32 protein-coding genes (2 of these 32 running past the window's edge) are annotated in these 57,671 nt (G+C 59.4%); 14 read left to right on the top strand and 18 right to left on the bottom strand.

Features of this window, described 5'->3' with window-relative positions:
• The 5 genes from ACNJX8_RS32640 to ACNJX8_RS32620 form a co-directional block, all read left to right on the top strand.
• Positions 1 to 98: the 3' end of a hypothetical protein gene (locus ACNJX8_RS32640; protein ID WP_439358123.1), read on the top strand. The gene continues 484 nt to the left of window position 1, outside the view; 98 of the gene's 582 nt are visible here — the last part of the coding sequence; its start codon lies beyond the left edge, outside the window; the stop codon is at positions 96 to 98.
• 31 nt (positions 99 to 129) lie between these two features.
• Positions 130 to 1,632 (top strand): O-antigen ligase family protein, encoded by a 1,503-nt coding sequence (locus tag ACNJX8_RS32635; RefSeq protein WP_439358122.1) that lies wholly within the window; start codon positions 130 to 132, stop codon positions 1,630 to 1,632.
• Positions 1,633 to 1,771: 139 nt separating this feature from the next.
• Positions 1,772 to 2,395, top strand: coding sequence for a hypothetical protein (locus tag ACNJX8_RS32630; RefSeq protein WP_439358121.1), 624 nt, complete (start codon positions 1,772 to 1,774; stop codon positions 2,393 to 2,395).
• Between the two features lie 263 nt (positions 2,396 to 2,658).
• Entirely contained in the window at positions 2,659 to 4,917 is a 2,259-nt protein-coding gene (locus ACNJX8_RS32625; RefSeq protein ID WP_439358120.1) for a polysaccharide biosynthesis tyrosine autokinase, read from the top strand.
• A 151-nt stretch (positions 4,918 to 5,068) separates the two neighbouring features.
• Positions 5,069 to 5,695: a hypothetical protein gene (locus ACNJX8_RS32620; protein WP_439358119.1), complete on the top strand. Its 627-nt coding sequence runs from the start codon at positions 5,069 to 5,071 to the stop codon at positions 5,693 to 5,695.
• A gap of 2 nt (positions 5,696 to 5,697) precedes the next feature.
• Here ACNJX8_RS32620 and ACNJX8_RS32615 read toward each other — a convergent pair whose 3' ends face one another.
• Genes ACNJX8_RS32615 through ACNJX8_RS32575 form a run of 9 tightly spaced genes read right to left on the bottom strand, consistent with a single transcriptional unit; the run spans position 5,698 to position 16,075 of the window.
• Entirely contained in the window at positions 5,698 to 6,240 is a 543-nt protein-coding gene (locus tag ACNJX8_RS32615; protein ID WP_439358118.1) for an acyltransferase, read from the bottom strand.
• A gap of 35 nt (positions 6,241 to 6,275) precedes the next feature.
• Complete coding sequence (locus ACNJX8_RS32610; protein WP_439358117.1) at positions 6,276 to 7,658, bottom strand: endo-1,3-alpha-glucanase family glycosylhydrolase; 1,383 nt, start codon at positions 7,656 to 7,658, stop codon at positions 6,276 to 6,278.
• A complete protein-coding gene (locus ACNJX8_RS32605; RefSeq protein ID WP_439362010.1) occupies positions 7,655 to 8,989 on the bottom strand; it encodes an oligosaccharide repeat unit polymerase in 1,335 nt (444 codons plus the stop codon). The genes ACNJX8_RS32610 and ACNJX8_RS32605 overlap by 4 nt, the downstream gene beginning before the upstream one ends.
• Positions 8,990 to 9,008: 19 nt before the next feature.
• A complete protein-coding gene (locus tag ACNJX8_RS32600; RefSeq protein ID WP_439358116.1) occupies positions 9,009 to 10,274 on the bottom strand; it encodes a glycosyltransferase family 4 protein in 1,266 nt (421 codons plus the stop codon).
• Complete coding sequence (locus ACNJX8_RS32595) at positions 10,267 to 11,667, bottom strand: lipopolysaccharide biosynthesis protein (protein ID WP_439358115.1); 1,401 nt, start codon at positions 11,665 to 11,667, stop codon at positions 10,267 to 10,269. The genes ACNJX8_RS32600 and ACNJX8_RS32595 overlap by 8 nt, the downstream gene beginning before the upstream one ends.
• On the bottom strand, positions 11,664 to 12,839 hold the full coding sequence (locus ACNJX8_RS32590) for a glycosyltransferase (RefSeq protein ID WP_439410295.1): 1,176 nt from the start codon (positions 12,837 to 12,839) through the stop codon (positions 11,664 to 11,666). The genes ACNJX8_RS32595 and ACNJX8_RS32590 overlap by 4 nt, the downstream gene beginning before the upstream one ends.
• A complete protein-coding gene (locus ACNJX8_RS32585; protein ID WP_439358113.1) occupies positions 12,836 to 13,945 on the bottom strand; it encodes a glycosyltransferase family 4 protein in 1,110 nt (369 codons plus the stop codon). The genes ACNJX8_RS32590 and ACNJX8_RS32585 overlap by 4 nt, the downstream gene beginning before the upstream one ends.
• On the bottom strand, positions 13,942 to 14,670 hold the full coding sequence (locus ACNJX8_RS32580) for an FkbM family methyltransferase (protein ID WP_439358112.1): 729 nt from the start codon (positions 14,668 to 14,670) through the stop codon (positions 13,942 to 13,944). The genes ACNJX8_RS32585 and ACNJX8_RS32580 overlap by 4 nt, the downstream gene beginning before the upstream one ends.
• 37 nt (positions 14,671 to 14,707) lie before the next feature.
• Positions 14,708 to 16,075: an undecaprenyl-phosphate glucose phosphotransferase gene (locus tag ACNJX8_RS32575; protein WP_439358111.1), complete on the bottom strand. Its 1,368-nt coding sequence runs from the start codon at positions 16,073 to 16,075 to the stop codon at positions 14,708 to 14,710.
• 426 nt (positions 16,076 to 16,501) lie between these two features.
• On the opposite strand from ACNJX8_RS32575, the gene ACNJX8_RS32570 reads away from it, so the two are divergent.
• The 4 genes from ACNJX8_RS32570 (at position 16,502) to ACNJX8_RS32555 (ending at position 20,573) form a co-directional block, all read left to right on the top strand.
• Positions 16,502 to 17,461, top strand: coding sequence for an ABC transporter substrate-binding protein (locus ACNJX8_RS32570; RefSeq protein ID WP_439358110.1), 960 nt, complete (start codon positions 16,502 to 16,504; stop codon positions 17,459 to 17,461).
• A gap of 208 nt (positions 17,462 to 17,669) precedes the next feature.
• A complete protein-coding gene (locus ACNJX8_RS32565; RefSeq protein WP_439358109.1) occupies positions 17,670 to 17,942 on the top strand; it encodes a hypothetical protein in 273 nt (90 codons plus the stop codon).
• Between the two features lie 287 nt (positions 17,943 to 18,229).
• Positions 18,230 to 19,204, top strand: coding sequence for a GDP-L-fucose synthase family protein (locus ACNJX8_RS32560; RefSeq protein WP_439362009.1), 975 nt, complete (start codon positions 18,230 to 18,232; stop codon positions 19,202 to 19,204).
• Positions 19,205 to 19,265: 61 nt separating this feature from the next.
• Positions 19,266 to 20,573 (top strand): WcaI family glycosyltransferase, encoded by a 1,308-nt coding sequence (locus tag ACNJX8_RS32555; RefSeq protein ID WP_439358108.1) that lies wholly within the window; start codon positions 19,266 to 19,268, stop codon positions 20,571 to 20,573.
• 126 nt (positions 20,574 to 20,699) lie between these two features.
• Here the strand turns inward: ACNJX8_RS32555 and ACNJX8_RS32550 are convergent, their stop codons facing one another.
• Positions 20,700 to 22,706: an acyltransferase family protein gene (locus ACNJX8_RS32550; RefSeq protein WP_439358107.1), complete on the bottom strand. Its 2,007-nt coding sequence runs from the start codon at positions 22,704 to 22,706 to the stop codon at positions 20,700 to 20,702.
• Positions 22,707 to 22,899: 193 nt separating this feature from the next.
• On the bottom strand, positions 22,900 to 23,676 hold the full coding sequence (locus tag ACNJX8_RS32545; protein ID WP_439358106.1) for an FkbM family methyltransferase: 777 nt from the start codon (positions 23,674 to 23,676) through the stop codon (positions 22,900 to 22,902).
• A 347-nt stretch (positions 23,677 to 24,023) separates the two neighbouring features.
• Between ACNJX8_RS32545 and ACNJX8_RS32540 the strand changes: the two genes are divergently transcribed.
• The gene (locus ACNJX8_RS32540; protein WP_439358105.1) at positions 24,024 to 24,782 is read left to right on the top strand and encodes a class I SAM-dependent methyltransferase; all 759 of its coding nucleotides are present in this window, start codon (positions 24,024 to 24,026) and stop codon (positions 24,780 to 24,782) included.
• Positions 24,783 to 24,932: 150 nt separating this feature from the next.
• On the opposite strand, the gene gmd is transcribed toward ACNJX8_RS32540, so the two are convergent.
• From gmd to ACNJX8_RS32520, 4 genes are all read right to left on the bottom strand, one after another.
• Positions 24,933 to 26,024 (bottom strand): GDP-mannose 4,6-dehydratase, encoded by a 1,092-nt coding sequence (gene gmd / locus ACNJX8_RS32535; RefSeq protein WP_439358104.1) that lies wholly within the window; start codon positions 26,022 to 26,024, stop codon positions 24,933 to 24,935.
• A 192-nt stretch (positions 26,025 to 26,216) separates the two neighbouring features.
• Complete coding sequence (locus ACNJX8_RS32530) at positions 26,217 to 26,765, bottom strand: transglutaminase-like cysteine peptidase (RefSeq protein WP_439358103.1); 549 nt, start codon at positions 26,763 to 26,765, stop codon at positions 26,217 to 26,219.
• A gap of 201 nt (positions 26,766 to 26,966) precedes the next feature.
• The gene (locus tag ACNJX8_RS32525) at positions 26,967 to 37,535 is read right to left on the bottom strand and encodes an Ig-like domain-containing protein (RefSeq protein WP_439358102.1); all 10,569 of its coding nucleotides are present in this window, start codon (positions 37,533 to 37,535) and stop codon (positions 26,967 to 26,969) included.
• Positions 37,536 to 38,194: 659 nt separating this feature from the next.
• Positions 38,195 to 38,428, bottom strand: coding sequence for a hypothetical protein (locus ACNJX8_RS32520; protein WP_091894168.1), 234 nt, complete (start codon positions 38,426 to 38,428; stop codon positions 38,195 to 38,197).
• An 827-nt stretch (positions 38,429 to 39,255) separates the two neighbouring features.
• Here ACNJX8_RS32520 and ACNJX8_RS32515 point away from each other — a divergent pair.
• Positions 39,256 to 39,540 (top strand): hypothetical protein, encoded by a 285-nt coding sequence (locus ACNJX8_RS32515; protein ID WP_245508476.1) that lies wholly within the window; start codon positions 39,256 to 39,258, stop codon positions 39,538 to 39,540.
• 51 nt (positions 39,541 to 39,591) lie between these two features.
• On the opposite strand, the gene ACNJX8_RS32510 is transcribed toward ACNJX8_RS32515, so the two are convergent.
• Entirely contained in the window at positions 39,592 to 40,653 is a 1,062-nt protein-coding gene (locus ACNJX8_RS32510; RefSeq protein WP_439358101.1) for a helix-turn-helix transcriptional regulator, read from the bottom strand.
• A gap of 1,053 nt (positions 40,654 to 41,706) precedes the next feature.
• Between ACNJX8_RS32510 and ACNJX8_RS32505 the strand changes: the two genes are divergently transcribed.
• Entirely contained in the window at positions 41,707 to 54,435 is a 12,729-nt protein-coding gene (locus ACNJX8_RS32505) for a VCBS domain-containing protein (RefSeq protein ID WP_439358100.1), read from the top strand.
• 156 nt (positions 54,436 to 54,591) lie between these two features.
• Here ACNJX8_RS32505 and ACNJX8_RS32500 read toward each other — a convergent pair whose 3' ends face one another.
• Complete coding sequence (locus ACNJX8_RS32500) at positions 54,592 to 54,804, bottom strand: hypothetical protein (protein WP_439358099.1); 213 nt, start codon at positions 54,802 to 54,804, stop codon at positions 54,592 to 54,594.
• A 631-nt stretch (positions 54,805 to 55,435) separates the two neighbouring features.
• Between ACNJX8_RS32500 and ACNJX8_RS32495 the strand changes: the two genes are divergently transcribed.
• Positions 55,436 to 55,714, top strand: a complete 279-nt coding sequence (locus ACNJX8_RS32495) for a hypothetical protein (RefSeq protein ID WP_439358098.1) — start codon at positions 55,436 to 55,438, stop codon at positions 55,712 to 55,714.
• Positions 55,715 to 55,801: 87 nt separating this feature from the next.
• Here ACNJX8_RS32495 and ACNJX8_RS32490 read toward each other — a convergent pair whose 3' ends face one another.
• On the bottom strand, positions 55,802 to 56,539 hold the full coding sequence (locus ACNJX8_RS32490; RefSeq protein WP_249761736.1) for a metallophosphoesterase family protein: 738 nt from the start codon (positions 56,537 to 56,539) through the stop codon (positions 55,802 to 55,804).
• 598 nt (positions 56,540 to 57,137) lie between these two features.
• On the opposite strand from ACNJX8_RS32490, the gene ACNJX8_RS32485 reads away from it, so the two are divergent.
• Positions 57,138 to 57,671, top strand: the 5' portion of a protein-coding gene (locus ACNJX8_RS32485; protein ID WP_128935726.1) for an undecaprenyl-phosphate glucose phosphotransferase. The gene runs 897 nt beyond the window's last position; only the first 534 of its 1,431 coding nucleotides appear in the window; the start codon lies at positions 57,138 to 57,140; the stop codon falls past the right edge of the window.

Here is a 57,671-nt window from a genome sequence, read left to right as displayed (position 1 = left end):
GTGACAGCTTTGGGTTATTCTACGCCTTCCGGGCGCAGACCCGGAACAGCCGCCTCAACGTTGATCTGAAGATCTATCCGATTGATTGCTTCCTCTAGAAGCTAAAGCAAAGCTCGCTCCAGAACGACGATGCGCCTTTGGCCTCCCAACATAAGCTGGTCCAGGATTCGCTGGTCGTGGAGCCTGCCCGCGACCTTCATCCTGTTCTTCGTGGCCGCCGGCGCGCCGTTTCCGTTCGGCTCGACCAATGATCTGTCGATCGCATTCTGGTGCCTGTGCTTGGGAATCGCGGTGATCTTCGCGCCGACGCGCGAGCTGCGCAGGCCGCATCTAGGGCTGCTCGCCGGCATCGCGGTCATCGTCGCCGCTTATGCGTTCGTGCTGCATGAGCAGCTCTCCGATCATCCTTGGGCCGCGCCATTTCAGCCGATCTGGAAGCAGGCGTCGGATCTGCTCGGCGTGCCGATCGCCCCGTCGGCTTCGATCGTCAAGAACGAGGCGTTCTTCGCGCTCGGCGCCCCGCTCGCCAACATCCTCGCCATCGTCCTCGGCATCACCGTCGGCGCCGATCGCGAGCGCGCGCGCCGGTTGCTGTGGGTGATCGCGATCTCGGGCGCGGCTTACGCGCTCTACGGCGTGCTCTCGTTCCTGATCGAGCCCACCATGATCCTGTGGCGGGACAAGACGGCCTATCTCGGCAGCGTCACCGGCACCTTCATCAACCGCAACACGGCGGCGGCCTATTTCGGCTCCTGCGCGGTGATCTGGATGCTGCTGATCCTGGAAGACGTCCGCCGCCGCCTGCCGGAGCGGCATATCGAATGGCGACGCCTGTCGCTCGATCTGCGCACGATCCCGCCAAAGGAAATCCTGCCGCAGCTTGGCTGCCTGCTGATCTACCTGATGGCGATGTTCATGACGGGATCGCGCGCCGGCGTCGGCCTGTCGCTGCTCGCGATGATCGTCTCGGTCACGCTCTTCCTCCGCAAAGACCTGCCGCGACGCACCGGCATCTGGATCTCGCTCGGCTCGGGCCTTGCCGTCGCGCTCGGCCTGCTGCAGCTCCTGGGCGGCCGCGTCTCGAGCCGGTTCGACAGCCAGGGCCTGGTCGACGAGGGCCGCGTCGAGGCCTGGAAATCCACGCTTCGAATCATCGCCGACAATCCTTGGGTAGGCACCGGCATGGGCACCTTCCAATGGGCCTTTCCGCCCTATCGCAGTCCCAACATCTCGATTCGCGGCATCTGGGATGCCGCGCATTCGACGCCGCTGGAGCTTGCCTCCGAGGTGGGCATTCCGATGGCGCTCTTGGTTGCGCTCGGCTGGGCGATCATGCTGCTGGTTCTGGCCAAGGGCGTGTTCGGACGGCGGCGCGATGCCATCATCCCGCTGGCGGCCGCGGCCACCGCGACGCTGTCGCTGCTGCATTCGTGCCTCGACTTCACGCTCCAGGTGCCCGGCTACAGCATTCCATTCTTTGCGCTTTTCGGCGCGGGCCTGGCCCAATCCTTCTCGACCCGGGAGGGCCGCTCCGCAAGCGATGCCGTCGCTACCGGCGGGCGAGGCGAGGGCCGCACCTCAACCGCTGACGCAACCTCGCGGCGAATGCCTCAGCTTCATAAAAGTGTCTAGATTTGAAGCAGTTGCGCTGTTTACGAAGTCTTTAGAATAAGTGGACAGCCCATTTCTCTTCGGATAGGTTCCGCAACTGCAAGCCATTGCCCGGGCCGAGGAAGCAAATCGGGGCAGCTGATTTTTTGGAGGTCTATTTATGAGCGTTATCAGGATTGCGCTTCGCATGGCTGCCGCCGCGGCCCTCGCCGCGACGATCACCTCAGCCGCAAGCGCCGCCGTTTATCCGCCGCAGCGCCAGCTGCCGGCCCAGATCATTTCCGAGTTCAAGGCCTCGCCCAACAGCCTCTTGCAGCAATATCCGACCGGCGGCCCGCAGCTGATCTCGCGGGTGCGCGACCTCGGCGCCTCCGATCCGACCACGCTTCCGGGCCTGATCGCGCTTCTGAAGGATCCCGCGACCACCAAGGACCAGATGCGCGCGATCGTCGGCGGCCTCGCCCAGGTCGCCCGCATGGCCGCGCAAAGCGATGCGGCTTTCGCCAATGAGATCCAGACTGCGATCGCCGGCATCGGCAACCCCGACGTGATCGCCGCCTACCAGGCCGCGACCGGCGACGTCGCGATCGCCGCGACCGGCGGTGGCGGTGGCGGCGGCTCATCCGGCGCGGGCGGCCCGGTCGGCAATCCCGGCAACTCCGGTGGTTCTAGCAACGGTGCGCCGAGCTTCGGCGGATTCCACTATGCGAACACCGTCTCACCGAACTCCGGCGCAGGTACCGCCGGGATCACCAACGCCTCCAACAACGTCAGCCCGCGCTGAGAATCGGGCTTCACGATAGCCCCTTGCGACATTTCGAAAGCGGCGCCAGCGGGCGCCGCTTTGCTTTTGCGCCGTTAAGCTTCCTGCAAAATGTCGTGCAAGCGGCGCTTTACGCAGCATCGAGCACGTTCAATTGCAGGCAGGATTATGCTAGGGGTTCGCGTAGCGCGGGCTTTGGCATCAGGTTTGCTCCGGACACAGCTGGGCTTTTGGCGAACATTAATCCCAAGAAGACACATCGATCCATTTTCAGGAATTGCTAGATGTTGCAGGTGAACAAGCCGACCTCGGAGATCAACCGTGATTTCCCCGAGGCCGACGGCTCCCCGTCGCAGGCGCTGACCTCCTATCTCGACATTATCAAGCGCCAGTTCCCGACCATGGTCGCCATCGTATCGGCCTGCGTGATCCTGGCGCTGCTCTATCTCTTCACTGCCGCGCCGCTGTTCACCTCCACCGCCTCGATGGTGATCGACACCCGCAAGGTGCAGCTGTTCCAGCAGCAATCCGTGCTCGGCGACATCGCGATCGATTCCGCGACGGTGGAAACCCAGGTCGAGATCCTGAAATCCGAGAACATCAGCCTCGCCGTAATCCGCGACCTGCACCTCACGGAGGACCCTGAGTTCACCGGAAGCGGCGGCGGCCTGCTCGGTGCCATCATGGGCTCGGTCACCGGCCTGTTCTCCTCCGGCCGCGCGCAGTCCGAATTCGAGCTGACGCGCAAGGCACTTGGCGTCTTCGCGAGCAACCGCACCATCAAGCGCCTTGGGCTCACCTATGTCATGGAGATTGGCTTCACCTCGCGCGATCCACAGAAGGCGGCGCGGATCGCCAATGCCATCGCCGACGCTTACATCGTCGACCAGCTCGAGGCGAAGTATCAGGCGACCCGCCGTGCCAGCGTCTGGTTGCAGGACCGCATCAAGGAACTGCGTACCCAGGCCTCTGCTGCGCAAAAGTCCGTGGTCGATTTCAAGTCTGCCAACAATATCATCGACACCGGCAAAGGGCTCATGAACCAGCAGCAGCTTGCCGAGGTAAACAGTCAGCTCATTATGGCGCATGCGTCGACCGCCGAGGCGAAGGCGCGGCTCGACCGCATGAACGACATCGTCAAGCAGGAGATCCCTGATGCGAACGTCGGTGATGCGCTGAAGAATGACACAATCGTCAAGTTGCGCGCGCAATATGTTGATCTAGCCTCGAAAGAATCGATCTGGTCGACCAAATACGGCCGCGACCATCTCGCCGCGGTGAACCTGCGCACCCAGATGGCTGAGATCAAGAAGAACATCACGGACGAGCTGAAGCGCATTCAGGAATCCTACAAGAGCGACTACGACATCGCGGTAACCCGCGAGGATGCGATCAAGGCGAGCCTCGCCAACATCGTCTCGGAATCACAGCTCACCAACCAGGCGCAGATCCAGCTCCGCGAGCTCGAGAGCAATGCGCAGAGCTACCAGGCGATGTACGACAATTTCCTGCAGCGCTACATGGAAAGCGTGCAGCAGCAGTCGTTCCCGATCACCGAGGCGCGCGTGATCAGCGCGGCGACCACGCCGCAAGTCAAGAGCGCGCCGAAGTCGCTGGTCATTCTAGGCGCGGCGCTGCTCGGCGGCGTGCTGCTCAGCTTCGGCGCCGCGATGGCGCGCGAGCTCTCCGACAAGGTGTTCCGCACCACCGGCCAGGTCGAGGAGCAGCTCGGGGCGAACTGCATCGCGATTCTGCCGGCGCTCGGCGCGCCGGCGTCCGCAACGGTGCTCGCCGGCAAGTTTGGCCGCAAGAACAACAACAACCCGGAGCCGGATCTACTTCGCTATGTCGTCGACAATCCGCTGTCGCGCTTCTCCGAAGCGGTGCGCTCGCTGAAGGTGGCGGTTGATCTCAACTCCATCGTGCGCGAGAACCGCGTGTTGGCGGTGACCTCGACGCTGCCCAACGAGGGCAAGAGCACGCTCTCGACCAACCTCGCGCAGCTCATAGCCCATGGCGGTGCGCGGGTGATCCTGGTTGATGCCGATCTGCGCAACCCGTCCCTGTCGCGTGCGCTGCGGCCGGATGCGCAAGGAGGTCTTGTCGACGTCGTTGCACACAAGGCGCAGCTCGAAGATGTGGTCAGCATCGATCCCCAAACCAAACTCGCGATCCTCCCCGCCGGGACCACCTCGAAGCTGCTCCACACCAATGAGGTGCTGGCGTCCAAGCCGATGCGCGACCTCGTGGCGCTGTTGCGTTCGAAATATGATTATGTCGTGCTCGATATGCCTCCGATGGCGCCTGTGGTGGACGTGCGCGTTACGTCACCCTTCGTTGATTCGTTCGTGTTTGTTGTGGAGTGGGGCAAGACAAGGATCGATGTCGTCCGTCACAATCTGCGCGGCGCGCCGGAGATCCAGGACAAGCTTCTTGGCGTGGTTTTGAACAAGGCGGACACCAAATTACTAGCTCGCTACGAATCCTACCACGGACGATACTACTATCAAAAGTATTACGCTCGCTACGGGTATGTCGAGTAACACCAAATCCCTTAGACCTTTTGACTTTGTTCGGCTGTGGCTTGTTCGCTGCCTGTTGTTTTTTGCGGGTTGCGCGAGCGTACTTTGGTCGCACACGGTGCTCCCATCCTTCTGGTCGACGGTAGCTGCGCGTGCCGTGTCGGAGCGCATCTTGGTGGACGATCGTTTTAAGTCGGGCGTGGTGGCTGAGGCTCTGGCACGGACCAGATTATCCCCTGAGCCAGCTTTCCTACAGCCGGAGTTTTTGCGCGCGCGCGCCCTGATGAGCCTGCGTGCTGGTGAAGAAGCTATGGAGAGACGAACGGCGGCTGAAATCGATAGAGAGTTGCAATCTGGGGAGGACGCTCTGAAGGGAGCCATTGTTGTGAACCCCCGGGACTCCTATCTTTGGCTATTGCTTTATTCAGCGGAAATATCGCGAAATGGCTTCAGCGCTGAGACGACGATTAGATATCTGGCCGAAGCTTATGTGACCGCACCCTTGGAAGGTTGGATTGCGATTCGCCGAAATAGCATGTCCCTCCTAGCTTTTCACGCGCTCGATGCGAGAACTCAAAAGTTTGCCCTAAATGAGTTCGCAGCCTTGGTTGATTCAGGTTTTCTAAGTGAGGCCGAACATAACCTAATCGGGGTCGGTTGGTCTCTTAGACAGAGGCTCGTCGAGTCTTTGGACGACGTGGACATTGCACCCAAGCAAAGCCTCTCACGGATGTTGTCCCGGGATGGTGTTGATCTTACGATCCCTCATGTGCAGATCAAAGAGAGGCCCTGGAAATGACCTCAGAGTTGCTCCTCCAGCGAAAGGTCCTTTCGCCGAACTGCAGGTGAACCGACATAAAGGCCGTTCGGTTCAGTATTTTCGACCACAACGGAGCCCGCGCCAATGACGCATCCTTCTGCGATGGTGACTCCCGGAAGCACGATCACACCTGATCCAAGCCAGCAGCCTCGTTCGACTGTGGTTACCTTCGCCTGATTTGGCTCGTTTCGATCTCGACGGTAAACAGAAGGCCTGATCGTATGGGTGCCTGTGAGGAGGATGGATCCCCAGCCGATATGCACCCGGTCGCCGATAAGTAGCGTCCCGGTACCATCTAAGATAGTTGCGGAATTCACAGCACAGAACTCTCCCAGGCGGATACTGCCGAGACGGAAGCGCACACCCGGGTTGATGTAACAGCCTTTTCCGATGTCAACGCCAGCAATCCTCAGAGCGGATGTTCTGATCCTGGCAGGGATGAGCGACGAAGCCAGAATACTTTCTAGAACACCACGCAAGAAGACCCCAGTTGCCCTTCTGATCCTGGTCCAGTTGGCAGTCATGCCTAACCCTTATAAACATCAGCCTCAAGAAGCACTCAGTGCAAATCAGTATCTGGTCGATTTGGCGTTGAATAGCCTAGCTTAAGGTCTCCCGCGAAATAGTTGAAGTTACCGACCGATCCGTCATTTGTGATCGGAAATTCAAGTTGTTTCCTTGCAACTTCCGTCCCATTTCTGAACGCGGAGAGGTGTATCTCGCCAAGCGCCATAGGAATCCTCGCCGTCGAAACGCCGGCAGGAAGTGAGACAGTGTGAGCGGTGAGGCCGACGTTGAGCTTAAGCTCGACCTGCTGGCCTAGGAAGGATGTTATGTATATCTGGTCGTCTAAGTCATCTGAGCCCGAAGGACGGCCTAAAGCGGTCTCATCTTGGCCCGTGTAGCCGAGAGCCGACTTCGGGTGCACCCGATAGAAGTAATAGATCCGATCCTCGGAGATTGGAGGGGGTCTCCCCTCCTTGAACCATCGCATGTAGTAGGAGCTTGCTTCCAAAAACCGATCATGCGCCAGCAGCTTTCCCCAATGAGTGCCCCACACCTCTTGATCTTTAGGTTCTCCGAATGGGGCCACATACGTAGCCTCGCCCCAATCATTCCAAGTTACTATCTCGACCCAATCAGCCTGTGAACCAATCGCGGATAGCCACTGGGCTTGCATGCTTTCAAAGCCGTGAGACTCGAAGACACGAGAATTTCTTGGTCCAAATCCTTTGTAAAAGGGGCTTATTCCGAGCATTGACAGCAAGCCATTTGTCTTAACGATTTTTCCAATCGTCAAGAGCTCCCGAGCAAGCCTTGGATCACTGTTCGCTGCTCCAAAATAGAAGTATCCGTCCAAGCTAGGGCTTTCGGCCAAAGCGCGTTTCACGATATAGGCATTTCTTCCAGAGGCGTCTAAATGAGAGAGAACGTCGCTGTGAGCGTAGTAAAGAAATGGAACGAAAAATACCTCAATGCCTTTGTCGCGGAGAGCTGCTTTAAGCTTGCTACCCCAATCGCTGGTGCCGCCAAACGTAGAAACAACAGGCTTTCCGTCGTGGGCGAGATAATTCGGATGCTGATAGAACATCGTGACAATGTCTGTCGCCTCCTCGACTGCTAAATTATCCATTGAGAAAAACAGCTTGAACTCAGGACCGTACCGCTTTGCTGCTTCGAAGAGTTGCAAAGACAATCTTGGGTATTTCTCTTCTTTTTTCCACGCGCCTACGTTCAACGCGAACCCGTCGATTCCGAGTCGCGAAGCTTGAACAATTTCCTTCTGAAATGCCGAGGAATCTGAAGTTAATCCATCGCGAGGGCAGCAAACCATATAGTGAGCGAATACGTAGTGCTGGGACGGCCCAGGAGCCTCCGCATGCGCGTCGTTGAGGCTCAGCAACAGCATGAGGATGGCTGCAAAGCAGATGAACATATTCATCGTCCTCGTGGAATCTTCAGATTTGCCGTGGCGTTCGACATCCGCAGAGCCATTTGGCGAAAAACGAGGTACCAGATCAGAATCGGCAGAACGAAGAAGAAGGGGAATTTGATAGCGGTCAGTAGCACCCCGTCTCGAAACCACTGCACAGTAAGAGGCAGCAGGACGAGAAAGAGAGCAGTGCGGAATACGTTCTGATCTGAGGTCACATACCACTCATATAATCTTCCCAACAGCGCTCCCGCGAGAAGACACCAAATGAGAACTCCAGCAATGCCCAGGTCTTGCCAACCTTCTCCTACGAGGGTCCAAGTTATCCCGATGGGAAAACCGTATTGGAAAATGTTGTAGAGCTGGATGGGCGGGCCTATTGGCTTTTCAGGCCACATTGCTCGCGGGATCGGCTCGGTGAAAACTTGGAGATTGCGGAGGAAGTAATCATACGTCCCAGTCTGGTCTGGAACAATTGTCAGGATGTATTCCAGATACTCAAGGTTCGCAAAATCCATGTTGTCTAGCGGATTTCTGCTTGCCGTTTCCGCACGTTGCGTGGACGGCTGGCCGGAAATTAGGTCTTGGAGAAAGGAACGAGACTGACCGATAAAGAAAAATACGACCAACAATGCGGCCGCCGTCGCCGCTACTTTGATTGTGGGCCACTTCCGGCGATGTTCATAGAAATAGAGTAACGCGAGAGACGCGGCGGTCATTACAAACGCCCAGCGCCCCCATCCAATATACATTCGGAATACAACGAACGCTGCGAAAGGAATTAATGCAATTGGGCGAAAGCGGAATGCCCACGCAATCAAGATCGATATGGGTCCCATCATTGCATTAGCGTCGACTAAGTAGCCAGTCGTATCCCTGTTTATCGATGTCATCGTCGCGAAGTCGCGGATCATTCCGGATCGCTCAAAATCCGTTCCGCGCTGAATCGAGTAGTAGCCCGAAGCGAGCATAAGCGGAGAAGAAATCAGCGTGGTAACAATCAGAGATGATCTGGTTCGGACATCGCTCAACATAGATGCGGTCCTGCCTGCAAATCGAAACTTTGATCGGCCGAACAAAGTCACTGTGGCCATAAATGAGACCAAGCCTACGTTGGCAAGAGTTAGAGCGAGATTTTGGATATCTTCCGTTGGGCGAAACTTATAGAGCCCGTAAATCAGCTGAAAATCGTAGATATATTTAACAATAGGGCGTCCGACGAAAACAAGTCCGTGGAAAAATAGATAGTACGTCCCAGGATGAAATACGGACGCTCGGCCTGAGAGCAGGAATGAAGCAAGTACGACCAGGAAAAGACCCGTCGTGAAGGCGAGATTCATCTCGTACAAGGGGCGCTCCTTAGTCGTTCGGTGCAGCCAAGTTTGCCGCGAGATCTGCAACGGCGCTCTGATATCTCGAAAAGGAAAATTGTTCAGCCCTTGCGGGCGCTCCGGCTGCCCAGTGGTCTAAGAGCTGGCGATCTTCTATCACTTTCATCATGGCCGTATAGACCGATTCTGCGCTTAAGCTTTCCAGCACGATCCCCGTGTTTTCGTCAGCGGCTGTCCCGGCGTTCTTGGATTGTATGATGGCAGTTCCTGAAGCCAGAGCCTCGTACAACGTAAGCGCCGAACCTTCGAAATAGCTAGGAAAGACTAGGCAGTCAGCGTTGAGTAGAAACTCTCTGACTCTGGACCGCGGGACGGTACGAATTAACTGAACTCTGTCGGAAAACCGCGCGAACGTTTCGTCAGGCACTTGGAGGTCTCCGACGATTGTTAGAGAAGCCGCGCTTTCTGGGATCCTTGAGATCGCATTTAGGAGTAAGTGAATGCCTTTCCGAGGACCGGCCTGACCAAGGAAGAGGAATTTAACTGGCTGATTGCGCGAAGCAGGAAGGCGCGGCCGGCTGGTCGGAGAGAAGAAAACGTCGTCATAGCAATAATGGAGCACGCGGACCTTCTTCTCAAGGTCGGGTCGGGCTCGCTTATCCAAGATAGTATTTTTGCAGAACTCTGAGCCTGCGAGAATGATATCCGCCAGATCGTATTCTTCATCCAGCCGGTCGATTCGCTTTTGGTCGATTAGAAACGCTTTGGCTAGGAAGAACTCTGCGTATTCTTGGTGCACTCCTTTCATGATTTCGTTGTAAATGCGTGGATCTCCAATTGTTACGTCGAGTATGTTGGTGATTCCTAATTGCTTTGCCGTCTCAAAGCCTTCCTTGGCAGAGGAGTCGTAGCCCCAGACTACATTGGGATTGGTCTTCCGAATAAGATGGCCGACATCGTGACCAAACTTCCGGTTGCCGATCAAATTGATCCAGGCTGACGCGCGCCTCCACTTCGCTCTCGCGAAGAGACGTTCAATCCACTCATGCATGCCTTGAGTATGGACCAAAGACAGATCGATGTCTGGGTGATGAAACCGGCTAAACTCCTTCTCCAACAGAGCCCGTGCTCGGCCAGGCATGATCTTCGCTGCACTGTATGGCCAGCGGTCGGGCTGGTAGAAAATAGAAGTTGCGTACCATTTTAGAGCACCCGAATGTTGAAGGGCACGTGTAGTCTGCCACGAATGCTGAGTGCCTGGATGGAAAACTCCAAACTGAAGCTTCTTAGTCATGTTGTTTGAGATCTCTGGCTTTCGGTCTGAAGAGTAGGGCAACAGCCTTTTGGTCTATTTTTGCAGGCTTAATTTCTTGAACAAGCTTTAGAAGCCAAGATCGGAGTTCTGAGGGCGGAGCGATGTGTATGAAGACGAGCCGGACAATAAGGCTAGCCATGATGACATCGAGCAACAACAACGATGCGGCTGCCCCATCTAGGCCGTAGGTCGGCACCAGTAGATAGGTTAGCGCGACACTTGCTACTGCGAGGATCGCGTAAGGATAGGAGTAGAGATGATGCTTGTTAACAGCGAGCAGAAAATTTGAGAAAGGATGCCAGCAGCCGTTTACCAACATGGTGGCGGTCATGACTGCAACAAAAGAGCTTGGTGGTACGACCACATTGTGAGTCCAGATGGAGACGATGGTTGTTCCAAAGAAGACAAGAATTATCGCGGTGACGGATAGTGCAAGCAAGTTCCAGGCTGTGGAGAGCAACACCAGCTTCATTAAAGCAGTTCGATCGCCTCGTGACGAAGCAGCTGAAAACTCGGGAAGTATCGCATGGTTGAGGAGGGAGACGAGTTGCACGCCTGATCTAGTTAGTGTCCTTGTGGACGAGAAGATAGCCGCATTCGCAGTGTTGGAGGCTGCGCCAAGTGCGAGTGTGGTCCCTTGAAGGAAGCTGGCCTGAGCTATCGGGAGAGTCATTGCTGCTATGGCCGGCTTAATCAGTAGCCTTATTTCCCGCCACGAGGCATCCGTGATGGAAATCTTTAGCCACGGCACGTTTCGGGCGAGAACGAAACCTTGAACCGAAGTGCTTACAAGTCGGCAAATTGCTAGGGCGAGTGCAACGTCTTTCGGCGTCCCGCCCGCCGTGCAGACAAGGATAGCCGCGGCGCCTTCCACAAGCATGACAAATGCTTGTGTCATTGTTCCAAGGGCATAGAGGCCGCTGCAGCGATATCCAGCAAGAAATATCCCTCCATGAAGTGCGGAGATAGATTGAACCATGAGGAAGAATAGCGTCGCACCGACCTCGCTCCCGCCCATGTATTGGGACTGGGTCATCGAGACGGGCAATAGCCAGAAAGCCGAGATCGATGCGACAAGGATACAAATTGAAGCGGCAATCACAACGATCCATGCACTTTGGAACGTCTTAATCGCGCCGTCCAGGTCACCACGAGCGACCTTCATGGTCATGTCCGTTCCCGCTGCTGTGGCAAATCCTAAGTCAGCAAGGGAAATGTAAGACGGGAGAGCGGAAGCGATTACCCACCATCCATAGAGTTGTAGCCCCCAATGAGAGGCCAAGACCGGCACTGCTGATAATTGCACAACAAGGATTACGGCTTGGACGAAAGCATTCGCGCCAACCCCACGTGCGACGGTCTTCCAGTTCATGGCTGTCCTTCAGTCCCGACGAGTACAGAACCGGATGCGGTTATGATTCTCTCGCAACCGTCCAGAATACTCCTGGCCGCAGCCTCCGGGGTAAAGGGAGCAATCTGCAACAGACAACTCCTAGCTGTGACCGCTATATCTTCAAATGCGATTGGTGCGTCAACTAGCCTCTGAGTCAGCTCTTGAATGTCGGACCAGCTATAGGGAAACCCTGTCCGCTCAGGGATTACTAGTTCGGGCACACACCCGCACCGGTCGCTCACCACTACAGGGCATCCATAGCTTAAGCTTTCGTTGACCACGAGCCCCCAAGGCTCGCTGCGGCTCGGAAGGACTAGGCATGTAGCCTTGAGGTACTCGTCGAACAGCGCTTGGTCCACTTTGGAGCCCGTGAATTCTACGCGGGCAGTAATGCCAAGCGCGTCGCAGATTCTTTCAAGTTTTTCCTGCTCAGGCCCTTGACCGACCAGCACAAGCTTGGCTTCTGGATAATGCGTCAGAGCACGAGAGAATGCCTGGATCAGGTTCTCCAAGCTCTTTTCAGGAGATAGCCTACCAACATAGAGATATCTTGGACTATCGCGGCGCGCGGCGCTGTTTTGGCGCCTTACAATCACTTCTTCGGGCGAATAATCCCTAGGGAGTGCTGCCGCTTGGCAATTGGGAAAAGCGCGATTTGGTGAGACACCATAGTGGATGACGTATTCAGCAGATCGTTTCCCATAGCAGAAGATGCCGCTGCTGAGCCCAAAAAGGATTCGTTTTCCAATTCCTGTCAGAAGCGCTTGTGGCTTATCATGAATAGTCGAGTCGCAGAACCATGCGAACTTTTTCCTACGCAGGATAAGAATCAGCACCTGCAGCCAAACCTCAGGCTTTTCGTAGCCATTCAAAATCGTTAGATCAGAGTGATCCAGCCACGTGTGTTTAAGTAGTGTCGCAAAGAGTTGTGATTTCGGTATTTTAGAATATGCCCCTTTGAACAGCAACGAAAAAGGATATTGATGCCAGCTGAGGTCAACTGGAGCTAGTGCCGCCCTTCTTACTTCAGTCTCGGCGATCTGGTAAAATGTAACATTGACAGCGCGGCGTTGAGCTTCTCTGTACAGGGCGGAAAACACTACGGCCTTGTATCGTGCCCAGACAAGATTGTGCCATATTGTAATCTTCACAGCGCATCCCTATTTCGGGCATTATTGTTCGAAAATTGCGAATCCAAAAAGGTTTGAGCGTACATCAAGCTAAGAAGATGCTTTTGTTCATATGATCGCGCTCTACGATCATGATCGCGCCTCAATTCGGAGATGCGCCTTGCGCTTTCATTGAGGTATTCTAAGCACGGATCAATGAAGTCTCTTCCGATCTCAACGATCAGTCCGTTGTCCCGAACCTGTTCGGGTATGCAACCTCTGCCGAATGCGACGATTGCATTCCCTGCAGACAACGCCTCAAAAATGACTGTCGGTTGTGCTTCGTGGGCGTACTCTGTGGGAAATATAAAGACGTCGAGATCGTGGTAAAATCGCTTCTTTTCATCGCCGTAGATGGGACCCCAATAGTCGAGCGTGCCCTTTAGCTCTGCGATTGCTCTTTCGACGAGAATACGATCTTCCTCGTTCCCGATGGGACCAGCCAAAATACCCTTGATATCGATTCCCTTCGACTTAATCCGGCGCATCAGATCAATGAAGGTATACAGACCTTTTTCCCTCGTTAGATTGCTGAGCAGCCCGACCGTCAGAGTGGAAGCCTGTTTTTGCCCGCGGATTGTCGGAGGTACGAAAGCAGCGTTCGACAGGATGCGGCTCTCGCTGGGCCTGTTGTAGGCTGACGAAAATTGATCGCGCATTTGTTGGCAGAGGAATAAGTGCGTTGCTCGTGGACCGCCCACCCGCACGAGCGCTCGCATCAGTTTTTTAGGTTTGCTGATATAGTCAAAGCTGTGGTGATGCAGGTAGATTCGATACCGGCAAACGCGTGCAAGCGCTGAGAGCAAGATCGTGTACAGTAGACCCCAGTCGCCTTCGCAAACCAAGTAGCACACGCGCTCCTTCTTTCGAATGTACCACAGTATAGCTCCAAGCCCCCGGAGAACGCGAGAAGCCCTCCCAGCGTGTTTCGGAAAGCCTCGGAGACCTGGAGCTGGCGAAATGTTCACCGTAGCTACTTCATGGATCTCTCGCAGGAGACGAATCATCTCAGAGGTGATGTACGCAAGGCCGGTCACGGGGGGAGGGATTTGACCGATCGCAACAATAAAACAGCGCTCGATCGTCACGATTTGCCTGCCTGCCTGAAGAGAAAATCAGCCTGTAGTGGCCCGCGATGTTTGTCGACGTGTTGGTTGAAAATACCGCGGAGAATGAACCCGTGGCGGTGCAAAAACTCGATCACCTCTCCAGCGAGAGCTTGCCCTTCATAGAGTTCAACGTATGAGGCTTCCACGTAAACAGTATGGAATCGTTGAAGAAGATCTTCGCAACCTTTCAGCACATCCAATTCGAATCCTTGGACATCGATCTTGAGGAGTGCAGGCGATGCGACTTGATCCGCGTGCATCGTGCTGCCGAGCCGCCTCAGCGTGACCTTCTTGCGTATGTTTACAATCGTCCCAAACACGTCGGCCTGTGTAGTCGAGGGCTGCAAAATTGACGACGAATCGTTCTCGTTCGCAACGTTGATCGCAACTTCCCCCTCAAAAGAGCCAACGCCGAACTTGAATAGTTGAACACGATTGTCAGTGCCAAAGATGGTATTGAAAGTTTGCCAGCAATCATCGAGCGGTTCGAAACTCAAGATGTTGGCGTGGGGCCAACGCTCGCGCGCGAACAGGGCGAATTGTCCGACATTCGCTCCAACATCAACGATAGTTTTGTAATCCATTGAGCCTATTGCAGAGGTGTGCTCAATGCTCGCAGCGACATTGCGCATAAGCGCGCGGCGTCCCCGGGGAGAACGCAACGCATGAAAGAGCTTCTGAAGCCGGATGGCGAAAAGGTTCATTTGCAAGATAAGCGACCGAGAATTTGAAAACTGACGATCAGTATGCCGTCGGCTTGGCAAAGGTTACTATTGCCGTCCGAAACAGAATTTTCACATCCAACGCCAAGCTCCAATTATTGATGTACCACAGGTCATGCTCCACGCGCTTCTGCATCAGCTCGAGCGTGCGGGTTTCTCCGCGATAACCATTAACCTGGGCCCAGCCGGTGATGCCGGGCTTGACGTGGTGGCGGAAGGCGTAGTTGCCGATGATCTGCTCATATTCGGTGTTGTGGGCGGCCGCGTGCGGGCGGGGGCCGACCAGCGACATGTCGCCCTTGAGCACGTTGAGGAGCTGCGGCAGCTCGTCGATCGAGGTCTTGCGCAGCCATTTGCCGATCGGCGTGACGCGCGGGTCGTTCTTCTGCGCCTGTCGAATCGTCGGGCCGTCCTCGAGCACGCGCATGGTGCGGAACTTGAAGATCCTGAACGCGCGCCCGCCGAAGCCGTGGCGGGTCTGGCGAAAGAACACCGGGCCCTTCGAGGTCAGCTTGATCACGAGCGCGGTCACCAGCATCACCGGCGCGAACACCAGCAGCGCAAGGCTCGCGCCGACGAGGTCCAGCGCGCGCTTGAGCGCGCGTTCGCGATAAGAGAGCGGGGCGCGGCGCAGCTCGGCGGTGAAGGTGTTGCCGGTGCCTTCAAGCGGATAGCGCAGGAAGCGCGCCGTGTTGGCGTCCGGCACCAGATGCACCGGAAGCGGGAGGATCTTCAGCACGTCCAGAATGCTGTCGATCGCATGCTGGCGGCTCCAGTTGATCAGCAGGAAGACGTGCTCGATCCGGTTCTCGCGCGCGTAACTGATCAGCTCCTCGAAGCGCGGCGCCAGCGCAGACAGCAGCAGCGGCGAATCGAGCTCCTTGGGCCGCACCTCCATCACCCGCATCAGGCGGTAGCCGTGCTGGCCGAGGTCGTCGACCGCGTTGGACGAAGTGGCAAGGCCGAACTCGGCGATCATGATCGCACGGCCGTTGGCGAAGGCGCCGGTGCGCAAGGCGTGCGCGGTCCAGCGCGCCGCAGCCGTTTTCCAGGCGATGAGGACGGCGAGGCCGACCAGATAGAACGAGATCGTGGTGCCGCGGGAGAATTCGTCGCTGACCTTCATCGTGAAGGCGATCGCCAGCAGCGCGCCGAACAGAAAGGTCCACGTCGTCAGCGTCATCCGGAAGGTGCGCGGCAGATCGGTGACGGCCTTCAGCCGGTAGCCCTGCTGCACGATGGTCAGGAGCACGAAATTGATCGCGACGAGCAGGCTCGCCGCCGCATAGACGTCGGCCTTGCCGAGCGTGCCGGCGGTCGCGACGTGATAGCCGACCGCGCAGCCGATCCCGCTGACCACGATCAGCGCCGCATCGATCACCGCCATCGATCGCTCCACAACCACAGGGCGCAGCCAGCTAGGCGCAAAGCCAGTAGCTGTGGATGCGATTGGCTCGACCACGCCAATTTCCCCCGCCGAATCAGCGACGGGCACCGGTCGCGTGGAAAGAATAGTCATCCTGCCAAACCCATTGACGCAATATTCATTGCCCGAACGCGCCGTGCTATCGGTCAAAATCGCTGTTAGAACAAGGCGAAGGAAAAATTAACCTTACCCCACAAGCTTGCATTGTAGCGCATCTCGCCTCGACTGATATGTTAAATTTCACAACCCGTTAGGAAGTTCTCGTTGCCTCGAATCCAGTCCCGGCGGCGACCTCGGCCGAGAGGGAAGCGCTACCTCGCCATTGGCCTTGCAGTCGTCGCGTTGGTAGGAACCGTGCTCCTCGTTCTTCGTCCCGATAGGGCGCCCATGCGAGCTCCGACAGCTTCCAGGGCCGCCGCAGTCAAGCTCCTCCTGGACGGGCCATATGGCGCGCGGTTTGCCGGCGAACTCGCGGCATCCAGACAGGGATACTTCTCCACCCGCATCGAGGTGTCGGCCCAGCCTGAAGACCCTGACTTCGTCCAAACCATTGCACGCCAACATGCCATCGGCGTGACGAGCGGCCAGAAGTTCTTGCTGGCGAGCTGGCGTGGCGTGCCCGTGACCGCCTTTGCTGCGAGCTTTCTCGACACCTCTGTCGCGATTTTCACGCTCGAAGCCTCGGGATTGCGGCGGCCGGCTGATCTGGTCGGAAAGCGGGTCGGATACCGCAGGGCGAGTGAGGGAGACGTCGTTTTCGATGCGATGATGGCGCAGCTCGGGCTTCCCCGGAGTCAGATCACCAAGGTCCCAGGCCGCGATAGCTTTGAGGCTCTGCGGGCCGGGGAGGTGGATGCGATCATCACCGCAATCGACGAGCAACCCGATCCCTCCAGTTCGGCTTTCGTGAAGTTGAATGTCATCAAGCCGCAAGACTACGGCATCCATGTCCCTGGCTTGGTCTACTTCGCGAGCAATGGTCTCGTCCATGAACAGCCATCCATGATTGCCGACATCCTTCAGGGCCTCATTCGAGGATGGCAATTTACCTACGCGGACTATGCACGGAGCGTGCCCGTTCTCGCCGGCGCCGGCCCGACCAGGCTGAGCTCTGAGCGGCTGAAATTCGAGCTGCAGCAGCAGCGGCCGTTGGTGTTGCCGACGGGCGGTCGTATTGGCGACTACGACGAAAGCCGCTGGCGGACGCTCCGGGATATTCTCATTTTCGCCAAGCTCGGCGAGGAAGACGTGCCGCTGGCTCAGACGGTCAACTACCAGTTCCTTCGGGATGTGTACCGCCGTTCACCCGACCTCGCTGCCCCGGGCGCCTGGAGCGAGGAAAAGTAGGACCAAGAAGCCACACCTATGCGCCATATCGACCCAAAAGGCCGTTGGCCGCCGTGGCATCGGTTGCATTTCTACCGATGGCCTTGGTAAGTTCGGTTCACTATTTGGGCTAGTCGCGGAGTGGTTTACGACCCGTGAAGTCGGTTGGCGGGGGTCTGACGGGCGCGGGGCGGGGGATCAAATCCGTAGGGGCGAGGAGCTTTTTGGGATGTTTAAGACGTTGATGCGAGCAGGTCTTTTGGCCGCAACTGTTACCTTCGGCGCGGCGAGCGCAGCAAGCGCCGCAATGCAGATGCCCGCACCGGCAGACCTGCTCACGGGCGAGAGCCAGGTGACGCCTGTTACGTTCTGGGCGCAGCCGTATCCATACCGCTATGTGCCGGTGCGCCGTTGCCCCTTGGTGCGAGTCGAGACGCCCTATGGCTGGTACATGGATCGCGTTTGCGCGCCTGTCGGTCCTGTCCTACGTCGGGCATATTGAGCTTGGGCTGAACGAGCGGCGGCCGCCGTTTCTTGCAAAGATTTAGAGGCAGCCGCATAGCTCATGCGGCTGCCTTGCTCATTTTTGTTTCGCAGAGTGCTGCTCTTTTGTGCGCGCAGCGCGGGTTCACCATGAATATCTTTGCCGGGCCGGGATCGGCTTTCGCATGGTGAAGATTGTGTTACCAGATCGGCGGAGCTGCATCGGCAGCGTGATTGCTTAAGGCGGCGGTGGCTGGATCTCCTGGGAGTGGTGATCCGGCCAATCGGTCGCTGGTAGAGGATACGATGACAGGGGTTTCAACCTACGATCTCACGGGCAAACGTGTCTTTGTCGCGGGTCACCGCGGCATGGTCGGATCAGCTGTCGTCCGAAGGCTTGCATCAGAGAATTGCACTGTGCTGACGGCCGACCGGCGTGAACTGGACCTCACAAAGGAAGAGCCCACGCTGAAATGGCTGCAGGCCAATCGTCCCGACGTGGTGGTGCACGCCGCTGCAAAGGTCGGTGGTATCGCAGCCAACAACAGTTTCCCGGTCGACTTTCTCTGCGACAATCTTGCGGTGGAATTGAACGTCATCCGCGCAAGTCACACGGTTGGCGTGCAGCGCCTGTTGTTCCTCGGCTCATCCTGTATCTATCCCAAGCACGCGAAGCAGCCGATCGCCGAAAGCGAATTGCTGACGGGGCCGCTCGAGCCGACCAACGAGTGGTATGCAATCGCCAAGATTGCCGGCCTCAAGATGTGCCAGGCGTATCGTCGGCAGTATGGCGATGATTTCATCTCGGTGATGCCGACCAATCTCTACGGCCGCGGCGACAATTATCATCCGGACCATAGTCACGTCCCTGCAGCGCTGATCCGGCGCTTCCACGAAGCCAAGATCGCCAATGCGCCGAGCGTCTCCGTATGGGGCTCCGGCACGCCGCTCCGCGAATTTCTCAACGTCGATGATTTAGCCGATGCCTGCTTTTTCCTTCTGAAGAATTATTCGAGCGACCTGCCGATAAACGTCGGTAGTGGTGATGAGTTATCGATCGCAGACTTTGCGGCGGCCGTAGCGGAAGTCGTGGGCTATGGAGGCAAGCTCGCGTTCGATACCTCCAAGCCTGACGGAACGCCACGCAAGCTGCTCGATAGTTCGAGAATTCGAGGGCTTGGTTGGCGGCCGAACGTCGCTTTGCAGGCCGGTCTCGCGGCCGCATACGCAGATTTCTTGGAAGGCTACGGACGTCATCTGGAAGTCAGCGCAACGCGCTGAGTAGACTACTTGGACTACAAGAAAGCTTTTTTATTCTGAACTTTGATTTGGGCGGGGCTTTATGCGTGTTCTCTTGGTGGGCATCAACTATGCCCCAGATCTGATCGGCGTTGCGAAATACAACGCCGAGCTCTGCGAAAGTCTGGCAGCCGACGGTCATGAAGTTCGGGTCATTACGGCGCCCCCCTATTATCCGGCCTGGAAGATCCCCCCCGCGTTCAAATCGTCGTACTTCAGACCGAGAGATGTTGACGGCGTTCGAGTAACACGTGTGCCGATTTATGTGCCCGGACATCCCTCGGGCGCTAAACGGCTGGTCCATCATGCTTCGTTCGCGCTCACGAGCGCGGCGCCGGTCCTCTTCGAGGCGCTATCCTGGCGACCCGACGTTATGATCGCCGTCGCGCCATCGCTGATGTCGGCTGCCTTCGTCTCGTTCGTCGCTCGTCGCGTCGGCGCAAAATCATGGCTTCATGTGCAGGATTTCGAGGTGGACGCGGCATTCGATCTTGGTCTGCTGCGCAACCATTCACTGCGCAAGTGGATGTTGAGAACGGAAGCTGCAATCCTCAAATCATTCGATCGCGTCTCAACTATTTCTGAGGCGATGTTGCTGCGCCTGGTAATCAAAGGGCTAGCGCCCAACAAAGCGCTTGAGGTCAGAAACTGGATTGATACCAGCGCAGTCTGCCCCGGATCACGAATGACAAAATACCGCCGGCAGTTAAACCTCGGCGAGGGCGATATTGTTGCGCTCTACTCTGGAACGATGTCGAACAAGCAGGGGCTCGATCTCGTAATCGAGGCTGCGGTCAGATTGGAGCAAAGCCATCCAAATGTTCACTTTATTCTTACCGGCGAGGGACCGCACAAAACGAGGCTCGAGCAGATGGGCGCCGGACATTCCAACGTCCATTTTTTTGGACTTCAGCCCAACGAGAGCTTCAACGAATTGATGGCGACGGCCGATTTTCATCTCATTCCGCAGAAGGCCGAGGCAGCCGATCTGGTGTTGCCCTCAAAACTCGGTGCGATCTTCGCGTCCGCTCGGCCGGTCATAGCGATGGCCGAAGAAGGTACGGGGCTGTCGGTGGAAGTGACCGGCGCCGGTCTCGTGATTCCGCCGGGAGATTTGTCAGCTCTGGAAGTTGCGATCTGCCAGCTCAGTGAGTCGCCCGCACTCTGCCGGCGTTACGGCGATGAAGGACGAAAGCGCGCCCTCGAGCGATGGGATCGGTGGACCATAGTTCGGCGGTGGGCGGAAGTCATGGCAGGCGAGTCCAACTCAACTGGGAAAGAGGAAAGCGGCTCGGCAGGCGCTAACGACAACGTTGCATTGCCGGTGGAGGATGCGGTTCGTGTGCCCTGAGGCGCCTAGCCTCAACCAGTTGCGCTGCGATAGTTTTGTCGACCGAGATTAGCCGGAAATAAGCGCCGCGATGAGCGCTCATACCCGAGTCTCGCTCGCTGCGATGCTTGGCCGACACGATCTTCCTCAGAGGGCGGCTATTAGTTCTGCGGCGAGACGATCCATAAGCACTAGTGTGAAATCGACCGTGAGATGGTTTGCGTCTCTATAGACAACGACACCGTCGCGAATGGCCGGACATACCAAGCCTGTGCAAATCGACGATGTTAGGTCGATCATGCGCGCGTTGTTGATGGACGACACGGCACGTTGCTCTGCTTCGAGCACTTCGTTGCTTGTAGTGAGCGAAAGACTGCGACTGCAGGTGCTAAATGGTAAGCGCCGCCATTCCGCCCGAGCAAGACAATTGCCGACGGGGTGGTAAGGAGTGGGATTGTCGCGGATCACAATGAGCTTGGCGTTGACCGGTTCGAGTTCCTTGAGCGCTCCAAATAATCCACGCTCCCATGTCTCAATGCTCACTGCGTGAGGTCCCAGATTGGTGAATGGTCCCTTGACGTTTCCGCTCGAAAACTGCGCCAACAGTATCGCGTCCGGGCTATCTTGAGTTTTTATCATGGCGATTGCCTGCTCGCGCCAGCTTGCGCACTGCGGCGAGAGCCGGCGAAGTCGCAAACTGTAGACCTTGGAAACCGGGATATCGGCGATAGGACACGAGGCCTTCAGGTAGGTAATAAGCCGCCATCCTCTCTGTTCGGCAATAGCCGCGAGCGCGGTCGTCCATTGATCGGCGTGAGAATCTCCCAACAGCACAATTGTCTTTGTATAGCTGGATGGGCCGAACACGCAGCGGATGGGACTTTGTGTGGTGAACCCGGCCAGACAACCACTCTCGCTCGAAAGTGAATATTTCGAAGTCGAGGCAACTATCTTCGCTTGCGCGGCATTCGTGACGTGCTGCGCAATGGCGAACGAAAGGATGCCGGCAACCGTGGCGGTTAACGTAACGGCGCCACCCATGACTATTGATCGTACAGATCGCTGTGCCAGCCAGTGGCTAGCTCTGATGGGGTATTCGAGCCAGGCGAGGCTGAGCGACGAGAGAACGATTGTCATAACAAAGAAAAGGCAATTGGCGAGTGCCGTGCTGCCAACAAGCACCGTACCAAGAACTGCAATCGGCCAATGCCAGAGGTAAATGGCGTAGGACCGGGCACCGAAGAACTGAAACGGATGCGTCCTGAGCAAAGCCGACGGTCCAGCAGGATTGTTCCCCGTGAGCAGCAGCAGTGCCGTAGCTGCCACCGGAACAACGGCAACTACTCCCGGGAACGCCATGAAGCCGTCGATAGCAAAGAATGACAGGATGAGAATTGCGAAGGACAACCATCCAACGATCGAACTCGAGCCAGGCTGCTTTGCCCAGCGCTCGAAGGGTCTTGTTGCGATCAGAGCTCCTGCTCCAAACTCCCATGCCCGAGGGGGCGCGAGATAGAACGCCCAAGCTTGCTTGCCGTAGGTCAGGTAGATGCAGCCAGCGAACGATCCGAACACTACGATCAGCAAAGCGAGCAGGATGATCTTTTGGCTGAAACGACCGACAATGAGGAGAAATGCGGGCCAGACCAAGTAAAATTGTTCCTCGACTGAAAGTGACCACGTATGAAGGAAGGGATTGAGTGAACTTTCGGGGGCGAAATAGTTCATGGATTGGCGGAGGAGCCAAACATTGGCGGCATACAGCGCTGAAGCTGCGGCCGACTTGGCCATCTCCTTCTGTTCAAAGGGCGCCAGCACGAAGTATCCGATGATCAGGGTCGTTAGCGTGACCGCGAAGGCGGCAGGCAAGAGCCTCTTAGCCCTGCGACCATAGAAGCCAAGTAAATCGAGTTTCCCGGTCGCGGCTATCTCCCGAAGCAAAAGTTGCGTGATCAGGAAGCCGGATATGACGAAGAACACGTCTACACCGACAAATCCGCCGGTTAAGCCCGGAACTCCATAATGAAAGGCGACCACCGATAGAACTGCGATCGCCCTTAGCCCCTCGACATCAGCTCTGAAATGGGTCGCCGCTCGCGATACAGGCTGCATATCTGTTGCTGTGCACATTGCATCTAGAAAACGCGCGAACAATCAGTACCACGCATTTCGTTCGGGGAGTTTGTCCGTTTTCGGCTGTTCGTGGGGCGGCGGCGAGGCAAGGGCTAGTGTCGGCGGATACGCGAAGGAGAAGTCGGACCTGACCCGCCAGGCGCGGAGAAGTAATCTGCAGATAATATCCGCTCGATCAAAGCCGGCAGGTTGGCGTTATTCGGTGACCTCAGCCTTAGACGCGTTCGAACAAGATGTCGAAATAGGCGCCACCAGATGCACGCTTCGCAAACCGGTCCTCGCGTCTCACCTGAAAGCCAAAAGCTTTCAGATAGGAGCGTATTTGATCAGCGGTCGCACAATTCCGGTATGACTCGAAGTCCGCCGCTTCGGCCTTGATGAATTTGAATTGCCGCAAGATGTCTTGCGCACCCCGCAGAACCAGCAACTCCGAGCCCTGGGTGTCCAACACAAGGGCATCGTATTGCCCGGGATCGACCTGCCACATTTCAAGAGCCGTTTTCAACGTCGAAGAACGAATCGTTATGTCGCGGACGTAGCGCACATCCGGCCAAATGTCCTTGTGGTCATGCAAATCCAGAATGGACGATGACAGGCCATCATTGTTCGAGACATGGAAAGTATAGGGCTTGCCATCAGTATCGGCGATCAGCGCGTTGATTGCCCGCTGGTCAGGCAGCGAGCGGATGTTTTGTCGAAGCATTTCAAATTGCTCCGGCACAGGTTCTATCCACGCCACCTTGAGTTTGTGTCGGGCATAGAGGTCTCGTTCCTGGCCAGCATTTGCGCCGACATGAATCACGCCGGAACATAGTTCAAGATAGGAGTCGGGATCGCCGTAAAGGCGGCGGGAAATGTAGCGGCGCAATCGGCCGGCAAAGCGTAGCGGCGCTGTGAGCATAATGAGTTCGCCTGTGCTTGTCGCCTGAACAGCCCGCCCGGCAATTTGACCTCCACATGAAGGGAGGTCAACCCGCTCGATGCTAAGCACGCCAGTGTTCCGTTGGAAACAATGGCGGCAAAGCGGCGACGCATTCACGAAGTACGCGATGTTGCCCAGGTGCTTCAAAGTCGGTGAAAGATCAATTGAAGAGGGAGGAAGGCCTTTTCCGAAAGCACCCGAACGTTTTGCCGCGATAGAGCCGGCGTTATCGCAGCGCCCGAAGTTGAGAGTGCGATCCGCGAGCCGAGCTCGCGTACCACAAATGTGGCAGTGCGGAACTCGATCGCACAGGTCACATTTTTGCTGCGAACTCCAATGAGTGACGGGCTTGACGTTATGCGCTGGCATGGCGCAGCCTTGGTTGTCCGGCGGGTTGGGTGTCCGGAGGTGTCGATATGGAGAAGTCTATCGCTGAGCATTACGGTGCGCAGTTCTTCAAGGAGCAGTCAGGCGGGTCGTTCGAATCTGCGTCGGTGATCGTCCCGCTGGTGCTTCGACTTTTCAAAGTCAATTCGGTCGTTGACGTCGGCTGCGGTGTCGGCGCCTGGCTGCACGAATTCGCTACGAACGGTGTGAGCGATTATCTCGGAATTGACGGCGACTATGTGCCTCGTGATCAGCTCAGAATTCCGTCGGAAAGGTTCAGATCCATGGACCTTCGATCCATCACCGATATCGGCCGCAAATTCGATTTGGCGTGTTCGTTAGAGGTGGCCGAGCATTTGCCCGAGAGTAGCGCGAATGAGTTCGTTTCCGCGCTCGTGGCCGCTGCACCAATCGTGCTGTTCTCTGCTGCAGTCAAAGGGCAGGGCGGTAGAAACCACCTGAACGAGCAGTGGCCATCCTACTGGGCAGAACGTTTCAGCGGCCATGGTTACAGCGCCTTCGATTGCGTCCGACCGCAGATATATGACGACAGCCGAATTCGGCCCTGGTATCGACAGAACCTTCTCGTTTTTTGTCGCGGCGATCGTTGTCCCGAAGGTTATTCGTCGCTAACCAGCCCCTTCGACCTGGATCGCGTCCTGCCCGACTACTTTGAGTATAAGCTCCAGGAAGTCACCGAAGGCAAGAGTGCGGCGATAGCGGCAAGACATCTCCTCGGAAACCTTGGGGTCTTGGCAAGAGCAGCGAGACGTCGGTCCGGTCTCTAACGCCTCATTCCCCACTGCCGGTGGAAGATGCGGTTCGCTTGCTTAAAGAGGACACCGCGATGACGTCGCTTGGGCAAGAGCAGCCAACAGTAAGCGCCGCGAGAGCGCTTACTTGCTTCTCATCAATCGCGATGTCGACCCACCGACAGGCTATTCGTGTCGCGCGAAGTAGCGGAAGCCGTGCTGCTTGATCAGTTCGTCCCGCTTCGCGGATTCGAGATCCTCCTTCATCATCTCCCGAACTAGGCTCTCGAACGACGTTTTCGGCTCCCACCCGAGCTTCTGTTTCGCCTTGGCAGGATTACCGAGAAGCGTCTCGACTTCGGTCGGTCGGAAGTACCTGGGATCGACCGATACAACGCACTTTCCAGTTTTGGCATCGTATCCCTTTTCATCGATCCCCGCGCCTTCCCAGCGAATTCGCATTCCAATCTCGCTGGCCGCGACGTTGACGAAGTCCCTCACCGAGTGTTGTTTGCCGGTGGCGATGACGAAATCCTCTGCCTTCTCCTGCTGCAACATCAACCATTGCATCTCAACATAATCGCGGGCATGTCCCCAGTCGCGCAGCGCGTCGAGATTACCGAGATACAAACGTTCCTGCAGGCCCAAATGGATCCGCGCCAGGGCGCGCGTGATTTTTCGGGTGACAAAGGTCTCGCCGCGGACGGGAGACTCGTGATTGAACAGGATGCCATTGCAGGCATACATGCCGTACGCTTCACGATAGTTCACGGTGATCCAATACGCGTAGAGCTTGGCGACCGCGTAAGGGGAACGCGGGTAGAAGGGCGTCGTCTCCTTTTGCGGGATCTCCTGCACGAGGCCATAGAGTTCGGACGTCGAGGCTTGGTAGAAACGCGTCTTCTTCTCCAGGCCAACGATCCGGATTGCCTCTAAAATCCGAAGCGCGCCCAGCGCGTCTGAATTTGCGGTGTATTCCGGTTCCTCAAACGAAACGGCAACATGGCTTTGGGCAGCGAGATTATAGATCTCATTAGGCTGCACCTGCCCGACGATCCGGATCAGGCTCGACGAGTCCGTGAGGTCGCCGTAGTGCAACCGGAACGGCGGGTCCGGCTCATGCGGGTCAAGGTAAAGGTGATCGATTCGATCGGTATTGAAGAGGGAGGTCCGGCGCTTGATGCCGTGGACCTCGTATCCCTTCTGTAGAAGAAGTTCGGCCAAATAAGCGCCGTCCTGGCCGGTGACGCCGGTAATAAGTGCTCGTTTCTTTGTCATATCAGTCCCAAAATGGAAATTTGTGCTTACACGAAATGGACTCGGTTAGGGAGAGTGAAACCAAACGAAAATCAAGCTTAGATTAACGGCAGCTTGGCTGCAGCGGGTGCGCCAAAAGTCCTCCCAGAGAAAGGGTGGATCGGATTGATGACGGCTTTCAGGCTCGGCCCCGGTAGTCGGCCAGGAGCCCAGCTAGAAGGCGGTGACGTCCCGCGTCCACCGTTGTGGATCACCAGACTCCGCGCGCACGATAACGTACCGATCCAGCGCATCGACTAGCGGCGTCACGACCGGGCTCAGATTATCGAGGACAAGGACCGCTCTTCCCTCACGCACAAGCAGTACGAGGTGGTGCTCTCCGGTTGCTCGGATGATGACCTCGGCGAGGAGGACTGATGAGCTGGGCCAGCCGGATCGCAGCAGCAGATGGCGCTTGGTGACGGCATAGTCGCCGCAATTGCCTTCGTAAGGGAATATCTGCCATTCCGCGTCATTTCGACTTGCGGGCGGATCCTTTGGAGCTATGCCGAAATTCACCGTCGAGTTGACCTGGGCGAGTTCTCGCCAACGTTGAATGGAGGAGCGGAAATCTCGAATCCTGCGGTCATCGTGGCGCTGGCAGTCCTCGGGATATTGAATGCAGAATTGAGAGAATGAAAACGGAGGTGCCACCGCTTGAGATTCGTAGTGTGAATAGGCCGGCTGGCTGCAAACGCAATACATTATGGCCAGCATGCGCATAGCATGTCTGATCATCGAAAGTTCGCCTGACATTCCTGATTGCTAGTCGAATTATATTGCGATGCAATGGAAGCGCTATGACAATTGTGAGGCAGTCGATGCACAATCGCGAAGCAGTGCGTGCATTTGAGCTTGACCGACTAACGACAGCCGTAGCTCATCGGGACGCCCTCGATTTCCGAGGAGCAAAGAATTGCGCCGTTAGATCTGGAAGAGAAAGTCCTGATTGGTCAAAGTATTCGCCGTGACGCTGGTCAAAACAATTTCCATATCCGCCGACCCTTGGTTCTGTGCAGCGCCCGAGCTGTTGACGTAGACAATCGTATTCGCGCCGCTCTGAATCCACGCGATACTATGCGCCGCAACTTGGGCGCTCCCGCTTAGCAGGCCCTGGACGCTCGTCACTCCCGCGATCGCCGAGGTGTCGATGAGGTCCGCACCATGAACGAAATCACTGATCGTATCATGGCTTGCTACCGTGGAGTCGGAAACCGCGGCGAAGACGAATTGGTCGCTTCCCGCTCCTCCTATCAACGTGTCGGCGCCTTCGCGCCCCTGGATCACGTCATTTCCTGCTTGCCCATCCAATGTGTTGTTGCCGGCATCGCCGAAAATGAAGTCAGCGAAGGCTGAACCACGGACGGCATTCACGCCGGTGAGCGCATCTGTCCCGACACCTGCGGCATCACCAGAGACCGTCCCGTGGGAGCTGCCTGCGGCGAGATCGACGGTCACCCCATCCAGGGCATTGTAGAATGCAATGCGGGTATTGCCGTTGCCGGTGATGGTGTCATTGCCGGCCATCCCCTCAAACTCGTTGAAAGTACCGAAATCGCCGACATTCGGCCCGGAGACGCCGAAATTGGTCGCGACATAAGTGTCGGCCAAGGCGGTCCCGCGGATCGCTTCGACCGATCGAAGGGTGTCCGTTCCGATAGTAGCGTCGCCGCTCACCACGCCCGAAGCCAGATCGACTTGAATACCTGAAGCCGAGCCATCGTTGTTGTAGAACGCTCGGTCAAAGCCAGCTTTACCGTCGATGAAGTCATTGCCGGCGCGACCCGCAAAATCTTCCGCGGTGCCATTAGGATTGTTAGAGCCGGTGATGGTATCGGCAAATGACGACCCCGACACCGAGCCAACGCCTGAGAACGTGTCGGTGCCTACGGACCCATCGCCGGTCACGGTCCCCGACGCGCCGCTGGTGGTGCTGGTCCAGCTATTAAGGCCGAAAGTGATCGTCACCGGACCGGTCGCATTGGTGTAGACCAGACGCGTGTTGCCGTTGCCGGTGATCGAATCGTCACCACCAAGTCCCTCGAACTGGTTGAAGGTGCCGTTGTTGCCGACGTTAAGAGCGCCTGCGAGGCCGTATCCCGTTGCCACGTAGGTATCGGCAAGGATGGTTCCCTGGATAGCTTCGATCGAGCGCAGCGTGTCCACGCCGATCGAGGAATCGCCCGTAGCCGTGCCGGTCGCCATGTCAATGGTGACACTGCCGGTCGAAAGGTAGATGTTGTGATAGCTGGCGGTATCAAAGCCGCCGCGACCGTCAATCGTGTCGTTGCCGCCAAGTCCGGTAAATGTCTCGTTGGTGCTGCTTCCCGACAGGGAATCGATGAACATCGTGCCCATGATGGCATTGACGCCGGTAAACGTATCGCTTCCGACCGAAGAGTCCCCGGTAGCCGTGCCGGCTGCTATGTCCACCACAACGCCCGCGGTCGCATTATTGAATCCGATGCGCGTGTTGCCGTTGCCGATGATGATGTCGTTGCCGCCCTCGCCGGTGAACTCGTTGAAGGTCCCCAATGATCCGGAGTTCGTGCTGGTGTTGCCAAACCCGGAGGCGTTGTAGGTATCGGCAAAATTGGTGCCGCGGACAGCTTCGATCGACACCAGTGTATCATTACCAACCGTGGCATCTCCCGTCAGGGTGCCGGCCGCGAGATTGACAGTGATGCCTGACGTGGTGGTCGGATCGTTATTGTAGTCGACACGGTCGAAGCCGCCGCGGCCGTCGATCACATCGTTGCCAGCAAAGCCTGCAAAGACCTCGATCGTGCCGAATCCATTGTTGCTTCCGAAAAGGGTATCGGCGAACGCAGAGCCCCAGACTGCAATAATGCCGGAGCCGACAAACGTGTCGTGACCAACGGATCCATCTCCATCCGCCGTACCACCTGCGATATCGACAGTCACACCCGCGGTGGCGCTCACATAAGAAACCCGCGTCAGAGCCGCGCCCAAAGGGTTCACGGCACTTAGAATGGTGTCATTGCCGCCCCGACCCTCGAACTCGTTAAACCCGACCGGTGTGCCGGGAATACCGGTGGCTCCCGCGAAGCCGGTCGCATTGAATGTGTCCGCGAAATCGCTGCCAACTGCGCCTTCAATCGCGACGAGCGTGTCGCTGCCCACCGCTGGACCGGATGCCGTGCCCGCTGCAAGGTTGACCAAGATCCCGCCCGTGGCATCGGTGTAGACAGCGCGGTCGAAATCGGCCCCGCCATCGAGCAGATCGTTGCCACCGAATCCCTGAAGCCGATCATTTCCTGCAAGCCCGTAAATTGCATCCGCTTGGCTCGTTCCGAGCAGCACATCCGAGCCCGAAGTGCCGTTGGTGGCGTTCGGAAAGATGAAGTCGCTTTGCTGGAGGCTCGTGACACCAATCAGTGTCAGAGTATTTCCGCTCCCGAAATTGATGATGGTATTGCCAGCACTCAACGTCGATTTCGATTGAACGTCTGCGAACGTGAAGATGCCGGACAAACCTGTCAGATCAATGGTGTCGCCCTGGCTGCGGTCAAAGTCCGTGATGGTGTCTGCTCCGCCGCCATCGGCATAGACAAAAGTGTCAGAGCCGTTCCCGCCAGTCAGGGTATCGGCACCGCCACGGCCATCGATCCGGTCGTTGCCATCCCGGCCGTCGAGGGTATTGGCATTGTCATCTCCGAGGATGACGTCGGCAAACGACGAACCACGGACGGCATTCACGCCGGTGAACGTGTCTGTCCCGGTGCCTGCGACGTCACCAGAGGCCGTCCCGTGGGAGCTGCCTGCGGCGAGATCGACGGTCACCCCGTCCAGGGCATTATAGAATGCAATGCGGGTATTGCCGTTGCCCGTGATGGTGTCATTGCCGGCCATCCCCTCAAATTCGTTGAAAGTACCGAAATCGCCGAGATTCGGCCCGGAGGCGCCGAAATTGGTTGCGACATAAGTGTCGGCGAAGGCGGTCCCACGGATCGCTTCGACCGATCGAAGGGTGTCCGTTCCGATAGCAGCGTCGCCGGTCACCACGCCCGAAGCCAGATCGACTTGAATACCTGAAGCCGTGCCGTCGTTGTTGTAGAAAGCTCTGTCGAATCCACCCTTGCCGTCGATGAAGTCATTGCCGGCGCGCCCCGAAAAGTCTTCGGAGGTGTTGTTCGGATTGTTCGAGCCGGTGATGGTGTCGGCAAATGACGATCCCGATACCGAGCCGACACCGGAGAAGGTGTCGGTGCCTACGGACCCATCGCCGGTTACGGTCCCCGACGCGCCGCTGGTGGTGCTGGTCCAGCCATTGAGACTGAAAGTGATTGTCACGGGACCGGTCGCATTGGCGTAGATCAGACGCGTATTGCCGTTACCGGTGATGATGTCGTTACCGCCCATTCCCTCAAATTGATTGAAGGTGCCATTGTTGCCGACGTTGGCATAGGGGAGGCCGGTAGCGGGATCGATAGCTGCCGTGACGCCGAAATTGATCGCGTCATAGGTGTCGATAAAGTTAGTGCCCTGAATGGCTTCGATTGAACGCAAGGTGTCGGTGCCGCTCGAGGCATCGCCTGTCACCGTTCCAGCTGCAAGGTGAACGCTGATCCCACCCGTCGTGAAGGTGAGGTTGGCATATTGCGCCGTGTCGAAGCCGCCTTTTCCGTCGATAAAATCATCGCCGGCAAGGCCCATGAAGTTCTCGTTGGCGCCGCTGCCCGAAAAGGTGTCGGCAAACATCGAGCCCATGACGGCGTTGACGCCGGTGAATGTATCGGTCCCCACCGAGGCATCGCCGATCGCGGTGCCCGCAAGGAAATCGACCGTCACGCCGGCGCTTGATTGTGTATATTGGATACGGGTGTTGCCATTGCCGATGATGGTATCGTTGCCGCTCATGCCTTCAAAATTATTGAAGGTGCCGCTTGATCCAGCATTGGTGCTGGTGCCGCTAAAACCGGTGGCATCGTAAGTATCAGCGAAGTTGGTGCCGCGGACGGCTTCCACTGACCGCAGCGTGTCGGTTCCGATCGTAGCATCGCCAGTGACGGTTCCGCTTGCAAGATTGACCGTTATGCCCGTGGCTGTAGCGACGTCGTTGTTGTAGATGGCGAAATCGTAGCCGCCGCGACCATCGATCAGATCGTTGCCGGCACGACCGTCATATTGCTCGAAAGTGCCATTCGGATTGTCACTGCCTCGCAGCGTGTCTCCAAATGCCGACCCAATGACCGAGTTGACGTTGGTGAAGGTGTCGTTGCCGACTGATGCATCGCCGTTCGCCGTTCCCGCGGCTAGATCAACGACGACTGCCGCTGTCGCACTGACATAGGAAATGCGAGTCAGACTCTCGCCGGAGGGATTGACCGTGCCGGCGATGATGTCATCTCCCCCCATGCCTTCGAAACTGTTGAAGCCAATTGGCGTACCAGGGACCCCGGAATTGCCGCTGAAGCCGACCGCCGAGTAATGGTCGGCAAAGTTGCTGCCCTGGATGGCTTCGATACCGATCAACGTATCGGTGCCGACACCTGGACCCGTCACGGTTCCTGCCGTCAGATCGGCCGTGATGCCCCCGGTCGCGTCGACATAGACCGCTCGATCAACACCCGACAAGCCGTTGAATATGTCATTACCGCCAAAGCCCTGGAATACATCGTTCCCGGCAGTCCCGGTCAGGGTGTTGTCGCCAGCGTCGCCGAGAATGGCGCCGGGCACGCCGACAAAATAGACCACCGCACCGCTGGTCGCGGTGTTGCCGGCCGCATCGCTCACCCGTGCCGTCAGCGAGTTCGGGCCGTTGTTGAGCGTGACCGTGCTGCTCCAGCTGCCGTTGCCCTGCACGATGGCGGTGCCGATTGTGGTGGTGCCGTCCAGGATGGTGACGGTGGCGCCGGCATCGGCGACGTCCACCGTGCCGGTGATGGTCTGGCTGGCTTGGTTGACCGGCCCGCCCGCGCTGGTGATCGTGACGGTGGGCGCCGTGGTGTCGAGGGTGAAGCTCAGCGCAGCAGTCGTCGAATTGTTGCCGGCGGCATCGCTGAACTGCGCCGTGACCTGCTTGGCGCCATCGGCGCCGAGATCGCCGGCAGTCACCGTCAGGCTGACGCTGCCGGCGGTGACGTCGGCAGCCGTGATCACATGCGTGACCGGGCGTGCCAGCGGCGAGCCGCCCAGCAACAGCTGCACTGTATCGCCGATGGCCGCCGTCGGGCTCAGCGCCACCGTGAAGCTCGGCGAGGTCGCCGAAGTGATGTTGTCCGTGCCCGAGCTGCCGCTGTCCGAGCCCGCCGTCAGATCTGGCGTGCCGCCGCCCGGGGCCGTCGTGTCCAGCGTGAAGCCCAGCGAGGCCGACCCGGTGTTGCCGAAGGAGTCGGTCTGGCTCGCCACGATGGTGTGTGGTCCATCGGCCAGCCCGCTCGGCGTAAACGACCATGCGCCTTGCCCATCGGCGGTGACCGTGGTGGTGCTGAGAACGCCATCGATCGTCAGATGCACCACCGTGTTGGCGAGGCCGGTGCCGTTCAGCGCCGGGTTGGCGGTGACGTGGTCGGTGGCCGAAGTGCCGGTGTCGGCGACCAGGGCCTCGGTCACGGTCGGGCCGGTGGTGCTGAGCGTATAGACCACCGCGCTGCTGGTCGCGGTGTTGCCGGCCGCATCACTCACCCGCGCCGTCAGCGAGTTTTGGCCGTTGTTGAGCGTGACCGTGCTGCTCCAGCTGCCGTTGGCCTGCACGATGGCGGTGCCGATTGCGGTGGTGCCGTCCAGGATGGTGACGGTGGCGCCGGCATCGGCGACGTCCACCGTGCCGGTGATGGTCTGGCTGGCCTGGTTCACCGGTCCGCCCGCACTGGTGATCGCGACGGCGGGGGCCGTGGTGTCGAGCGAGAAGCTCAGCGAGGCACTGCCGGTGTTGCCGAAGCTGTCGGTCTGGCTCGCCACGATGGTGTGCGGTCCGTCGGCCAGCCCGCTCGGTGTAAACGACCAGGCACCTTGCGCATCGGCGGTCACCGTCGCCGCGATCGGGCTGCCGTCGATGGTGAAGTGCACCGCCGTGTTGGCGAGGCCGGTGCCGTTCAGCGCCGGGTTGGCGGTGACGTGGTCGGTGGCCGAAGTGCCGGTGTCGGCGACCAGGGCCTCAGTCACCGTCGGGCCGGTGGTGCTGAGCGTGTAGACCACCGCGCTGCTGGTCGCGGTGTTGCCGGCCGCATCGCTCACCCGTGCCGTCAGCGAGTTTTGGCCGTTGTTGAGCGTGACCGTGCTGCTCCAGCTGCCGTTGCCCAGCACGGTGGCGGTGCCGATCGCGGTGGTGCCGTCCAGGATGGTGACGGTGGCGCCGGCATCGGCGACGTCCACCGTGCCGGTGATGGTCTGGCTGGACTGGTTCACCGGTCCGCCCGCACTGGTGATCGCGACGGCGGGGGCCGTGGTGTCCTGGGTGAAGCTCAGCGACGCAGTCGTCGAACTGTTGCCGGCGGCATCGCTGAACTGTGCCGTCACCTGCTTGGCGCCATCGGCGCCGAGATCGCCGGCAGTCACCGTCAAGCTGACGCTGCCGGCGGTCACGTCGGCGGCCGTGATCACATGCGTGACCGGGTGTGCCAGCGGCGAGCCGCCCAGCAACAGCTGCACCGTATCGCCGATGGCCGCCGTCGGGTTCAGCGCCACCGTGAAGCTCGGCGAGGTCGCCGAGGTGATGTTGTCCGTGCCCGAGCTGCCGCTGTCCGAGCCCGCCGTCAGGTCTGGCGTGCCGCCGCCCGGGGCCGTCGTGTCCAGCGTGAAGCCCAGCGAGGCCGACCCGGTGTTGCCGAAGCTGTCGGTCTGGCTCGCCACGATGGTGTGTGGTCCATCGGCCAGCCCGCTCGGCGTAAACGACCAGGCGCCTTGCGCATCGGCGGTCACCGTTGCGGCGATCGGGCTGCCGTCGATGGTGAAGTGCACCACGGTGTTGGCGAGACCGGTGCCGCTCACGGCCGGGTTTGCGGTGACATGATCAGTCGCCGAGGTGCCGGTGTCGGCGACCAGGGCTTCGGTCACCGTCGGGCCGGTGGTGCTGAGCGTATAGACCACCGCGCTGCTGGTCGCGGTGTTGCCGGCCGCATCACTCACCCGTGCCGTCAGCGAGTTCGGCCCGTTGTTGAGCGTGACCGTGCTGCTCCAGCTGCCGTTGCCCAGCACGGTGGCGGTGCCGATTGTGGTGGTGCCGTCCAGGATGGTGACGGTCGCGCCGGCATCGGCCACGCCCACCGTGCCGGTGATGGTCTGGCTGGCCTGGTTGACCGGCCCGCCCGCGCTGGTGATCGCGACGGTGGGCGCCGTGGTGTCGAGCGTGAAGCTCAGCGATGCACTGCCGGTGTTGCCGAAGCTGTCGGTCTGGCTCGCCACGATGGTGTGTAATCCGTCAGCCAGCCCGCTCGGCGTAAACGACCATGCGCCTTGCGCATCGGCGGTCGCCGTGGCGGTGCTGAGAACGCCATCGATCGTCAGATGCACCACCGTGTTGGCGAGACCGGTGCCGCTCAGCGCCGGGTTGGCGGTGACATGATCAGTCGCCGAAGTGCCGGTGTCGGCGACCAGGGCCTCGGTCACGGTCGGGCCGGTGGTGCTGAGCGTGTAGACCACCGCGCTGCTGGTCGCGGTGTTGCCGGCCGCATCACTCACCCGCGCCGTCAGCGAGTTTTGGCCGTTGTTGAGCGTGACCGTGCTGCTCCAGCTGCCGTTGCCCTGCACGATGGCGGTGCCGATCGCGGTGGTGCCGTCCAAGATGGTGACAGTGGCGCCGGCATCGGCGACGTCCACCGTGCCGGTGATGGTCTGGCTGGCCTGGTTCACCGGTCCGCCCGAACTGGTGATCGCGACGGCGGGGGCCGTGGTGTCGAGCGTGAAGCTCAGCGATGCACTGCCGGTGTTGCCGAAGCTGTCGGTCTGGCTCGCCACGATGGTGTGCGGTCCGTCGCCCAGCCCGCTCGGTGTAAACGACCAGGCACCTTGCGCATCGGCGGTCACCGTCGCCGCGATCGGGCTGCCGTCGATGGTGAAGTGCACCGCCGTGTTGGCGAGGCCGGTGCCGCTCAGCGCTGGGTTGGCGGTGACATGATCAGTCGCCGAGGTGCCGGTGTCGGCGACCAGGGCCTCGGTCACCGTCGGGCCGGTGGTGCTGAGCGTGTAGACCACCGCGCTGCTGGTCGCGGTGTTGCCGGCCGCATCGCTCACCCGTGCCGTCAGCGAGTTCAGGCCGTTGTTGAGCGTGACCGTGGTGCTCCAGCTGCCGTTGCCCTGCACGGTGGCGGTGCCAATCGCGGTGGTGCCGTCCAGGATGGTGACGGTGGCGCCGGCATCGGCGATGCCGACCGTGCCGGTGATGGTTTGGCTGGCCTGGTTGACCGGCCCGCCCGCACTGGTGATCGCGACGGCGGGGGCCGTGGTGTCGAGCGAGAAGCTCAGCGAGGCCGACCCGGTGTTGCCGAAGCTGTCGGACTGGCTCGCCACGATGGTGTGTGGTCCATCGGCCAGCCCGCTTGGTGTAAACGACCAGGCACCTTGCGCATCGGCGGTCACCGTGGCGGTGCTGAGAACGCCATCGATCGTCAGATGCACCACCGTGTTGGCGAGGCCGGTGCCGCTCAGTGCCGGGTTGGCGGTGACGTGATCAGTGACTGAAGTGCCGGTGTCGGCGACCAGGGCCTCGGTCACCGTTGGGCCGGTGGTGCTGAGCGTGTAGACCACCGCGCTGCTGGTCGCGGTGTTGCCGGCCGCATCGCTCACCCGCGCGGTCAGCGAGTTCGGGCCGTTGTTGAGCGTGACCGTGCTGCTCCAGCTGCCGTTGCCCTGCACGGTGGCGGTGCCGATTGCGGTGGTGCCGTCCAGGACGGTGACGGTGGCGCCGGCATCGGCCACGCCCACCGTGCCGGTGATGGTCTGGCTCGCCTGGTTCACCGGTCCGCCCGCGCTGGTGATGGCGACGGTGGGCGCCGTCGTGTCGAGGGTGAAAACAACGGGCACGCTTGTGCTAACGTTGGCGCTAGCGTCCAAAGCGACGATGCTGTGGTCGCCATCTCCTGCCAGAGTGACTGCCGTGCTCCAAACACCGCCGGAGCCAACGGTCACCTTTCCAATTTGTGTGGTGACACCATTGTACGTATCGTACAGCGTCACTGTCGTTCCAACGAGGGACGCGTCGACAGTTCCGCTGATCGTTTGGCCTCCTTGATTGGTTGGGCCACCTGCATTGGCGATAGTTACAGGCGCCAACGAAACCAAGGCGATAACTTGCGTTGTATCCAAAGTGGGGACGAGCGGTTTCGATGCGGACGCAGAACCTCCCGTGATGGAGGCGAGGGGCGCAAAAGTTGGAGTGATCGAGCCGCCACCAGCTTGGCCCTTGACGTCGTCCGCAACAACGGTAGTCGGAGCCTCGGTGGGTGATGGTGGCGGGCTCCCAGCGAACTTCTGCAGTGATTTTGTATCGACGTCTCCTCGCTTGCCGTCGCTAGGTGCCGGAGTGTCTGGAGCGATCTGTTTCCCGATATCGTAGGTCGTTAACACCTGCTGAAAGGCGTTGAATTCCTGCGCAACCTGGCCTGGGCTCTTACTGACGGCTTGGGTGATCACCTCGAAATTCGCGGTTGGCGTGATGGTCATCGATGGGCCGTCGCTGGTAACTATCCCGATTGGATCCCCCGCGGTACAAACACCTTGAAGCAAGTTCGTTGGGACGCATTTGAAGACCTGTACGGAATGAACCTGACCGTCTTGCTGATCAGCAACGGAAACCGAGACCTGTCCATCCACTGCATCGACGTTAAGAAGGACGGCTGTACCGCGAATTCCGATCACGGCGGTAGGCGTTGCGACCTGCATGTCACCCGTTTTGGCAACCTGGCCGGCGACGAAACTGGCGGCGCCCTGGACGAGAGTGAACAGCGAATGGTTCGCGCCACTCGTCAGACTGACTAAGGTACCGCTCGCACTACTCTGCCCCTCATACCCCAATTCGTTCAACATGAAGCGAGCGTTGGCACTCAGGTTGAACGTTGAGCCGTCGATCAGAACGAGGCCGAGGGTAGAGCTGCTTCCAGTCTGCACGATATCGTTCTGATAGACGACGTCCCCGTTATTCGCCTCGATAGTAACGCCGTTGCGAACGATGCTCGCGCTGCCCGTTATGGTGGCGACATGGCCAATCACCTTTCCAGCGGCAGCATTTCCTCCGGCTTGAGCAAAGGTTTGGTAGCCGGTGAGAGCTTCAACGACTCTTGCATCGAGCAGTGCGCCGTCCGCAGAGCTGAGCGGCGAACGCTTCTCACCGAGAAAGTAATTGGGGATCGTGATCCGATGGTTGGGATCGGAAATGATGAGATCATGGCCCGAACGTGCATATTCACCCGAGAACAAGAGATGCGCGTCAGGAATGATGAGCGCGTTGGCTGGGTGAGGTTCAGGGAAGCTGAAGGACTCCGAAACGACCTCAGATCCGGCAACATCGAGCTTTTGGTTTAATGGGGTATTCAAATAGTGCCCCACTCAGAAATTGAAATTAATTAATTTTGTGTTAATAACACATCGTAAATTAACTGCAAACAGATTGTGCGGTCGGCGTCGGAATCTGTTTGAAGCCCATGATCGTTCGACCCCGGAATCAAACGAGAGCGTTGGCACCCGTGCGGAAGGTCCAACTCACATGGTACGATCAAGAGCGTTTCGTCGCCTTGACCTGATCGAGGTGCGGCGTCAGTTGGTGCGCGCGCGCAACCGACATTCCAGTAACCGCGTTATCGTAAGGCGCATCAACGGCCTGCTATGCCGGATTTACCACTTGGATGGCATCGCCCCCAGCCAAAGTGAGCGAATTCGCAAGGCTGTTCAAATTGCGCTCCGAGGCACATCCGAAGGTTAGTTGACCTAAGTCCCGATCAGAGAGGTAACCGCTGCCAAGCTTGTCCTTCAGCTTAGTGCAAGCAGCAGCAGGCCCAGAGCATCGGCGCGCGCATCACCGATGCAATGACCAAAAAATACCGGCTTTGGCACCGGACCCGATTCCGGCCATGCTGACGTAGAGTTGCGGACCGCAGCCGCTTGCGCAGATTCGTGCATTCGTCGCTGCCCGGATCTCTGTGCATCCTCACTTGCGGGGCAGTTGCACAGCGGATCTCGGTTGACCGATGTTAGCTCTATTCTGCGGCGTTGAAGCTGGGCTGGCGATTGCATGCCTGATTGGCAACGTTAGCCTCGATGGCCATCTGAAGCGACGAGGCAGACAGCAGTGCCATAGCCGATCGTTCTTCGGTCAGGCGCCTCTCAATGTACTGCCGTTCAACTTCGGTCAGCGTCGTTTCGAGCAGGCGCACATACCGATCTATGTTCTTCTGATATGTGCGCAAACGGACAATCTTCTCGTCCATCATCTTCCATCCGGGCGGGAATGAGTACGATATTTGAAAATAGCTCTTGAAGAAGTTTTTTTAAATATTTTATATCAATGCGTCGTATTTAAAATGGCAGATAAATCTGTGCGGGTCAAGAAGGGGGTATCTTCGATGAAATCGATCATGCTCACAGTCATAATTCTGTTCGCTATTTCGACCGTCGCGCCGCTCTATCCGTCTCCAGCACTGGCCCAGCAAAACACACCCGACAAAGCCAAGGGCGCTAAGAAGGGATGCAGGCCGGGGGCAAAATACGCTTGCTACTAAGCGAGGTCACTATTGCCGTTGGTTCGCGAGTCCGCAAAAGTCGTCGACGAGGAAATCCTTGTTGGACCGCGCCTGTTGATGAAATGGCAAGCCAGCGTCTTCGGCGCTTCGACCAAGAAGCCGTAGCCTGGATTCGAGTAAACCCGGAATTTGGTGCGGGCATCAGCGATGCAAGATTCTCTCTCAATCAAAGAGCAATTTACTGTTGGCGCTCGCATCGAGGTAAGACCATCTGCCGGGCCACGGTTGTCTGGCAGAACTGGGACTTTGATTGGTGCTGGATATCATCCCAAAAGCCTCCGTATCATATTGGACGGTTCAAAAACACCGATCACTCTTCACTTTGCATACGTTGCAATCGCAAGTGAATGATTCTGGACAATGCTACGGCAGCTTAGAGTGACGCGTTCATCAACAGGCGGCCTATACAGGCCCCGACTTGTTGATCGTTCGGGCCAAGGATTGACGCAGAGAGAGCCACGCCGACCACACAACTTTAAATAAGATTGAGGGTATCATCCGTGGGGAGAGAAGGCCTATTGATCGCCGCACCGATAGCGTCAAAGATCAAAAGTGGGCTAGAGGCAGAGCCGAGGGAACGGCTGATGCCAAGAACTCTTCGAGAGCAACTTGATCAAGTTGAGTGCGATATCAAACTGTACATGGAATTTGATAAGGCAGAAAAAGACCGATTCAATCGCGAGTCTTACTTGTGGACCGCGGAGGATCGCATCGAATGGCAGGAGATGCAATCCGACAATGCTCAGCGACTCCGAGAACTCTTTGAAGAGCGTGACGCATTGCGCAGCCAGTTGGACCTGTAGCGACCTGTGAGGACGCCGAAGAGTCTTGCAGCGTTGATAGTAACGTCCCGCTCATGCCAGTTGAGAAACGAGAGTGACCAGCTCCGACTGGCGGTGCGCTCCCGTCTTCGAGAAGATCGCTTTCAGGTGATTGCGAGCCGTTTCGCGCGAAATGCCGAGGTGTTCGGAGGCGCTGTCGATCGATGCGCCAGTTGCAAGCAGCGCGGCCAATCGAGCTTCGGCTCGTGTGAGGTCGAAGGCTTGGCCGATGAGCGCCGGGTCTGGCGCAGCGCGCGGGACGAGGTTGGATAGGATCAGCACGGCGCGCGCTCCGAGGAAGACGGAACGCGCGGCGCCGTCCACTGGCAGTATGCGTAAGACAACCGGTGGCTTTGTCGTCCGACGAATGAGGATCGGAGAGGCGGGGATAGCGATGGCGTCAGGCGTAGACCGGATCAAGCTGATCAGCTGATCGAGTTTCGTCATCGCCTGCTTGTCGCGCAGAACGAGACGCCGCTCCCTGATGCGGATCTCATCGTCAAAGCCACAGTCGGCCACCTCGTTCGTGCGCAGGACCATTCCCTCTCGGTTGAGGACCAATGCAGGTTGACGAACACGGCTGAGGACGTCGGTCATCGACGTCAGCGCGACCCTGCCGACGGCGGTCGCGAGCGTGGCCGTCTCGGTGAGGCGCGGCGCCAATTGCGCGAGCAATTGCTTGTCGCGGGTCTCGAACATGCCCTCGCGGCCCGTTCGCTGGATCGTCAATGCCCATGCTGCGGTGTCGGCCCAGAAGCCTATGCCGGCGAACCAACGGTATCCGAACGGAAATAGCACCTCGTTGTACATGGGATCGGAGCGAATCTGCTCCAGGGTCATCACGTCGAGGTCGGTCACGACCTCGCCCGCCATCATGCGCGGAAACCCCCTGGCGCGGGGATCCTTCAGATGCCAGTTGTTCCTGAAGTAGAATTGGGTCCCTTCGTCGATCGATTCGGTGCGTGGGACGTCCGGGGTCCTGATGTCGCTCTGAAGCAGGAGTGCCGCTGACGCCCCGACCGCCTTGCAAATGTCATCCATGATGTCGCGCCACGCATCTGGATTCACGGCGGCTTCGCCGAGCCGATCGATCACCTTCGACAATTCCTGATTGTCTATCTTATTGGTCCTCAAGAGCGGCCCCCTCCGCTGTGCCCAAGGCATTCGTTGCAGCCGGCAAGCTTCGTTGCATGCCGTGCAGAAGGTCCACAACCGACCCTGGGCCCCCTCCGAACGCGCTTCCCTGGTCCAGGATGCTTCGTGAGGCGGCAGCTCGAAGCAAGCCCTGTTGCCTGCTTTTCCTGAAGAATCGCGGTCGACGAAAGTCTAATGAGATCGCCGCCGTGAGGCGGCGCCAGCAAGCTCTCAATGACCCATTCGGGTCATGCGTCGAGACGTGCCAGCGCTATTCCATTGGGGAGGAATAGCCTTTGATCCAGGAATTAAGGCCTTGAGCCAGTTTGTTGCAGGTTTTCGGTTTCCGCTCATGCTCTGTTTCTGTGGGGACGCCTCGGCGCGTCAGAGTGTCGCAGTGCGGTCTGCAGCACGCGACGCGGCCCGGGGGCCGGCGCTATCAACGGTAGCAATTCGTTTTATCAGCAGCTTGGGCGATCTGGTCCGATCGCGACAGGTGGAGAGCGCGCACATTTCATTTCGGTGCGGATTGCGCCGTGGCCCCGCGATGCGTCGATCCTCTGGCTCGGTGAGATGGCCGGCCGTCGCAAATCGGAAGCGCATAATTTCGCAGCTGCACCGTTCGGTTCGCGTCCTGCTTAAGGTTAGCAGCTGTGCTGTCTTGACGCTGTCGCGCAACAATGGAAACAATTTGCAATTGTCAAAAACCTTTTGACGGTCCGCGGTACGACTTCGACGTTCGACGCTGCATCACGATGCCTCGTCGAGCGGTACTTCAGTAGAACAATAACAAGACCAGTTCATTTCCAACTCGCGCTGTTGGGCTGACGGCGAACTTGAAAAATCAAAGAGGTTACGAAAGGGGCTCACCATGAGGGACCGCACGACGTTACGCGTCGCGTCCATATCGCGTTCCACCATCGACGATTGAAGATTTCTCCATCCGCATAACGCAAGCCGCTTCCGCGCGCTCGCGAGCAATGCCTGTTGCCCTATCGAGGAAGATGAACCGCCATGATCATCAACGGCACCGACGCAAACAATCAGATCGCCGGCACTAACACGGCTGACGTCATCAATGCAAAAAACGGTGACGATATCGTCAACGCCGGGGCAGGCAATGATCTCATTCAGACCGGCAACGGCAATGACGGCATAAATGCCGGTGCGGGCAACGACCTGATCGACGCCGGAAATGGCAATGACACGGTGGATGGCGGCGCCGGAAATGACGTCATTCTCGGCGGCAACGGCAACGATACGCTGCTCGGTGGGACGGGCAATGATCTGATCGGCGGCGGAAACGGCGACGACATCATCGACGGCGGTGCGGGTCGTGACATCGTCAGCGGCGAGAATGGCAACGATATCCTGATCTACCGCGTTTCGGAGAATGTGGGTTCTTGCGATATCTATGATGGCGGCAAAGGCCAGGACACGCTCCGCCTCGTCGTCACGCAGGAACTGGCGAACTCGGCTTCGTTCAGGTCCGATCTTGCGGCAATCCAGGCGCTTATCGCGCGCTATGGCAGCGCGGACTACGCGTTCAGGAGCTTCAACCTGGCCATCGTCTCGATCGAGAAGGTCGAGGTCGTCATCGAAGGCGCGACCAATCATGCGCCGGTCGCAGTCGCAGATATCGTCTCCGTCACGGAGGATGCGACGACGGTTGCGAGCGGCAATTTGCTCGCAAACGACACGGATGCCGATGTCGGCGACACCCACATCGTATCGGCGGTAGCGGGAGGCACGGACAACGGCACCACGATCACGGTCGTCAGCGCCTATGGAACGCTGGTCGTCACCAAGGCGACCGGCGCCTACACCTATACGCTCAACAATTCCAGCGCATCCGTGCAAGCGCTCGCCGAAGGCCAGCAGGTAACGGATCAGTTCACCTACACGAATGCTGACAACCACGGAGGCACGGGCTCGTCGACGCTCACGGTGACCGTCACCGGCAGTAACGACGCGGCCACGATCACCGTTTCTGGGAGCCAGGATATTTCGGTGATCGAGGCCGGCGGCGTTGCCGACGCAGTGGCCGGCGATCCCAACGCGTCGGGCCAACTCGCGGTGCACGACCTCGACAGCGGCCAAGACCATTTCGCCACCCCGGCTTCCCTGGCCGGCACGTACGGCAACTTCACCTTCAATCCAGCGACCGGTGCCTGGACCTATACGCTCGATCCTGCGAAATCGGATTCGCTCGTCGCAGGGCAGCACGTCACCGACACCCTGACGGTCGCCTCGGCCGACGGCAGCGCCACCTCCGATATCGTGGTGAACATCACGGGCGCCAACGACGTAGCCGCGATAGGTGATCCTGCACAGCACGACGTCACCGAGGACAGCCAGCTGACGGCATCGGGGCAGCTGTCCATCAGCGATCCCGACCAGAACCAGGCCGCGTTCCAGGCCGGCGTGATCACGGCACCGGGCAATCTCGGCGCAGTGACACTGTCTGCCGACGGTCACTACACCTATTCGGTCGACAACGCGGCGATCCAATATCTCAGTGCCACCGACACCAAGACGGAGACCTTCACCGTCACGTCGATCGACGGCACGACCAAGGAGATCAGCTTCGATATCCACGGCGCGCAGGACGCGCCGAGCTTGAGCGTTCAGGACGCATCTGGCGCCGCCGACGGAGAGATCACGCTCAACGTCGCGGCCAGCAAAGTCGACCAAGGCAGCACCTTGTCGGTCAAGATCGAAGGTGTGCCGACGACGTTTGACGTCGAGCGCGGCGTGGCAATCGGAGACGGCACCTGGCTCGTGACCGGCGATTCAATCTCCGAGATCGTCTTGATCCCGCACAATGCCGTCGGCAGCACGGCCCCATTCACACTGAAGGTCACGGCCACCTCCGACGACGGCGTGCATCAGGCGTCGAGCTCGGCCAAGCTCACGCTGACCGTGACGCCTGGCGCCAACGAGATCAATGCGTTGGATATCGACGGCTACATCGGCGGAGCCACGGTCTTTGCCGACGCCAACAACAACGGAATTCTCGATGCGGGCGAGGCGTTCACGACGACCCGGGCCGACGGTAGCTTCACGCTGTCCGGCGGATCCGGTCCGCTCGTGAGCATCGGTGGTGTCGACATCTCGACGGGACTGCAGGTCGATGGCGTGCTGAGGGCGCCGGAGGGATCCACCGTCATCACGCCGCTGACGACGTTGATCGCTGCCTTGATCGACAGCACGTCGCTGACGGCGGACCAGGCCATGAACGCCGTGGCCGCCGCCTTCGACCTTGACCTGACCGGTATCGACTTGAGGTCGTACGATCCGGTGCCTGATGCGGTGAATAGCGATCCAACGGCGACCGCGGTGCTTGCGGCGGCCATCCAGGTCCAGAGCACGGTGGCGCAGGTCTCGGCCGTCGGCGTTGCGCCGGATACGGTCATAGCCGCAATTGCGGATGCGGTTGCTGCCGCTCAGGCCGATCCAGACAATCCGCTGCCCTTCGATCTCAGCTCGCAGGAAACGGTACACAGCGTAGTTGTGTCCTCCGGCGTCGACGCGGCGGCCGCCGCGACGGTTGTCGAGGTCGTTGCTGCCGCGAACGAGAGTATTCAATCAGCTACGAACGTGACCGAGCTAGCGCAGGCCGGCCAGGTCGCTCAAGGCGCGGCCGCCGACCAATTGGCCGCGACGAACTTTTCCGACCCGGATTCGGTGACTGAGCTCACCACCCTCTACGTCGACAACCTTGACCAGCAGGTCGGGAATGCCGTGCTGACGCCGGTCGGCAGCGCCCAGTTCGGCTCGCTCGGCGATGACGTGATCTCGGGCGGGGGTGGCAGCGATCTGATCGACGGTCAGGACGGCAACGACCGCATCAGCGGCGGCGCCGGGAACGACATTCTCTTTGGTGGCGCCGGCAAGGATTATCTCACGGGCGGTGCCGGTGACGATGTTCTCGACGGCGGGCCAGGATTCGACCGCGCCGTCTATACCGACGCGACCGGCGGAGTCACGATCAATCTCGCGGCGGGAACCGCGTCCGGCGCCGGAGTGGATACGGACACGCTCGTCAACATCGAAGCCGCCATCGGCAGCGAATTCGCCGACATATTCAACGGCGCCGGATTCACCGGCGACGCGCGTGTTCCGGGCAGCCCCGTCGGTTACAATGAGTTCGAGGGCAAGGGCGGCGACGACACCATCATCAGCAATACCAACAGCCAGGGGGCGGAGCTCACGCGCGTCTCCTATGTGAGCGCGACCGGGGCGGTGACGGTGGATCTCGCGGCCGGCTATGCGCAGGGTGATGCGTCGGTGGGCCACGATACGCTGGTCGGTTCCGGCTTCAACGGCGTCTGGGGCTCAGCCCATGACGACACGATTCTCGGCAGCAACAATCCGATGTTCACCGCGGAAGTGTACTCGGGCTTGGCAGGTAACGACTATATCGACGGCCGCGGCGGCTATGACCGCGTCGACTATAACGTCGATCCGACCACGGCGACGGGAATCACGGTCAATCTGGCAGCCGGCATCGTGACCGGCGACGCCACCATCGGAACGGACACGCTGCGCGCGATCGAGGCAATCCGCGGCACCAACTTCGCGGATACCTACAATGCGATCGGTTTCGGCTCCAGCAGCCTCAATGCCGGCTCGAATGGGACGTTCAACGAGTTCACCGGCAATGGCGGCGACGACACCATCACCGGCAACGGCTTTACGCGGCTCGGTTTCAACAATGCGACGGCGGGCGTCCAGGTCGACTTCGTGACCGGCATCGCCACCGGTGATTCATCCGTCGGCACCGACCATTTCACGGGCGTCAACGCCGTCCAAGCATCGATGTTCGATGACTCCCTGTATGGCGGCGCGACCAACGATACCTTCACCGGCCTTGCCGGCAACGATCATATCGACGGCCGCGGTGGCTTCGACGTATCGTCTTACAACAACATCTTTTTCACCACGGGGGGCATCACCGTCAATATGGCGGCCGGCATCGTCACCGGCGATGTCTCGAACGGCACGGATACGCTTCGTTCGATCGAAGGCATTCAGGGCACAAACTTCAACGATACCTACGATGCGACCGGTTACGGCGTGACCGGGGACAACATCGGCAACAACGGGACCTTCAACCAGTTCGAAGGGCTGCGCGGTGACGACGTCATCACCGGCAACGGCAACACACGCCTCATTTTCGCCAATGCCACCGGCGGCGTGACCATCAATCTCGTGGGCGGCACCGCCAACGGTGACGGTTCGACCGGTCACGACAGCTTCACCGGTGTCAACAGCGCCCTCGGCAGCAACTTTGCCGACATTTTCGACGCGACCGGATTCTCTGGCCCGAGCGGGACCTCGTTCCAGGGGCAGGGGGGCGACGACCAGATCATCGGCAACGGCACGACGCAGATCCAGTACAACAACGCCACCGGCGGTGTGACCATCAATCTCGCGGCCGGTTCTGCCAGCGGCGACACGTCGGTCGGCCACGACAGTTTCAGCGGCGTGAACAGCGCCATCGGCAGCAATTTCAACGACGTCTATGACGCAACGGGCTTCACCGGCGTCAACGCAAATTTCAATTCATTCCAGGGCAACGCCGGAAACGACAGCATTACCGGCAACGGCAACACCCTGATTCAGTATGGCAGCGCGACCAGCGGCGTGACCATCAATCTCACCGCGGGTACGGCTGACGGTGACGGCTCGGTCGGCCATGACACTATCACCGGGGGCGTCTTCAACGTCTTCGGATCGAATTTCAACGATACGATCGTCGGTAGCGCCAGCAATGACGGCCTCTCCGGCAGCGGCGGCAATGACACGCTGGATGGCCGAGCCGGCAACGATTTCCTTAGCGGCGGAGCCGGTGCAGACACCTTTGTCTATGCGAGCGGCGGTGGTTTCGACTTCATCCAGGATTTCGTCCATGGCCAGGACAAGATCGATCTGACCGGAGTCTACGGCATCTATAGCCTCTCCGATCTGCAATCGCACGCGGAGCAGAGCGGCCCGAACACGGTCATCACGTTCGGTTCCGGTGACGGACTCACGCTTCAGAACGTCACTCTGAGCAGCCTGACGGCGAGCGATTTCCTGTTCGGCACGCCGGCCGCGCCGATCGTCGGCGACGACGACGCCAACAGCCTCGCCGGAACGGCAAATGCCGAATCCATCAGCGGCCTCGGCGGCAACGATCGCCTTCAGGGCCTGGGTGGCAGCGACCTCCTGGATGGCGGAGCGGGCTTCGACCGCGCCGTCTATACCGACGCGACCGGCGGCATCACGGTCAATCTGGCAGCAGGCGTCGCTTCAGGGCCGGGCGTCGGAACCGATACACTCGTTGGCATCGAGGGGGTGGTCGGCAGCAATTTTGCGGACACGTTCAACGCGGCTGGATTTACTGGCTCGACCGGCCTGCCCGGCGTGGCGGCCGGCCAAAGTGAGTTCGAGGGACGGGGCGGCGACGACAGCGTCATCGGCGATCTCAACGCCCTGGGGCAGGCGGTGACGCGGTTGTCCTATCTGAGCGCGACCGGTGCCGTCACGGTCGATATCGGCGCAGGCACCGCCGACGGCGACGCCTCCGTCGGTCACGACACCTTCTCCAATGTCTCGACCATCTGGGGCTCGGCTTACAACGACACGATCTACGGCAGCGACAATGCGGCCTTCACCTATGAGACCTATGAGGGGCGCGGCGGCGACGACTATATCGATGGCCGCGGCGGCTACGACCAGGTCACCTACAATTCGGATACGACGACCACGTCAGGCATCTACGTTCACCTGGCCGCGGGCGTTGTGAACGGTGATGCGACCGTCGGCACCGATACGTTGCGCAACGTTGAGGCCGCCCGCGGCACCAATTTTGACGACACCTTCGATGCGGCCGGCTTCGGTCAGGCCGGGGCGACCAATGTCGGCTCCTCGGGGGCCTTCAACGACTTCGCCGGCGCCGGCGGCAACGACACCATCATCGGCAACGGCTTCACCCGCCTGAACTACCAGATCGCCGCCTCGAGCGTCAGCGTCGACCTCGAGACCAGCGCCGTCGGGACGACGAATGCAGTCACGGTCGCCGGCAGTGCCACGGGTGCGACCGAGGGGACCGACACCTTCACCGGCGTCAATGCGGTGCAGGGCTCGACCTTCGCCGATACCCTGCTCGGCAGCAGCTTCAACAACAACTTTACCGGACTTGGCGGTGACGATTACATCGACGGTCGCGGCGGGTTCGACGTTGCCATCTACAACAGCCTCAGCACGGTCACGGGCGGTGTGACCGTCGACATGGCGGCAGGCACGGCGACCGGCGATGCGTCGATGGGCAGCGATACGCTGCGCTCGATCGAGGGCATTCAGGGCACGGGCTACGCCGACAGCTACAACGCAACGGGCTATGGCCAGAATGGTGCTTCCAACGTCGGCAACAACGGCACCTACAACCAGTTCGAAGGCCTGGGCGGCGACGACGTCATCACCGGCAACGGCAACACCCGCATCATCTACGCCAATGCGACCGGCGGGGTGACTGTCGATCTCGGCAGCGGCACCGTCAGCGGCGATGCCTCGGTCGGGCACGACATCATTACCGGTGGCGTGAACAGCGTTGCCGGATCGGGCTTCAGCGATACGCTGAAGGGAAGCGGCGGTGCCGACAGTCTGCTCGGCAACGGCGGAGCCGACACATTCATCTATGCCAGCGGCGGCGGAGCCGATTTCATCGGCGACTTCTCGCAAGCGCAGGCCGACAAGATCGACCTCTCGGGCGTCACCGGCATCTATACGCTGGCCGACGTCCAGGCGCTCGCCTCACAGCAGGGGCCGAACACGTTCATCAACTTCGGCAATGGTGACAGCCTGACGCTGCAGAACGTCACCCTGTCGAACCTCACCGCGGCGGACTTCATCTTCTCGCCGGGCGTTCACCTGATTGGCGACGCCAATCCGAACACGCTGGTCGGCACCGGCTATGCCGATATCCTGAGCGGCCTCGGCGGCAACGACGTCCTGCAAGGGCTCGGCGGCAATGACCAACTCGACGGCGGCCAGGGTTTTGACCGCGCCGATTACGGCGATGCGACGGGTGGCATCACCGCCAACCTGGCGGCCGGCTCGGTGACGGGTCCCGGCGTCGGCAGCGACGTGCTGGCGAATGTCGAGGGCATCCTCGGCAGCAATTTTGCGGACACGTTCAACGCGGCTGGGTTTACCGGCTCGACCGGCCTGCCCGGCGTGGCGGCCGGCCAAAGTGAGTTCGAGGGGCGGGGCGGCGACGACAGCGTGATCGGCGATCTCAACGCCCTGGGGCAGGCGGTGACGCGGTTGTCCTATCTGAGCGCGACCGGCGCCGTCACGGTCGACATCGGAGCAGGCACCGCCGACGGCGACGCCTCCGTCGGTCACGACACCTTCTCCAATGTCTCGACCATCTGGGGCTCGGCCTACAACGACACGATCTACGGCAGCGACAATGCGGCCTTCACCTATGAGACCTATGAAGGGCGCGGCGGCGACGACTATATCGATGGCCGCGGCGGCTACGATCAGGTCACCTACAACTCGGATACGACGACCACGTCAGGCATCTATGTTCACCTTGCCGCAGGCGTTGTGAACGGCGATGCGACCGTCGGCACCGACACGTTGCGCAACGTCGAGGCCGCCCGCGGCACCAATTTTGACGACACCTTCGATGCGACCGGCTTCGGTCAGGCCGGGGCGACCAATGTCGGCTCCTCGGGGGCCTTCAACGACTTCGCCGGCGCCGGCGGCAACGACACCATCATCGGCAACGGCTTCACCCGCCTGAACTACCAGATCGCCGCCTCGAGCGTCAGCGTCGACCTCGAGACCAGCGCCGTCGGGACGACGAATGCAGTCACGGTCGCCGGCAGTGCCACGGGTGCGACCGAGGGGACCGACACCTTCACCGGCGTCAATGCGGTGCAGGGCTCGACCTTCGCCGATACCCTGCTCGGCAGCAGCTTCAACAACAACTTTACCGGACTTGGCGGTGACGATTACATCGACGGTCGCGGCGGGTTCGACGTTGCCATCTACAACAGCCTCAGCACGGTCACGGGCGGTGTGACCGTCGACATGGCGGCAGGCACGGCGACCGGCGATGCGTCGATGGGCAGCGATACGCTGCGCTCGATCGAGGGCATTCAGGGCACGGGCTACGCCGACAGCTACAACGCAACGGGCTACGGCCAGAATGGCGCTTCCAACGTCGGCAACAACGGCACCTATAACCAGTTCGAGGGCCTGGGCGGCGATGACGTCATCACCGGCAACGGCAACACCCGCATCATCTACGCCAATGCGACCGGCGGGGTGACTGTCGATCTCGGCAGTGGCACCGTCAGCGGCGATGCCTCGGTCGGGCATGACAGCTTTACGGGTGTCAACAGCGCAACCGGCAGCAATCTTGCCGACAGCTTCGACGCGACGGGATTCGTCGGGTTCAACGCGTTACAGGGCCAGGGCGGCGACGATACCATCATCGGCAATGGCAACACGCAGATCCTGTTCGGGAATGCGACGTCCGGCGTGACCATCAACCTCGCGGCAGGCACGGCCAATGGCGATGCCTCGACCGGCCATGACACCTTCACTGGGGTGAACAGTGCGGTCGGCGGCAGCGGCAACGACACGTTCGACGCGGCCGGCTTCGTCGGGGCCAACTTCTTCCAGGGCGGCTCCGGCAACGATGCCATCACCGGCAACGGCTCCACCCAGATCCAGTACGGCAGCGCCACGTCGGGTGTGACCGTCAATCTCGCTGGCGGCACCGCGGACGGCGACGGCTCTGTGGGTCACGACACCATCACAGGAGGGGTGACCAACGTCGCGGGCTCGAACTTCAACGACACGATCACCGGCTCGGCCAGTGGCGACCAGTTGTTCGGTAACAACGGCAACGACCTGCTCAACGGCGGTGCCGGCAACGACTTCCTGGGTGGCGGTCTCGGCGCCGATACCTTCGTCTACGCCACCGGCGGTGGCGCGGACACCATCGGCGACTTCTTGCAGGCGCAGACCGACAAGATCGACCTCACGGGCGTCGCGGGTGTCTCCAGCTTTGCGCAGGTTCAGGCGCTTGCCACTCAGGTTGGGCTGAACACGGTCATCGACTTCGGCAATGGCGACAGCCTGACGCTCTCGAACGTGACGCTCTCGAACCTCACGGCGGCCGATTTCATCCTGGGGCAAGGCGTCAACCTCACTGGCGACGGCAATGCGAACACGCTGACCGGCACAGCCTATGCCGACAGCCTGAGTGGCCTCGGCGGCAACGATCGCCTGAAGGGCCTCGATGGCAATGATTTGCTCGACGGCGGCCTCGGCTTCGACCGCGCCGACTATACCGATGCGACGGGCGGCATTACCGCAAGTCTCGCCGCAGGCTCGGTGACAGGTCCGGGTGTCGGAACTGACACGCTCGTGAACATCGAGGGCATCGTCGGCAGCAGCTTTGCCGACACGTTCAACGCGACCGGCTTTGCGGGCAACACCGGCATTGCCGGCACGAATCTCGGCTTCAACGAATTCGAGGGCCGCGGCGGCGACGACAACATCACGGGAGCCACCAACAGCCTGGGTGCGCTGCTGACGCGCATCTCTTACGCCAACGCGACGGGTAGCGTGACAGTGGATCTGGCCGCGCATTCGGCGACGGGAGATAGCTCGGTCGGGACCGATACCCTGGTTGGCTCGGGCTTTGCCGGCATCGTCGGCTCTGGATTTGCCGACCAGTTGCTGGGCAGCGCCAATGGACCGGGGACCGTGGAGACCTTCGAAGGTCGCGCCGGCAACGACTCCATCGATGGCCGGGCCGGTTTCGACCGGGCGGACTACGCGCTCGATCCGGCAGCCGTGGGCGGCATCAACGTTCAGCTCGCTGCGGGAACCGTGACGGGCGATGCTGCGACGGTCGGCACCGACACGCTTCGATCGATCGAGTCCGTGCGCGGTTCGAACGACGCGGACGTCTTCAACGCCACCGGCTTCGGTGCAGGCAGCACGAATGCCGGCTCCAACGGGACCTTCAACGAATTCATCGGCATGGGAGGCAACGACAGCATCACCGGTAACGGCAACACGCGTATCGCGTTCACCAATGCGACCGGTCTCGTGACCGTCGACCTGCTGGCGGGCACGGCGAATGGTGACGCATCCACCGGCAGCGACACCTTCAGCGGCGTCAATGCCGTGATGGCCTCGATGTTCAACGATGTCATTTACGGAAGCAACAACACCGCAGCTACCGAGACGTTCACTGGCCTTGCCGGTAACGACTCCATCGATGGTCGCGGCGGCTTCGACATTATCAGTTACAACAATATCTACTTCTCCACCGGCCCGGTAACTATCGACTTCACGGCCGGCACTGCGAGCGGCGACAGCTCGATCGGCAATGACACGTTCCGCGGGATCGAGGGCGCCCAGGGCACCACTTTCAACGACGTCTTCACGGCGACGAATTTTGGTGCGATTGGCTTCCAGAATGCCGCCGTCAACAACGTCGGCAACAACGGCAATTTCAATCAGTTCGAAGGCTTGGCCGGCAATGACACCATCACCGGAAACGGTAACACCCGCATCATCTACGCCAGCGCGACCGATGCCGTAACGATCAACCTGCAGGCAGGGACTGCAACCGGCGGCAGCTCGATCGGCGCCGACACCTATACCGGTGTCAACAGCGCGACCGGTAGCAACCAGGCCGACACTTACAATGCGGCGACATTCGTCGGATTGTTCGGTACCTTCAATTTGTTCGAGGGCCTCCTCGGCAACGATACCATCACCGGCAACGGCAATACGCGCGTCTCATATTCCCAGGCAAGCGGAGGCGTTTCCGTCGATCTCTCGACGGGAGCGGTGAGCGGGGCCGCAGGCGCCGACGTCATCACGGGTGGCGTCAACAGCGTCCAGGGTTCCAATCTGGCCGACACATTGGTCGGCAGTTCAAATGACGAGTACTTCTTCGGCGGTGGCGGCGCCGACACGATCAGCGCCGGCGGCGGCAATGACGGCATCACCGGCCAGGGCGGCAACGACACGATCGATGGCGGCGCCGGCACCGACATGGTGATCTTCAGCGGGACGCAATCGCAGTACACCGTCACGACGCCTGGACCGATTGTGGTTCAAGACAATACGGCGGGCCGTGACGGCACCGACAGCCTGACCAATGCCGAAGTGCTACAGTTCAGCGACGGCATCGTGTTGCTGTCGTCGGGTTCTTCGGGCAGTCCGATTGACCTCTCGACGCAACAGCAGATCTCCGGCAATGCGCCCGTCATCGGAACGGCCGGTGACGATTATCTCCGTATCGGGAGCAACATCTTCGGCCATCAGATCAATCTGGGGGGCGGGGGCGCGGACACGGTCTTGCTCAACGGCAGCGTCTTCGGCAACGGTTACACGCTCAATCTTGCCGGCGTCGAGAACCTGGTCGGCGGCAATAGCGACGAATTCGTCAACCTGACGAACCACGCTGACGGATTGGTCGTAAACCTCGGTGGCGGCAATGACCATCTCAGCCTCGTGGGCGGTACCAATACGCTGAGCCTCGTGGACGTCGAGGGGATCGCCGGATCCGATTTCGGTGCGACGCCTGGCGTCAATGACGTGCTCAACTTGTCGACGACGGTCACTGGCCTGGAGATCAGCCTCGGCAACGGCGACAACACGATGAATCTCGCCGCCGGCGCGAACTCGTTCGTGAATATCTTCGACGTCAATCACGTCAATGGAACCGGGGGTGATGACACTCTGAGTGTGACCGGCGTAATCTCTGCTGCGAACGGGGTCGCAATCGACCTCGGCAATGGCGAGGACACCATCGTCCTCAACGGAAACTTCGCTGCATTTGCCGCGGTCGGTGTCGAGCACATCAACGGCAATGCAGGTGATAATTCCTTGAGCTTGACGAACAATGTCGACGGCATCGCAATCGACATGGGCGGTGGCAGCGATCTGGTTTCTCTCGCCAATGGCGTGAATTCGCTCAGCATCATTGGGGTCGAAAACCTCAACGGCAGTGATTTCACCGGCAATCTCAACCCATCGGACGACACGGTCACACTCCTGAACACCGTATCCGGCGTCACGGTCAATCTCGGCGAGGGTACAGCCAACGTGCTGAACCTCGCCGCAGGCAGCAATTCGTTTGACAATCTCTGGAACGTGAATCTGCTCAACGGGAGCTCGTCGAACGATACCCTGACGTTGAACGGCAGTTCGGCGAACGTGATCGATCTCGGCGACGGGAATGACAGCTTGACCTTCAACGCGAACGTCTACGACATCACGGTAAGCAACGTCGAAAACATCAATGCTGGCGCGAATTTCGACAGGATCACCATCGGCAATACGTCCGGCAACACGACGATCACTGCCGGCGCGGGCGCGGATGAGATCTTCGCCAGTGCGGGCCACGACAACTTCCGTTTTGCCAGCATCGCAGATTCCGCCGCCGGTGCTGCCGATACCATTCACAATTTCGACGCAGCCAACGATAGCTTTACCTTCTCAGGCATCAGCATCGCCGGCGGTCACATCGAGTATGTGGATAGTGCGGCGCTCCTCGGCGCCAACCAGGCTTCGGCCCATTTGCAGAGTTTTGGGCCTGGCAACGACTACCTCCAGATCGATATCGATGGCGATGGAGTCAGTGATATGGACGTTAGCCTGCAAAACGCCACTGGCACGCTGCACAATGGCAACTTCCTCATCGCCTAGGCTTGGGAGAAGGCGTCGGCTTCGGGGCCCTATGGCCCCCGCGGCCGCCGGACATATGCGGCGCGCCTCAAAACAAAGACCGCCGCCATCCGGTTACCCGTTGTGGCGGCAGTCGTTAATCCAGCCTGGCTCGGCCTCAGCCAAGCGCTCTCCAATTTACCAGGCGTACCAGTATCCCCACCAGCGCTGGGACACGGGCCGTGCCTGCGCCTTCATGGCCGCGACTTCCTCGACCGGGCGAAGCTGAGGACCATAGATCGCTGGCGGGTAGACATCATCCCACAGCACAAGTCCGCCTTGGACGGAAGCCGCCCGATGATGCGCCGGACCAAGCGCGAGCTCGGCGGCTGGCGCCACGGATGCGGTCAAGGTGAGGCCAAGAGCAGACAGAGCAATGCATGGAATAAGCACGCGGAAGTTCATTGGATTGAATCCCTTCTAAAATGCGATGCGAAATAATGCGACGGCTCCCGGACGGTTGCAAGGGCATCGGCCGAACGATCGGCGCGAAATTCCCCGTTGCGGGAGACAAGGTCTGCTCGAAGCGCTCCTGCTCGACGATAAAGGCTCGGGCCCGCCAGCTCGCAAAGGCTTCTCTATATAGAGAGTGATCGTTCCGGACCGAAATGAGAGGTGGGGAGGACGAGCGGACGCGGCATCGCATTGCATGCACACAAGAAGTCGAGGCGTGAACAATCTTTCGGCGCCGGGAGGCACCGAGAATCATGATGTCGACACACTGCTCGGTCTTGATGTGTCCCCGGACTATCCGGGACGACTCTCCATGGCTTCTGCATTTGTCTCCGCTTCCATTTTTGGCGCTGGCCTCATCTTGGGATATGCGCTGCGTGCTTGGCGCGTCCAGCGAAGGGCTGCAAGTTCCGGTGAGACCTCGACTCCCACCTCAACATTCGGCCATGCCCGACGAGCCTTTTAGGCACTGTCCGGCTCGCCGGGGGGCACTCGGGGTTCTCACTGAAACGAATGGGGGCATGGCGAGATGAGTGAACCCAAGAAGGACGCTCCGCGGCGATACATCGTGGATGGCGCGGGACAGCGTGTTCTCGTCGGCCTGACGATTTCGGAGACGGTCGAGTTCGAAACGCTGGACAATCCGGATGCGCGATTGCCCGCTGGTTTGCCGGACCGGGAGCGTCGTCTGCACCAGAACGAGCACGGCGCGCGCTGGCTGGAGCTCTACGTCAAGCATGAGCGAGCCTGGAACGATTGGATGGCCGAGACGCGTGCTCGGCCGCAGAAGCCCTGCTTGCTCAATTAGGCGAGGCGCGTCACCTCTGGGCGCCGAGGCCCATTCGACCCTCGTCGCGGAAGGGGCTTTGGCAGATGGCAAGCGGTTGCCAACATGTCACACCGCGAGCATGCGGCTTCCCTGGATGCTCATCAGGGTGAGATTGCCGGTCGCATAGGCGCCGGTATCGATGTTGGCGCGATTGTTTCGCACATCGGCGCGCCGCACTGGCGTGTGACCGTGCACGATATATTTGCCGAAATGCTTTTTGCTCTCCAGGAACTCCTCGCGAATCCACAAGAGATCGTTCTCCTGCTGTTCGGATAGCGCCACGCCAGGTCGAACGCCGGCGTGAACGAAGAAGAAGTCTCCGCACGTAAAGCTCAGCCGCAGATTGTCCAGGAATTCCAGATGCTCAGTCGGCATTGCGCGAATCAAATCGCGCAAAATCGATGTTGGCTCGTCGCGCTTGAGATCTGGCGGAGCGAGCCCGTAGGACATCAACGTCTGGGTTCCGCCGACGGCAATCCAATCCTCGAACAGTGAAGGGTCCTCGAACACCCTCACCAGAAATGCCTCGTGATTACCTTTGAGGAAGACCGCATTTCCCCGGCGACTCCGCTCGACGAGGATGTCGAGGGTGGCGCGCGTATCCGGACCACGATCGATGTAATCGCCCATGAAAACCTCGATCGCATAGTGCGGGCGGCTGCGAGCCACGTCGGCGTCGATCACCCGCAACATCGGCTGCAGCAGATGCGCACAGCCGTGAATATCCGAGATCGCATAGATGCGAATCCCGTCGGGCAAGTGCGGCTTGTGGATTGGCCGACGTGGTCGGGCGAAAGATATCATGGAGCAAAATCGATCAGGTGGTCGAGAAATTTCCCCAAGTCGCCGGCACCTGAGAACTCCCCATCTGATACGAACAATGTGCGGTGGATGGAGTAGGTCCTCGTTCTCCGGCTTGATCACGCCAAAAGAAGGGCGGAACTTCTTGCCTACCCTTGCGACGGGTTCCACCAGTCCGCGGAAATTGCAGCGCTGAACTGCATAGCGCGGCAAAGATGCATGCCTCATTACAAATTTCGTGATGCATCCGCAGATTGAAGTTCATCGATGTTCCCGCAAGTGACTCCTCGCGCTCTCGCGACAGGATGGCGCCTCAAAGATGAGCGAAGACGCGCTCGCGTGACCGTTAAAGCACGCGGAGGATATGGAACTTGATTCAAAATGCGGCAGCGCGTCGCTGATATGTCAGCACTGTGACGAGATTTTCAGCGCGCGTCGAATTGTCGATGCGCATTTCGACGCGACACATCATTCGTGCATCGCAAAAGTTTTGCATGCAGCGCCACAATGTCGCTGCGATCACTTAACACCCTTCGTTTGGAAGCGGTAAATCTTCAGCATCACAATGACCGCCAGGCACTCTCCACACGTAGAGGATCGAATGGTTGTTGCCACTTATGGCTCTGATAGCACCTATGCCACGTCCTCCGCACGGGGCACGGCTCTTCAGAAGCCTTTTCAGCTCCTCGTCATCGCGGCCGACCTTTTGCTGATCTTGCTCTGCTACGCGCTGGCGTCGGAACTTTATAGCGTCGCCACGCCGTCATCTGGAGACGGAGCGCCCATCGGCGCCGGACTGATCGTCAGCGCAGTGTTCGTTGCAATCGCCTATTTTCAGGGTGTGTATGCAACGCACCGTTTGCTTAGTCTGGTCTGGCAATTGCGCAAAGCGGTGATCATCTGGCTGGTGTCACTGACGATCCTTGCGGTCGCGGCGTTTCTATTGAAATCGTCGGACAATCTGTCCCGCGGCACGTTCCTCGTCTTCACCGGAATTGGCGGCCTTGGGTTGCTCAGCCTGCGCTTTGCGTGGCAGTGGGTGCTCGGCACGAACTTTGCCAAGGGCCGATTGGTCGATCGCAAGGTTGCCTTGCTCAGCCTGAAGCCGCTTGATTTCACCTCGAGCCGTTTCAAG

This window comes from Bradyrhizobium sp. SPXBL-04 (assembly GCF_051853035.1).
In the GTDB taxonomy this organism is placed as follows: Bacteria; Pseudomonadota; Alphaproteobacteria; order Rhizobiales; family Xanthobacteraceae; genus Bradyrhizobium; species Bradyrhizobium zhanjiangense.
The sequence above is the reverse complement of the archived record's forward strand: the minus strand, read 5'-3'. Positions and strand labels throughout refer to the sequence as shown.

What these genes read in the sequence shown, in the direction of transcription:
- ACNJX8_RS32505 (WP_439358100.1), top strand. Translation starts at nt 41,707, where the DNA reads ATGATCATCAACGGCACCGACGCAAACAATCAGATCGCCGGCACTAAC.
- ACNJX8_RS32560 (WP_439362009.1), top strand. Translation starts at nt 18,230, where the DNA reads ATGACAGGGGTTTCAACCTACGATCTCACGGGCAAACGTGTCTTTGTC.
- ACNJX8_RS32575 (WP_439358111.1), bottom strand. Translation starts at nt 16,075, where the DNA reads ATGGCGGTGATCGATGCGGCGCTGATCGTGGTCAGCGGGATCGGCTGC.
- ACNJX8_RS32635 (WP_439358122.1), top strand. Translation starts at nt 130, where the DNA reads ATGCGCCTTTGGCCTCCCAACATAAGCTGGTCCAGGATTCGCTGGTCG.
- ACNJX8_RS32540 (WP_439358105.1), top strand. Translation starts at nt 24,024, where the DNA reads ATGGAGAAGTCTATCGCTGAGCATTACGGTGCGCAGTTCTTCAAGGAG.
- ACNJX8_RS32605 (WP_439362010.1), bottom strand. Translation starts at nt 8,989, where the DNA reads ATGAATCTCGCCTTCACGACGGGTCTTTTCCTGGTCGTACTTGCTTCA.
- ACNJX8_RS32490 (WP_249761736.1), bottom strand. Translation starts at nt 56,539, where the DNA reads ATGATATCTTTCGCCCGACCACGTCGGCCAATCCACAAGCCGCACTTG.
- ACNJX8_RS32555 (WP_439358108.1), top strand. Translation starts at nt 19,266, where the DNA reads ATGCGTGTTCTCTTGGTGGGCATCAACTATGCCCCAGATCTGATCGGC.
- ACNJX8_RS32615 (WP_439358118.1), bottom strand. Translation starts at nt 6,240, where the DNA reads ATGACTGCCAACTGGACCAGGATCAGAAGGGCAACTGGGGTCTTCTTG.
- ACNJX8_RS32580 (WP_439358112.1), bottom strand. Translation starts at nt 14,670, where the DNA reads ATGAACCTTTTCGCCATCCGGCTTCAGAAGCTCTTTCATGCGTTGCGT.
- ACNJX8_RS32625 (WP_439358120.1), top strand. Translation starts at nt 2,659, where the DNA reads ATGTTGCAGGTGAACAAGCCGACCTCGGAGATCAACCGTGATTTCCCC.
- ACNJX8_RS32520 (WP_091894168.1), bottom strand. Translation starts at nt 38,428, where the DNA reads ATGATGGACGAGAAGATTGTCCGTTTGCGCACATATCAGAAGAACATA.
- gmd (WP_439358104.1), bottom strand. Translation starts at nt 26,024, where the DNA reads ATGACAAAGAAACGAGCACTTATTACCGGCGTCACCGGCCAGGACGGC.
- ACNJX8_RS32565 (WP_439358109.1), top strand. Translation starts at nt 17,670, where the DNA reads ATGTTTAAGACGTTGATGCGAGCAGGTCTTTTGGCCGCAACTGTTACC.
- ACNJX8_RS32630 (WP_439358121.1), top strand. Translation starts at nt 1,772, where the DNA reads ATGAGCGTTATCAGGATTGCGCTTCGCATGGCTGCCGCCGCGGCCCTC.
- ACNJX8_RS32600 (WP_439358116.1), bottom strand. Translation starts at nt 10,274, where the DNA reads ATGACTAAGAAGCTTCAGTTTGGAGTTTTCCATCCAGGCACTCAGCAT.
- ACNJX8_RS32495 (WP_439358098.1), top strand. Translation starts at nt 55,436, where the DNA reads ATGAGTGAACCCAAGAAGGACGCTCCGCGGCGATACATCGTGGATGGC.
- ACNJX8_RS32530 (WP_439358103.1), bottom strand. Translation starts at nt 26,765, where the DNA reads ATGCGCATGCTGGCCATAATGTATTGCGTTTGCAGCCAGCCGGCCTAT.
- ACNJX8_RS32595 (WP_439358115.1), bottom strand. Translation starts at nt 11,667, where the DNA reads ATGAACTGGAAGACCGTCGCACGTGGGGTTGGCGCGAATGCTTTCGTC.
- ACNJX8_RS32570 (WP_439358110.1), top strand. Translation starts at nt 16,502, where the DNA reads ATGCGAGCTCCGACAGCTTCCAGGGCCGCCGCAGTCAAGCTCCTCCTG.
- ACNJX8_RS32610 (WP_439358117.1), bottom strand. Translation starts at nt 7,658, where the DNA reads ATGAATATGTTCATCTGCTTTGCAGCCATCCTCATGCTGTTGCTGAGC.